The sequence below is a fragment of the Segatella copri genome (assembly GCF_009494835.1).
Classification (GTDB): domain Bacteria; phylum Bacteroidota; class Bacteroidia; order Bacteroidales; family Bacteroidaceae; genus Prevotella; species Prevotella copri_F.
The window spans coordinates 57,672-115,342 of sequence record NZ_VZBE01000071.1; the positions used below are offsets into that span (position 1 = coordinate 57,672).

Sequence of the window (57,671 nt, forward strand, 5' to 3'; positions counted from 1 at the left end):
CTGAAGCTGCTTGGCATCTTCCTGAAGAGAGCAAGAGAGATTTTGGCTTTCACCCAAGTTCAGACTGACATTGTTGAAAACCTTGTCCTTATATCCGATATAAGAGATACTTACCTTGTAAGGACCACCTGGACGCATACCCTGAATAGTATAGCGACCATCTACATTTGTTACAGCACGATACACAGTACCAGATGGCTGGTGTGTAGCAGTAACAGTAGCCCCAATAACGGTTTCGCCATTGGAAGAAATCTTACCACTAATGCCTGAAGTGGTAATCTGAGCCATTGCCGAAGTCACCATGAAGGCGAGCAAAGCCAGAAGTAGTTGCAATCTTTTCTGCATGTTGTTTTGATTCTTTTGTGAATAAATAAAGAGAGAACCGCGCATCTCGTACCGTGTGCATTCACTCTTATAAACAAATATGTTGCAAATATAAACATTTTTTTTGAGACAACAAGCAAAAAACAGAGAAAAATGATAGAACACACCAAAAAATATGCAAATAAACGAAAAAAAAATGCACTTCCCTCGAAAAAGAGAAGTGCATCGCGATAGAATTATTCTAATGGGAACTCTTCCCATGTATCAAACTTATTTCAACAAATCTTTGACCTCTGACAAATTACCATCATTGGCAGCTGGTTTGATTGAAAGGAGATAATTAAGCAAAGGATAAACATCTACGTTTTTAAAGACTTTATCCTTAACATATCCTTTTTTAAAATCAGGGCCAGCTGCACGGAATAGGACATGCATATCGCTATAAGTTGGATCAAAGCCATGATTTCCGGCTAAGACCTCATTCTTATCACTGGGTACCCAACCTATGTCTGTAGTAACAACAATGTCGGCAATGTTCTCATTTGTACCATAATTTAAATAGGCAGGCATTTCTGATTTACGCCATGCTCTAATATGAGGTACCTTAGAAAGAGCTTTCAGTATTTTATTTTCACATCCCTTATTGGTATATATCATCGTAGGGAATCCCATTGCTATGTTTTTGTACCATGACTTATCCAAATAATGGGTCAGATTAATGATACGTTCATTCGAGTTACGGTCCATACCATGGTCTGCTGTCACAATCAGGTTCACATTTTTACCATCGGGCATATTCTGGATATCTTTCCATAACTGTCCGAGAAGGCAATCTAAGGTCTCTACTTGCATACGGGTTTGCCTACTCTCAGGACCATAAGTATGACCTGAATGGTCAGGCTCATCAAAATAAGCCATGATAAGCTGTGGGCGTTTATCTTCCGGCATTTTGAGCATCCGCTCTATTTCTGCTATTCGCTCAACATAAGTCAGCAACGGTTTCTGCTCATAATTATAATAGATATCAGGATAAGTGCCCTGTATGGCAACATCTGAGCCAGGCCAATAAACCACGCCTACCCGCTTTCCCTGTCGTTTGGCGGTAATCCAAACAGGTTCACCTCCCCAGAAGCGGGGATCCATTTTTGTTGTTTTATCACCTAAACTAAACACCAGTCCACTCTTTTTATCAAGAAATTTATTGGCTATAATTCCATGATGATCAGGAACCAAGCCCGTTGCCAGAGTATAATGGTTAGGGAACGTAACAGATGGAAACGAAGGCTGCATAATAGCTTTTACTCCATCTTGTGCCAAATTGTCAAGAAAAGGCGTATCATACATCTCGGGATAATCCCAACGGCATCCGTCTAAGGAAATTATCACGGTTCGATGTTCCTGTGCCAGACTTACAGAAAAGGGAGCCAGGAAAGAAATCAATAATAATAATATTTTTTTCATTATGATCTATTTTATTTGAAACCAAAGAGGGGATGTACTGCCAAACAGAAGAACATCCCCCAAATATAACTGTACTTATGGACTAATACTTAGAATGTATACTTCAAACCAAGCTGACCGCGCCAGCGGCTATAATAGTCGTCATAAGAACGCATTTCGTAATTACCTGGGTGCAGGAACTGGAACTGTCCGTTACCACTGTAAGTAACAGGAGAATAGTATTTAGCTGCACCTGTTGATGTATAGCGACCCCACTTCTTATTGAACATGTTACCCACATTCAATACATCAAATGACAATTCTACAGAATGAACCTGAGCACCAACCTTGAACTTATAGGTCTGAGCAAGATGGAAGTCGAAGTGACTCTCGAATGGCAAGTTATCAGCATAACGCTTGAAGTATTCACCACGATGCTTGCTCATATAGCCATCATTGGCAATCCACTCTCTGAAGTTTTCCTTCTGCTCTTCAGCAGTATAGTTCTTGTTAGCCTTAAACTGCATCTTATCAATCTGCTCATCTGTTGGGATAAACATCAAATCGTTACCATTAGAACCATCCTGGTTCAAATCACCATAATAGTACAAACTATAAGGTGAACCAGAAGTACCTGTATAGATAAGACCTACTGTAGTATTCCAGTGCTCGGCGTAATCCTTATGATAGAAGGCAGAAGCCTTGATCTGGTGAGGCACATTGAATGCAGTGAAACCGAGCTCAGGTGAGTTAGGATTCTGATATGTATAATTGTAGTTATAGTTTGACTGAGCTACTGAAGATGTACCGCAGTTAACAGACTTTGAGCGTGAATAAGTGTAAGATGCTGCCAGATCCAAACCAAAGTCAAAGCGCTTAACAGCAGACAAAGACAGATTGTAACTGTATCCCTTGCTGGTGTTATCCAACATATATACATTGGCAAACTTCTTCAAGTTAGCATCTTCTGTGCTGGTAACCTTTTGGAACAATGGACGATTGTCAAAAGCCAAAGACTTATAAGTCTCGCCCAATGTCTTACCAGCCTCAGTACGGGTCAAATCCTTATAATAGATATCATTCAGATTCTTTGAGAGAACACCCTCCAAAGTAAAGTCAATACCTGCTAATGTAAAATCAAGAGCAAGGTCAAGACGCAAGTTCTGAGTAAACTTGAAGTCCTTAGCAAATACATTTACTGTCTGGTTACCTGATGCAGCCAGCTTAGCAGTATTCTCACTCTGCTTGTAAGGATCAACAATAAGACTTACATCATTGAGTTTGCCAGTTCCCTTCTTATTCTCTGTCAGACCAGTAGAACCATAAACATTATATACAGAAGTCTGGATACCAGTATTTGTAAAGTTGTTGCTCAACCATACGAATGGGATACGACCGGTAAAAATACCAGCACCACCACGGAGAATCATATTATGCTCCTTCTCGATATTCCAACGGAAACCTACACGTGGAGACCACATCGGAGTGCTGCTCAACTTATGGTTTGTAACAACATTCCATCCCTGCTTGGCAGCAGAAGCATTAAACTCAGCATTCTCAGTAGGAGTATCAAAGAACAATGGGATATCCATACGCAAGCCATAAGTCAACTCAAAATTAGGAGTAACATTAAACTTATCCTGTGCATAGAAACCAATCTGACCAGCAGCAAACTCTGGAGCCCAGCGAGGATCACCGGTTACTGCTACATTGGCAGAACCGAAACGATACTGGTTCAATGTGTTGTAATATGTAATTTCACCTGTTTTTGAATTAACAGACTGAGCAACTGTCTGTCCATTAGCAAACATTTTGAAATCATCAAAATTGTTGAAATAGTAAGTACCATAATTATCCTGGATAAAGAGGTTCTTAAACTTGTAGTACTCTCCATGAGTACCGAAAGTCAGAGTATGATTGTTCACATACCAGTTCAGATTATCTGTAAAGGTGATGATGTCCTGATTCAGAGAATTTGCTGTAGAAGAACGCTCTGTACCGAGACAGAGAGTACCACCACCCACATTCTTAATCTGAATCATTGGTGCAATACCCTTTGGATCACGATGATCTCTTACAGATACATAAGAAGCCTGGAACTGATTATTTATCTTGTCGCTGAAAGAGCTGTTCAATTCTGCAGTAAAAGTATTAGTCTTTGAGATGAAATCAAACTGATAATCAGAAGCATTCAGATAACTGGCAGAACTATTGCTGTTCAACTGCTTAGCATTAACCATGCGCCAGCCAAAAGTAGCCTTATGCTTGTCGTTGATATTCCAGTCGAGCTTTACACCAGCCTTGTCACTCTTAGTATAATTCTTAGGATTATTATATGAAGCATTGTAACCCTTTTCCTTCAGGATAGAAAGCACTTCATCTGCAATATTAAAGCCTTCTGTTCCTAACTTTGAAGCCTCAGAACCATAACCATAGTTATTTGGATATTCCTTGTTTGATTTCTCGTAGTTTGCAAAGAAGAACAACTTGTTCTTGATGATAGGACCACCAAGAGTTACACCATAACGATAGTCTGTTTCATCATCATATTTCTGGCTATCCTTACCATTCATCAAAGTATACTTAGAACCTATCAGGTCTTTGTTCAACCAGTTGCCATAAACAGATCCATGGAAGGTATTGGTACCCGACTTAGTGATGGCATTGATGGCACCACCAGTAAAACCAGACTGACGGACATCAAAAGGAGCCACGCTCACCTGTACCTGATCAATAGTCTCTGTAGAAATAGGCTGAGTACCAGCCTGACCACCATTCTGACCATTAGAAGTGAGACCGAAAACATCGTTGTTTACGGCACCATCAACCTGGAAGCTGTTATAACGGTTATTAACACCAGCAAAAGACATTGCTCCAGACTGAGAGACACTTACCATAGGATTCATGCGGGTGATATCACCAATGCTATGACTGATAGAAGGCATATTGGCTATATCCTTGGCACTATAGCTGGCAGCAGCACCAGTCTTGCTGGCATCCAAGCCTAACTTACCCTTAACAACCACTTCACCTAAAGCATGTGCATCCTCTTCCAACTGAGTTGAAAGGTCTGACATTTCACCAAGTTTGAGTGTTACATTCTTGATTTCCTTGGTTTTGTAACCAATGTAGGAAATCTCTACCGTGTAAGGACCACCAGCGCGCATACCCTGAATAGTAAAGCGGCCTACGCTGTTAGTCACAGAACGATAAACAGCACCTGTTGGCACATGGGTCACTGTAACAGTTGCACCTATTACATCTTCACCATTAGCTTTAATCAAACCTTTGACGCCAGATGTAGTAATCTGCGCAATGGCTGTGGAAACCATAAAGGACAACAAAGCCACAAATAAAAAAAATCTTTTCTGCATACCTTAAAATAAATAATTAAATAATACGGGATATAATCCCCTCTTATATTGTTATCGTTTGCAAAATTAATAAAAAAATCTCTTTTAATTGTTACAAAAGCATGAAAAATAGTATTTTATAATATAAAAAAATCTGCGTTAAGCAAATAACGCAGATTTCCTTTAATTTGTTATTTATAACAGGGGTTTACTTATAGTTTTTTCCGGGGTTGGCTCCCCTACTCCTTTCTCTGCCAGATGCTCATCACCTTGCGACGGATGGCTACGATGTTCAGGATAGAAACTATCAGGAACAGGAACAGACCTAGAGCAATAGCTGGAAGCATGGTGCCCTCGTCGATATCAGGGAAGAGGGTTTCGATGAAGCCCATGTAGTAATCGCGGAGGAAGAAGAGGATGATCCACGCGATGATAAGTACCACGATGTTCAGCGCAATGGTGAGCACCTGATATGGTTTTGCTACATTGTTCGGACTGTAGCCTATCAGAAGAAGATTCTCTAACTTAGAAGAATTCTTCTGAACCAACAGATAGATGCTGAGCATCAGAATGTAGAAGCTCAAAACGGAGATAACCAAACCGATAATCATCACCATCGATACCATCATGCGGAGGAAATAGGTAGTTTTCTCAGCATCCAGCTTGTCTGTCTCTACCTCATAACCATTATCATCCAGGTATTTAGTGATGTTCTCGTCTCCCGGGTTTCCTACCTCTACGATGAGGCGGTTAGGATCGCTCTTCTGGTTTGGAGCAAATTCCTGATTGCTCCAGTCCATGAATGCCTGTGGAACAAGGATGGTGTTGAGTCGCGAAGAGAAACCGATAACCTTTCCCTTGAACTGCTCTTTCTTGCCACCAGCCTGAATCTGGATATTGAAATCGATCATGCCCATCAGTCCATCGCTGATTTTAGGGAGCGAATGACTCTGGGCGAAACCGAAGTTATACATATTAATATAGGTACGCGGGAGGATGATTGGCACCTCTTGAGTTCCCGGCGTATATTTCCAGTCCTTGAGCGGCACATCAACAAAACCGTCAGGCACACTCTCGAAGAAGAGTTCGCTATTCAGAACGTTCACGCCGTTTACACCCATCTGGGCATCTACCTTATATTCAGTAGAGGTGAATTTTCCTATCTTCTTTACAAACTTCTGGTCGCCGATTTCATCGATTTCAGAACCCGAGAAGGTATTGGAACGGCCGCTGATGGTATTTCCCATACCTATCTTCTTGCTCATGATGAGGTAGTCGGCTTTCATGAAACTGTCTTGCTGAGTGAAGACAGGCAGCACGTCTTTATAAAACTGAAAGCCGAAAAGAACGATGAGCATACCGAAGAGATTGGCGAAGGCAAAGCCCGCAAACTGAGGTATGCTGATATGCTGACGCAATAATTTCCAAACCAAATTCATAATCTAAATATATGTTCATAGTTTAAGTCCATGTGTTTACCTATACTGGTTACGATAACGCCAGCCCCCTGCTCCTTCGCTTCGGTCATCATGATATCTGCCATGATGCGCGAATTGTTGTCGTCGAGGTGACTGATAGGCTCATCAGCCAGAATGAAGTCGAAAGGCTGACAGAGCGCACGCATCATTGCCACACGCTGCTGCTGCCCGAACGACATTCTGCCGATTTTGGCATCTACCTTATCAGCAATACCGAGCATATCAAACCATTTAAGAATCTGCTCACGCGTCTTGAATCCGGTTATTTTGTTCTTGATTTCTACATTCTCCAGGGCAGTAAGCTCAGGGAAGAGACGGAGTTCCTGAAAGAGATGGCTGATATGACGCTTGCGCATCTCTACCCAGTCTTTCACCTTGTAGTTGGCGGTAACATCATTGTCGAACATCACGCTTCCGCTGTAGTCGTGACGATAGCCGAGCACATAGCTGCAGAAAGTACTCTTTCCGCTGCCACTCTCTGCCTCGATAAGATAAAGATGACCTTTCTCGAAGGTAACATCCTGCTTCCATATCTCCGAATCCAGGTCATTGCGCTGGGCGAAGACCTGTGGGAGAACGGAATGAAGCTGAATCTTTTCCACTTTTTTTATGTTTAATGTTTAATCTTTTACCTTTAAAATTAGGACTTGGGGGGGGACTAGCGATAGAATCGCTAGGAACGGGGGCGCAGAGAGGAGGGGTAAGATTCTTTTTACCCTTTTACCCTTTTACCTTTTTACCTTTAAAGTATAGACCACCGAAGTAAGATTTCCGAAGACTGGGGTGAGCAGACCGGTTACGGTAGAGATGGCATCATCCTTGCCCGTGCCGTCACTATCAGAACTCTTGGCGAGATTGATGACCATTGCCAGTTTCTGACCGACGATGAGTTTCTGAATCTTTGCATCTATCGGATGATTACTTGGTTTCACGGCATATTGCGCCATCAGCTGGTCGCTTCCGCTAAAGAACTGCTTGTCATCCGTCACACCGAAATAGAACGAGGTCTTGCCATCGGTATAGAAGTAAGCATTCTTTCCCCAATTGGCTATCTTCGCACCAGCCGGACATGAAGTTTTCCAATAATCAACATCGCCCAACCACTTGGCATGCGACAGTTTAGCAGCCATCGTCATCTGCATATTGTTATCTGTAAGCGAAGGCATCACGATAGCCATATCCCCATCCACACTACGGATGATATTATCCATGTCGATGGCCTGGTTGATACCCATCAGGAGGGTCTGAAGGCTGCGGTTGCTCTGCATCATCGGCAGGAACTGCTCGCCCTTTACGTTCATGAAGATACCCGCCAGGGCATCAGCAGGCATCGACTTAACGTAGCTGCCTTTAATCGGACGATAGGTTTGAGCCGCCTTCTTCAGGGCCTCATCTATTTCTTTATTAAAGGAGAAGGTTTCTCCCTTCACCTGCAGGATACCGTTTTTCACGTCCATCTCAGCAGCAATCACTACCTGCGAAGGGTCGGTATCTTTAGGAGTACCAAGGGTAAATGGAGCTACGAACTTCTCCGGAAACGCCTGAGCCTGAGCCACCATAGCCATAGGCGAAGTGATGGTTTCCAGACGTTCAAACATAGGCGATGCGGTAATACCTTCGTCCTCATCAGCCTTCAGATATTTCACCATCTGCTGCTGGAGCTGGGCCTGCGCATCGGCTACAACCGGTCCCATAACGAGGAGTGCCTGATCAGAAAAGCCGACCAGCCACGAATTTTTCAATACAGAGAAATGAAAGCCTTTGCGCTCCTTCACCTCTGTAGCGATATGCTGTTTGGCAAGCGAAGCAAGCCAGTCTTCCACATCGCCCTCATCGCTCACCTTGGCACAAAGTCCGAGGTTACCATCAGCACTCTCAAAGAGAAAAATCTTCTCTGAGATGTCGATGCCACACTTCGATGCATCCTCAACGTGCAACAGAGACTTGAGCATTCCCGCCTTGTCTTCATCGCTTTTGCCGGATGCCATCTGCTGCATGTCAACAGAGATGAGCGCAGTACTTTTCTTTGGAATGGCATTGAGATAGTCAGTGCCCGAGCATGAGCTCAGCAATCCCAATACGACAGCCAAGCACATGAACATCAAACTCTTATACAATCTTTTCATCACACTAGTAATATTATAAAGCTCTTGCCAAATGGCACATGTTGACAGCCACCAATCCTGCTGTTTCCGTACGGAGGCGACTGGTGCCAAGCGAAACACTCTCATATCCGTTTTCCAGGGCCAGTCTCACCTCATCGATAGAGAAATCGCCCTCAGGTCCTACCAGCACGGTGATGTCATCGGCACCCTCCTGGGCTGCTCTGGCAGAATCATCAGCTGGGCATGACTTGGAAATCTCGGTAAAAAAGTCTTTCTTTTCTATCTCCTCATAACAATGGCAGATAAACTTTCTGCCATTGCGGGGAGCCGTAATAAAATCTTTAAAGTTCTGCAGTTCGTTGACCACAGGTTTCCAAGCCTTGTGGCTCTGCTTGACGGCAGAAACCACAATCTTGTCTATGCGGTCTATGCGGATGACCTTGCGTTCAGAGAACTTGCAGTTGAGGAAAGAGATTTCATCGAAGCCGATTTCCGTAGCCTTCTCTGCCATCCATTCAATGCGGTCCATCATCTTTGTCGGGGCGATGGCCAGGTGAATGTGTCCGCGCCAGGCAGGCTGCTGCGGCATAACCTCCTTCACCTCATAGATGCACCGTTTGTTGGTAGCCAGCGAAACTTCTGCACGGTAGAACACCCCCTTGCCATCCATCAGGAACAATTCGTCCCCCGCCTGGATACGCAAAACCCTGAGTGCATGAGTAGCCTCTTCCTGAGGCAGTTCTGTCTGTGTAGCCGCATCTGGCACATAGAAAAATCTAACTTCTTTCATTTCCTCTTATTGTTACTTTTTCTTCTTAATTTTCTGTTATTCCGTAAGAATATTCTTTAATTATTCACTTTTTTGCCTTTGCGGCGCTCTATCTCATCGCGAATGGCTGAGGCAGTTTCGTAATCTTCTTCATTAATGGCACAATCCAATGCTTTTTCGAGCATCTGGTCTGGCAAAGCCGAAATAGGTACCGCACAAGAAGCCGAACTCATATCATTTTTATTAAAAGGAGTAGAAATTTCCTTTATAACCAGCTCTGTTGTATACATTTCTATATCCGCAGCCACAGACAGCAACACAGCCTGGTCAGTCTTGATGCTCATACGTTCATTTGTGATTTTATTCACAAGAGTAGCAAATACTCCCCTCTCTGGCGTAGCATCGAATTCGAGATAGAAATCGTCTACATTGAGCCTGTCAAATAGTGTCCAAAGTACAGAGACCACATCATTTTCAAAATCAGAAGTTTTCGAATTACATGCCTTCAGCTGCTCTGCTACATATTCATTAGTCATAATAGACAAAGCTCTTTTTTCGGATTCGTCTACCAAACTAATAATACATGTCCCGGAAGCTTCCGGAATGCCAAAGCAGGCAGCGAGTTTAAGTTTGTACAACATCATTATGTACCCTTTCTTTATTTAAATTTATTTATATTCTTACGTAACATTCTGTTTTTACTCTCGCGTTGAGTATGACCTTTTTCTTCCTTATTTCTGTTCTTTCTTCGGACGGAAAAGGACAGCAAAGGCTACAGCTACCACGAGCGCATAACCGGCAAAGATGAACCAGCAGGTTTTCCAGTCACCCATCAGGTAGCCATCATCTGTCCAGTGGCAGTAATGGTTGATGACCATACCTGCGAGAATGGTTCCGATAGATGCTCCCAGACCGTTGGTCATCAGCATGAACAGACCCTGAGCCGATGCTCTTACCTTCACATCACATTTCTGGTCTACAAACAGACCGCCCGACACATTGAAGAAGTCGAAGGCTACACCGTAAACGATGCATGAGAGGATGAAGAAGGTAACACCTGGGAATGCAGGATTGCCCAATCCGAAGAAACCGAATCGCAAAACCCATGCCATCATGGCGATGAGCATCACAACCTTGATGCCATAACGCTTCAGGAAGAACGGAATGAGAAGGATGCAGAGCGCCTCTGCCACCTGAGAGATGGATACCAGGAGCGTAGCATTGTTAGCAGCAAAAGTATCGAGCATCGCAGGATCGCCCTTGAAACTGGTAATGAACGGAGTGGCATAGCCATTGGTTACCTGCAGACTCATACCGAGCATGCAAGAGAAGATGAAGAACATCGCCATCTCACGGCTCTTGAAGAGTTTGAAGGCATCGAACCCCCATGTCTCTACCCAGCTCTTTGTCTCTTTCTTCACGATAGGACAGGCTGGCAATGAGAAGCAATAGAGGAAGAGAAGAATGCTGAGCACACCCGATACCAGGAACTGATAATGGGTATACTGGAACTTATGGGCGTTCTCGCTCAACAGGAACGAGAATGAACCGTTGTCCCAGGTAGCACAGTTCACGATCCACATCGTGAGGATGAAGCCCACGGTTCCGAACACACGGATTGGCGGAAAAGCCTTCACGGTGTCGAGCCCGTTGCTCTTCAATATACTGAATGCCGAAGTATTTGACAATGCCAATGTAGGCATATAGAAAGCCACGCTGAAGGTGTAAACGGCAATAAACATTGCCTCATTAGGAGTATGACTAGCCTGACCCATACCGAACAGACCTATCATGGCTGCTCCTGCCAAAAGGTGACAATAGCCCAAAAGACGTTGCGGCTGGATATACTTATCTGCCACAATACCCATCAATGTAGGCATAAAAATAGATACGATTCCCTGTATGGTATAGAACCAGGAAATCTCGGCACCCATCCCAGCCTTGCCGAGATAGTTGCCCATAGACGTAAGATAAGCTCCCCAAACTGCAAACTCCAGGAAGTTCATCACTGCTAGGCGTACTTTCAGATTCATAGTTTAATGTCTTTTTATTATAAAATATTAGCTGCAAAGATACAACTTTTCGGGTAAAAAGCACACGATTTTGAAGATTATCCGCATGAAAGCTAGCATATTTAACAAATTATGTGTATTTTTGTAGCCGATTTCAACAGATATAAGAGAAAAATAATATAGAAACAACAGATATGTTAGTAAAATTTTTCCTCACGTGCAATAAAATCGGGGCTTTCACGCTAGGTGGAGGCTACGCCATGATACCGATCATGGAACAGGAATTTGTAGACAAGAACAAGTGGATGAACAAACAGGAGTTCATGGATATCATGGTAGTGGCTCAGACCACTCCGGGCATCTTCGCCATCGACATGGCGAGTCATATCGGCTATAAGCTGAAGGGAGTCTGGGGAGGCATTGTGGGTGCCATTGGCATAGCCCTACCTTCTATCATCGCCATTCTCATCATCGCCATGTTCTTCCAGCATTTCAAGGACAATTATTGGGTGGGTAAGTTCTTCATGGGTGTGCGCCCTGCCGTGGTAGCGCTCATTGCTGCACCTTGCTTCAAGATGGCAAAGACGGCAAACATCAACCGCTACAACATCTGGATTCCCGTTGTCTGCTGTCTGCTGATTGCAGCTTTCGGTATCTCCCCTATCTACATCATCATCGCAGCCGGTGTGCTGGGATGGCTCTATGGAAAGGTAAAAAAAGTAAAAAGGTAAAAAAATATAGAGATTATGCTATTTCTAAAGTTATTTCTGATATTTACCAAGATTGGAACATTTAATTTTGGTGGCGGATATGCGATGCTTTCGCTCATCCATAACGAGACGGTAGTGAAGAACCATTGGCTTACCAATGCTGAGTTTACGGATATTGTAGCTATCAGCCAGTCTACACCGGGACCTATCGGCATCAACTGTGCCACCTACGTAGGTTATACCGCCTGCCTTCACGACGGCTATCCTACCTGGGCAGCCTGCCTGGGTTCGGTATTGGCTTCGCTCTCCATCATGTGGCTGCCTTTCATCATCATGATTCTCATCAGCCGCTATCTGATTACGCACAAGGATTCTAAAATCGTAAAGGATATCTTTGCGGGGCTCCGCCCTGCCATCATCGGACTGATAGCTGCTGCCGCCGTTCTCCTGATGAATAAAGAGAACTTCGGATCACCAACTGACAATCCGTTTGTCTTCGGAGCAAGCATCGTGCTGTTTCTGGCTGCTTTCTACTTCACAAAATTCAGAAAGACCAACCCTATCCTGCTGCTTTTCATCTGCGGTATCATCGGAATGGTTATCTTCTAAACATCGCCCTGCGGTCTGAACCAACGGCCTCCAGCCGATGGGAAAGACAAGGGGCTGATGGCTTCAGATAGGGACAAAAAAAAAAATTGATTGTCTCACGACAACCAATCTTTTATTAACCTTAATAATCTAATACCATGAAAAACACGATGCAAAGGTACAAATAATCTTGTAACCTGCAATAGTTTATACCTAAAAACTTTAAGAATTTAACTCTCCTTAAAAGTTTTACCATTCCAATTAAATTTTCTTTGCACTTTAATTGCATTTATAGCCTTCTTATCGTCAGCAGACACGAAAGGTAAAGCCAAGCGCACTACGAGGCTGTTTTCATGTTGCAGGAGCAGAGCACTCACGATTTTGAGTTCAATTTTCCCCTTGAGTTCCTCAAACTTAGCCTCGCTCATCGTATCGGGTTTGGCAACAAGTCCGGAAGCCAGTTGCTGCAAAGATTTCCCATCGAAAATCCTGCTGGCATCCTGCTCTTGCCAATCCTGATTAAAGAGATAGAATTCGCTCTCCTTCTCTACTCCGGCAAAGGTTTTCACCACGCAAAGCAGCGAATCACCGTTAGCCGATGGCAGTTTCTTCATCTGCAAAGTTGCGCTCTTACTCGTTCTCAACTGAGCGAAATCAGCAGTCAGCGTATCCATCACACTCGTTTCGCCTAACAGATTCTTCACTTCCGCCTTCACTCCCATCTCCTGCAGCTCAGCAAATTCCAGCCGCAGGTTGTGGTTGAGATAAGGCACAACAGAATCGGGCATCGAAACCAGCAAGTCCTTCATCGACTTGGCTTCCATGTCCATACTTGCCATCATCAGGCAAGCACATAATATATATTTTATCTTCTTCATCACTACAATTCCTTAGACCACTTCTTTCCCCAAGGAGTAAAGAGCCAAATCAAAAATGCCGTAGCCGGAACTAAGCATATTGCAAAAGTTAAAGCCAATGTATTCATTTTTGAAGCTTATATTTTTTTAGAGATTCTCTAAGAATTTCTTACCCCATTTTGTATGAAGCCAAAGCGCCATAGCCCCAGCAACGACTGTAATCGTCGCATAAATCATAATTAATCCTTCCATAACACTTATTTTTTTAATATTCTAAAACCAACATATGCCAAAATAGCTGTGGAAGCTAGTCCAAAAGAAAGCAATCCCCAAACCATCGCATCGTCATATTTTTCTTTCATAACCATAGACAAGATACATCCTGCAACATTGGTTGTGAAATTAGCCTTAGCTAAATCATAAAAGAACTTACCAAGATTCTCTCGGCTCGTTTTTTCCTTTTCTCTATCTTCTCTTGCAGTCATATTTCTCTATTTTCCGACAAAATTACGGAAAATAAATGTAACTTGCAAATGATTTGCTCATTTTCTTTCGAAATTTAACCTAAAAAAGACGAAAAAAGAGGAAAGCGCTTCATTACGAAACACTTTCCTCTAATTATCTAATCATTAATCGTACAATCTTCTTTCAGAAGAGATTTACTCCTCTACAGCAGCCTGCGCCGCCGCAAGTCTGGCGATTGGCACGCGGAATGGAGAGCATGAAGCATAGTTCATGCCAACCTTAGCACAGAACTTAACAGATGATGGCTCACCACCATGCTCACCGCAGATACCTGTGCGGAGGTTAGGACGGGTAGCACGACCATTCTCTACTGCCATCTTGATGAGCTGACCAACACCCTCCTGGTCGAGAACCTGGAATGGGTCAACCTTCAGAATCTTCTTCTCCATGTAGGCAGGGAGGAAGGAAGCGATGTCATCACGAGAATAACCGAAGGTCATCTGTGTCAAGTCGTTAGTACCGAATGAGAAGTACTGAGCCTCCTCTGCAATCTGACCTGCTGTAAGGGCAGCACGAGGAATCTCAATCATAGTACCAATCTCGAACTCTACCTCTACACCGTACTCGATGAATACTTCCTTAGAAGTAGCGAGGATGATAGCCTTCTGCTGCTTGAGCTCCTGAACGGTACCGATGAGAGGAACCATGATTTCTGGGCATGGGTTGTAACCTTCCTTCTTCAACTCGCAGGCTGCACCGAGGATGGCGCGAGTCTGCATAGCTGTAATCTCAGGGAATGTAATACCGAGACGGCAACCGCGATGACCGAGCATAGGGTTGTTCTCTGCCAGAGAGTTTACACGCTTCTTGATTTCCTCTACGCTTACGCCCATTTCCTTAGCCATGGTCTGCTGACCAGCCAAATCGTGAGGTACGAACTCGTGGAGAGGTGGGTCGAGCAAGCGGATGTTCACGTGGCAGCCATCCATTGCCTTGAGGATTCCATAGAAGTCAGCCTTCTGGTATGGGAGGAGCTTGGCAAGTGCCTTCTCGCGACCCTCAACAGAGTCTGCCAGAATCATCTCACGCATAGCTACAATCTTCTGATCATCGAAGAACACGTGCTCAGTACGTGTCAGACCGATACCCTTGGCACCGAATGCACGGGCTACCTCAGCATCGTGTGGAGTATCCGCATTGGTACGGATTTCCATCTTTGTATATTTGTCGCAGAGGTCCATCAGCTCCTTGAAGTCGCCTGAAAGCTCTGCAGCCTTTGTCTCAATCTGTCCTGCGTAAACCTGTCCTGTAGTACCGTTCAGAGAAATGTAATCACCCTCCTTGTAAACTACGCCATCAATCTCAACAGTCTTAGTCTTGTAGTCAACGTTGATAGAGCCGGCGCCTGATACACAGCACTTACCCATACCACGGGCTACAACGGCAGCGTGAGAAGTCATACCACCACGAGCGGTAAGGATACCCTCGGCAGCTGACATACCAGCGAGGTCTTCTGGAGATGTTTCGATACGAACCATGATGACCTTCTTGCCGTCCTCATGCCACTCCTGAGCATCGTCAGCGTGGAATACAATCTGACCGCAGGCAGCACCTGGAGATGCAGGGAGACCCTGTGTGATGACCTTAGCCTTAGAGAGAGCCAGCTTATCGAATACTGGATGCAAAAGTTCATCGAGCTTCTGAGGCTCACAGCGCAGGATAGCAGTCTTCTCGTCGATCATACCTTCATGAAGGAGATCCATGGCAATCTTCACCATAGCTGTACCTGTACGCTTACCATTACGAGTCTGGAGGAACCAGAGTTTGCCTTCCTGTACGGTGAACTCCATATCCTGCATATCGTGATAGTGGTGCTCCAGCTTATCCTGCAGCGCGTCGAGTTCCTTATAGAGTTCAGGCATAGCCTCTTCCATAGAAGGATACTTGGCAGCACGCTCCTCTTCAGAGATACCTGCACGCTCAGCCCAGCGCTGAGAACCAATCTTTGTAATCTGCTGTGGAGTACGGATACCGGCTACCACGTCCTCACCCTGTGCATTGATAAGATACTCACCATTGAAGAGATTCTCACCATTACCAGCGTCACGTGAGAAGCAAACACCTGTAGCAGATGTATCGCCCATGTTACCGAATACCATCGCCATGACAGATACGGCAGTACCCCATTCATCAGGAATACCTTCCATCTTGCGGTAGAGGATAGCACGCTCGTTCATCCAAGAACGGAACACAGCGCAGATAGCGCCCCAGAGCTGATCGATTGGGTTGGTAGGGAAATCCTGACCGGTCTGCTCCTTGATAGCAGCCTTGAAGAGTTCAACGAGCTTCTTGAGCGACTCTACAGAGAGATCCTTGTCAAGTGTAACGCCCTGCTCTTCCTTCACCTTTTCGATGATAGCCTCAAATGGGTCGATATCTTCCTTGTTTACAGGCTTCAGTCCCATAACGACGTCACCGTACATCTGTACGAAACGGCGATATGAATCGTATACGAAATGAGGGTTACCGGTCTTCTTGACCAATCCCTCAGCTACTTCGTCATTCAAACCGAGGTTGAGGATGGTATCCATCATACCAGGCATAGATGCGCGTGCACCCGAACGTACTGATACGAGGAGTGGATTCTCTACAGAACCGAACTTGCTGTTCATCAATGCCTCAGTATGAGCCACAGCAGCCATTACTTCGTCCTGAAGAAGTTCTTTGATTTTTTCCTCACCCACTTCATAATATTCATTACAAGTGTCTGTTGTAATGGTGAAACCTGGAGGAACAGGTACACCAATCAGGTTCATTTCGGCAAGGTTTGCGCCTTTACCACCAAGTACTTCTCGCATTTGGGCATTGCCTTCTGCTTTTCCGTTTCCGAATGTATAAACTCTTTTTTCGTTCATAATTGTTATAGGTATATATTTTATTTCGTTTTACGTTGCTAATTATTATTTGTAATGCAAAGATACGATTTTTATTTGATACTACCAAACTTTTATACGCTTTTTTGCTATCCCGAGATTACATTTTATACTGTTGACGCACACACGGGCAGAAAATTAACAATCCCGTATACGATAGAAAGATATTTGACGAATCTGAAAGTGCGTCTCTCGGGATTGCAGCCTGCATTTTCGGTGTTTTTTACCCCCTCCAGATGCATCTGAAACTGCGTCACGACGTAGCGATGGCTACGTCCCGACGCAGTGCCAGACACGTCGCGACGTAGCAACGGCTGCGTCGGGACGTAATTTAAAGGTAAAAGGGCGTTTAAAGGTAAAAAAGTAAAAAGATTATCAGGCGATAACAAAAGTAACAAAAGTAACAGGTGACCTCTGATGTAAAAATGTGAATGTGAATGTGAATTTGAAATGTAAATGAAGAAAAAAGAATGTATGTAATGATATAATATCATTTAATTCTAATATAATAAGGTACGCGCGTACGGACAATTTAAATATATACTATCAAAAATCATCAATAAACAGCCTTGACAAAAGGATACACATGACAGTCCGTTTTCTTCACTTACATTTCAAATTCACATTCACATTCACATTTCATCCCTTTACAACCACAGAACATTACCTGTTACTTTTGTTATCGCCCCACATTTTTTTACTTTTTTACCTTTTTACTTTTTTACCTTTAATCGCCTTTTTACTTTTTTACCTTTAAAAGCCTTTTTACCTTTACTCGCAAATAATTTGGGACAACTCTTGCATTTCTCATAAAATTGCAGTATCTTTGCACCCATAAAAAAATACAAAACATTATTATGGCAAGAAAACGTAAACCATTACCTCTGTTAGAGAACATCACCATCGAGGCAGTAGCAGCCGAGGGTAAGTGCATCACACGCGTAGATGAACAGGTCATCTTCGTACCATTCTGTGTGCCAGGAGATGTTGTCGACTTGCAGGTAGTAAAGAAGAAACATAAGTACTGCGAAGCCAAGGTGGTTCGCTTCATCAAGAAGAGCGAGGTGCGACAGGAGCCTATGTGCGAGCACTTCGGCATCTGCGGCGGATGCAAATGGCAGAACCTGCCTTACGAGGAGCAGATCAAGGCAAAGCAGAAACAGGTGGAAGACCAGCTCACCCGCATCGGAAAGATAGAACTCCCTGAGTTCCGCCCTATCATGGGTAGCGTGAAGACTCAGGAGTACCGCAACAAGATAGAGTTCGGATGCAGCAACAAGCGATGGTTCACCGCCGAGGAACTGGCTCAGCTCCCTCAGAAAGAGGATGATACCGTAACATCACTCAAGGAGCGCCACGCTCAGAACGCCATCGGTTTCCATATCACCGGAGCCTTCGACAAGATTTATCCTATCAAGAAGTGCTGGCTGATGGATGACCTCTGCAACGAAATCCGCAACTTCGTATTCGAATATGCTGATTCTCACGACTATACCTTCTACGACCTGCGTGAGCAGCACGGTTTGCTCCGCAACATGATGATCCGTAATTCGAACACCGGAGAGTGGATGCTCGTCTTCCAGTTCCACTACGATGAGGAGGGCGATGAGCAGAGAGCATTGGAGCTGATGCAGCAGGTGGCTGACAAGTTTCCTCAGATCACATCGCTCATGTATGTAGACAACCAGAAGGGAAACGATACCATCAACGACCTGGAACTCAGCCTCTTCAAGGGCAACGACCATATCTACGAACTGATGGAAGACCTGAAGTTCAAGGTGGGTCCGAAGAGTTTCTACCAGACCAATACCGAGCAGGCTTACCACCTCTACTGCGTGGCCCGCGAGTTTGCCAACCTTACCGGAGATGAGCTGGTTTACGACCTCTATACCGGAACCGGAACCATCGCCAACTTCGTGGCTCACAAGGCAAAGAAGGTAATCGGTATCGAGTACGTGCCAGAGGCCATAGAGGATGCCAAGGTGAACTCTCAGGTGAACAACATCGAGAACACCCTCTTCTATGCAGGCGACATGAAGGATATCCTGACCAACGATTTCATCGCACAGCACGGTCGACCAGACGTCATCATCACCGACCCACCACGTGCCGGAATGCACCCAGACGTAATAAACGTCATTCTGAATGCAGCGCCAAAGCGCATCGTATACGTAAGCTGCAACCCGGCAACCCAGGCTCGCGACCTGCAGCTGATGGATGCGGAGTATAAGGTAGCTGCCGTACAGCCGGTGGATATGTTCCCTCATACCCCTCACGTAGAGAACGTGGTATTGCTCGAAAAGAGATAAACCTAGAAATCAAAATAGAAACAAGATGAAGAAAACCATCATCATGGCGCTCATGGCTGTAGCTTCGGTCTCAGCCAGCGCCCAGCAGAAGCAGACCATCGAAATACCATCATGGTTGAGCAACGTGAAATTGTCGGGGTATGGAATGACCCAGTATCAGTACAACGGACAGAAAGATGCTGAATCCAACTCATTCAACATCCGTATGGCGCGTATCTCTCTCGAAGGTCGCATAGCAGGCGACTTCTACTGGAAAACTCAGATTCAGTTCAACGGCAACACCTCTACCCTCGGTTCCAGTCCGAGAATGGTGGATCTGTTTGCAGAATGGCAGAAATATGAATACTTCAAGGTGAAGATCGGTCAGTTCAAGAACCCGTTCACCTTTGAGAATCCGATGCACCCTATCGACCAGGGCTTCATGGGATATTCACAGAACGTGAGCAAGCTGGCTGGTTTCAGCGACCGTGCCGGAGAACATGCATCCAACGGCCGAGACATCGGTCTTCAGTTCCAGGGCGATTTCCTCAAGAATGCCAACGGCAGAAACCTGCTGCACTATCAGATTGGTGTATTCAACGGACAGGGAACCAACACCAAGGACGTTGACCAGCAGAAGAATGTGATTGGTGGTGTATGGGTAATGCCTGTAAGCGGCATGCGCATCGGTGCCTTCGGATGGACCGGTTCTTATGCAAGAAAGGGAACCTGGACCGACGAGCATGATGCCTCCTATACTGCCGACATTCAGGAACGCTCTGGCGTTCGCAAGCTCAGCCAAAACCGCTATGCCTTCTCATTCGAATACAAGCAGGATGGCTGGACCGTACGTTCTGAGTACATCCACTCTACCGGCAAGGCTTTTGCCAAGAGCATCACCAACTTCAACGATGCCAACGCCAAGGACTGCAATCTGAATGCAAACATCGGCGATAAGGCTCAGGGTGTATACGGATTGGTTATCGCCCCATTGGCTCAGCTGCCAAAGAACAGCCGTATCGACGTAAAGGCGCGTTACGACATGTATCAGCCTAACGGCAAGAGCAACATGCAGAGGACCCAGTATGAGGCAGGTTTGAACTTCCACATCGGCAAGCGAATCTCTATCCTTACCGAGTATGCGCTCATCAACGACAAGACACTCGCGAAGCATAATTACTCCATGGCAGATGCCGAGGTTTGCTTCCGATTCTAACAGATACAACAAAGGCTCGCTCCTGCTACAGGAACGAGCCTTTATTGTGTTTACTGTCAACTACTTATCTTAGAACGAATAAGAGAAACCTACTGACATGAATTCCTTAAACTGCCAATAGCTATCATCATCCTTGCGCTTCACACCATCGTCGAAACGCGGATAGAGGAAGATGTTGGTAGAAATATAGCGGTTAAACTGGAAGGTAATGGTGTTTTCCCACTCTATTTCAGCACGCTTGTAAGTGGTGTATCCCCAGAGACGGGTCTTCCACTTGATATTATCCGCTATCTGCCAAGACAGGTCGAAGGTACACTCAGAACCGTAATCGGTCATGCCGTGCTTCCCCTCATCCAGTCCGTACCGCGTAGCCAGCGATGCTCTGCCCACATACTTCCAGTTGAAAGCCAGAGGAGCCAGATGAGCACTACCCTTCAGGCGATGATGGAACCAGTCTACATTATAATCCATACCGACAGAGAGGTTCAGATTGAATGGCGAGAAGAAATCGGAATAAACCGTCTTGTCATTACTCTTGTAACCATGCGTAAACTGAGTCTGGCCAATCAGCTGGATGGTATAATACCACTTCCTGGAAGCCTGCAGACCGAGCTTTCCGGTGTATCGGATCATATCGTCGCTCGTTTTCAGCGTATGAACCGTATCACCCTTCGAAGTCTGATAACCCAGACGCATCTCCACCTTATTATCCCACTTTATCTTCTGCTTGTTATTGTAATTGGCAAACATCGTCACTCTTCCGAGCACCGAATAATTGCTCTCACCACCCTTATACCAGTTGTCAGAAACATAGTTTTGCAGGAACTGCAGATAATAATCGCCACCTATGGTCCAGAAGTTAGGACGGGTGATGACGATGTCCATCGGAGCCGCATCCACCTCAATCGCCTTCGGAGCCACCTGCTCTACGATATTCGGATGATTCTTCTTCGGTTTGCTCTGCGCAGCCAGCGGTGCTCCCACCTCCTTGAGATGAGACTCAGTATTGCGCACCAGGTCGGGACGCTTGAGATATACCTCCATCAGCGTCTGGTCGAGCATCGTTGCGAGCGAATCCTTCACCCCATCCTGAGGCTTGAGTCGCAACATGCGTGCTGCCGGCCCATGATAGAAGGTGAGCGGCGTAAAGAGCTGGGCATATCTGCTATCCCCGGAATCCATCTTCATGGAATCGATGCGCTGACGGCACATCAAGAGCGAGTCAGCATAGATTTCAGCCAACCTGTTCTTCGATGCCTCTCCGGGCGCCACCTTCTTCAATTTGCGCTGGGCAGAAACAGGCGTCAGAGCCGAAAGGAACGCAAGAACGAGTAATCCAAATTTTATTTTCATACCTTAATTTTATAAATTTGGGCACAAAGGTAATAAATAATTCATAAATCTATGCCCTTTATTAGAAATATTTTTGCTCATTTCACAAAAATGTCGTAACTTTGCACCCAAATAATTCTAATTTAAATTATAAATATCGTGGCTGAAACAAAGTACATCTTCGTAACTGGTGGTGTGGTTTCTTCTTTGGGTAAAGGAATCATATCTTCATCCATCGGTAAACTTCTTCAAGCAAGAGGTTACAACATTACTATCCAAAAGTTTGACCCATACATCAACATCGACCCGGGTACGCTGAACCCGTATGAGCATGGTGAGTGCTACGTAACGGTAGATGGTATGGAGACCGACCTCGACCTCGGACACTACGAGCGATTCACCGGCATTCAAACTACAAAAGCGAATTCTCTCACCACTGGTCGTATCTACAAGGCAGTCATCGACAAGGAGCGTCGTGGCGATTATCTCGGCAAAACCATCCAGGTGGTGCCTCACATTACCGACGAGATCAAGCGCAACGTGAAGCTGCTCGGCAAGAAGTATCACTATGACTTCGTGATTACCGAGATTGGCGGAACCATCGGCGACATAGAGAGCGCCCCTTACATGGAGGCTATCCGACAGCTGAAATGGGAGCTGGGCAAGAACGCCATCAACGTTCACCTTACCTATGTGCCTTATCTGAAGGCAGCAGGCGAGTTGAAGACAAAGCCTACCCAGCACTCCGTGAAGGAACTGCAGAGCGTAGGTATTCAGCCAGATATCCTGATTCTCCGCACCGAGAAGCATCTCGAAGAGGGAATCATGAAGAAGGTAGCCAGCTTCTGTAACGTAGACCTGGACTGCGTGATTCAGAGCGAAGACCTTCCTAGCATCTACGAGGTGCCTGTAAACATGCAGAACCAGGGCCTCGACACCGCCATCCTCCGCAAGATGGGCGAGCCTATCGGCGAAACACCTGCGCTGGGTCCTTGGAAGACATTCCTCGACCGCAGAAACAAGGCTACAGAGGTGGTAAACATCGGTCTCGTAGGCAAGTATGACCTGCAGGATGCATACAAGAGTATCCGCGAGAGTCTCTCGCATGCCGGCACCTACAACGACCACAAGGTGAAGATTACCTTCATCAACTCAGAATATCTCACAGAAGAGAACGTGGCAGAACAGCTGAAGGGACAGGACGGTATCGTCATCTGCCCAGGCTTCGGCCAGCGAGGCATCGAGGGCAAGATTATCGCCGCCCACTATACCCGCACCCACGACATCCCTACCTTCGGCATCTGCCTGGGTATGCAGATGATGGTCATCGAGTTTGCCCGCAACGTATTGGGCTACAAGGATGCCAACTCACGCGAGATGGACGAGAAGACTCCACACAATGTCATCGACATCATGGAGGAGCAGAAGAACATATCAAACATGGGTGGAACCATGCGTCTCGGCGCTTACGAGTGTGTGCTGAAACAGGGTTCACGCGTGTTCAATATCTATAAGAAGGAGCATATTCAGGAACGCCACCGTCACCGCTATGAGTTCAACAACGAGTTCCAGCATGAATTCGAGAAGAACGGCATGATGTGCGTAGGCAGAAACCCTGAGAGCGACCTGGTAGAAATCGTAGAAATCCCAGGCTTGAAGTGGTACGTAGGTACACAGTATCATCCGGAATACCAGAGTACGGTGCTGAAACCACATCCACTTTTCATGGATTTCGTAAAGACAGCAATAGAAAACAAAAAGTAAATATTAGGAGTTAAAGGAGTAATCCCCTTTACTCCTTTAATTTCAAATTCTAAAAATGAACAAGAACAACATTATCGGTTTCCTCCTGATTGCCGTAGTGCTGATTGGCTTTAGCTGGTATAACCAGCCATCTGCCGAAGAACAGAGAACGGCATTCGTTCAGGACTCCATCGCCAAGGCTAAACATGCCGAGATGGAAAAGGCCAGCAAGGCTGCCGCTGCTAAGCGCCAGACTAATGCCAAAGCAAAGGTTGAGGCAGACTCAACCGCCCTCTTCTATTCGGCACTCAAAGGCCAGGCTAAGAAGATTGTATTGAAAAACGAGAAGGTAGAATTAACACTCAACACCAAGGGTGCTACTGTAGAGAAGGCTGTCATCAAGGGCTATGTGGGACACAACCTGCAGGTGAAAGACGGTTCGGCTGATGCCAAGGACGTAACCCTCTTCGACGGTAACGACCAGAGCCTCAAGTTCATGCTCGAGGCTAAGGAGGCTAACATCATCACCAGCGATCTCTACTTCACTCCATCCAACGTGACCGACAAGTCTGTCACCCTGACCGCTGTGGCTGGTGAAGGCAAGACGCTCACCATGACTTATACATTGGGCAATGACTACATGCTGCACATGAGCCTGCAGGCAAATGGCATGGCGGGTCTGTTCTCACCTAATTATAATAAGATGGATGTTGACTGGAGCGACAAGGCACGCCAGCAGGAACGTGGTTTCATGTTCGAAAACCGTTACACTACCCTCACCTACCATAATGCAGAAGGCGGTACCGACCACCTCAACGAAGGTAGCGAGAAGATTGACGAGAAGATAGAAGAAACCATCGACTGGGTATCTTTCAAGAACCAGTTCTTCTCTGCCATCATCGTAGCAAAGGATAACTTCGAGAAGGATGCTTTCATGACCTCTATCCCTCAGGAGAAGGGTTCGGGCTATCTGAAGCAGTTCCAGGCTAAGATGAAGACAGCTTTCGACCCAACCGGTAAGAAGGCATCTGAGTTTGAGTTCTACTTCGGTCCTAACGACTTCCAGATTCTGAAGAATACCGAGAAGGAAAGTACCTTCGGCAAGGACTTGGAATTCCAGAAGCTCGTATACCTGGGATGGCCTATCATCCGCTGGATCAACCGTTTCTTCACACTCTACGTATTCGACTGGTTGAGCAACGTGTTCCCAATGGGTATCGTATTGATTCTCATCACCTTGCTCCTCAAGCTCATCACCTACCCTATGGTGAAGAAGAGCTACATGAGTTCAGCCAAGATGCGCGTGCTGAAACCAAAACTCGAAGCTGCTACAGCTCAGTATAACAAGCCTGAGGACCAGATGCAGAAGCAGCAAGCGATGATGGCGGAATATGCCAAGTATGGTGTAAGCCCATTATCAGGTTGCTTGCCTATGCTGATTCAGATGCCGGTTTGGGTTGCGATGTTCAACTTCGTGCCTAATGCCATCCAGCTTCGTGGTGAGAAGTTCTTGTGGATGAACGACTTGAGTACCTTCGATCCAATCATAGAATGGAACACCAACATCTGGCTGATTGGCGACCACTTGAGTTTGACCTGTATCCTGTTCTGTGTAGCCAACCTGTTGTACTCTTGGATGACCATGCGTCAGCAGCGCGACCAGATGGTAGGTCAGCAGGCAGAGCAGATGAAGATGATGCAGTGGATGATGTATCTCATGCCATTGATGTTCTTCTTCATGTTCAATGACTACTCAGCCGGTCTGAACTTCTACTACTTCATCTCATTGTTCTTCAGTGCCGCTATCATGTGGACCCTGCGCAAGACAACCGACGACGAGAAACTCCTCGCCATCCTTGAGAAGCGCTATCAGGAGAACAAGAACAACCCTAAGAAGGCAAGCGGCCTGATGGCAAGAATGCAGGCTCTCCAGGAGATGCAGCGCAAGCAGCAGGAAGAGATGATGCGCAAGCAGGCAGAACTGAACGAGAAAAAGAACAATCTCGGAAAATAAAGATTACCAGATAAAAATGAAAGCGTAATGGATTACCCGGAAAAGGTGTTCATTACGCTTTTTTTGTCCCCGAAAAGGTATAATTTGTTAAATGATATTATAAATTATACCTTTTCGGGGGTATTTTCATTTTTTATTCGTATATTTGCCCCCGAAAGGGTATAATATAATATTATCCCATATATAATATTACCCGATAGGGTATAAAACAACAAGAATATGAGCAATACATTATCATCATACGTCAAGGAAATGCGCAAGCAATTCGGATTGACCCAAGTAGATTTGGCAGCGAAATCGGGCGTAGGTCTCAGATTCGTAAGAGAACTTGAACAGGGAAAGGAAACATTGCGACTCGATAAAGTAAATCAGGTCCTCCTCCTGTTCGGTCAGGAAACAGGCCCCGTTCCTATCAAAAATAAAAATAAAATATCATGAAACAAGGAAAAATATATCTCTACGACCAATACGTAGGTCTGCTGACGGAAGACGAGACAGGCTTTACCTTCGCCTATGATTCAGATTATCTGGCATCGGATGGTGCGGAAGCCGTAAGTCTGACGCTTCCCTTATCCGATGAGCCCTACCACGATACCGTACTGTTCCCATTCTTCGATGGACTAATCCCCGAAGGATGGCTGCTGAACATCGCAGAAAGCTGTTGGAAAATCAACCAGCGCGACAGAATGTCGCTCCTCCTTGCCTGCTGCAAGGATTGCATCGGAGCAGTAAGCGTGATTCCTACAAACGAATCTCAGCAGAAGAAATGAATGGTTCACCCCATAAACAGAAAGGAGAATAAGATATGGAGAAATGTCTATATTGTTATAAACCGCTCAAGCCTGGTCAGGTAGATTACCATCCCGCCTGCGCACGCAAGCTCTTCGGCACCAAGGAAGCCCCTGTCCTACCCTACGTTAGAAAGGAAATTGGCGACCTGGCAAAACAGGTAGTGCGTGCCCAGACCACCCTCACCGGTGTGCAGGCGAAGCTCTCGCTCGACGTAAATCCGGGCGGAAAGAACGAACCATCCCGCTTCACCATCGTAGGTCTTTGGGGAAAATATATCCTCAAGCCACAAACCGACCACTACCGCTGTCTACCGGAAATAGAAGACCTCACGATGCATCTCGCCGAAGCCGCCAAGATAGCTGTAGTTCCCCACGGACTGATTCGCTTTGCCGATGGCGAACTCTGTTATATCACCCGGAGAATAGACCGACTGGATGATGGACAAAAGGTGCCGATGGAAGATATGTGCCAGCTGTCAGAGCGCCTTACCGAATATAAATATAAAGGTTCCTACGAGCAGGTAGCCAGACTCATAAAGAAGTATTCATCGTTCTCGCAGCTCGACCTCGTGAACTATTGGGAAGTGGTCATCTTCTCATGGATTACGGGCAACGCTGACATGCACCTCAAGAACTTCTCGCTCTACAACAACCGCAAGTTGGGTTATGGCTTAACTCCAGCCTACGACCTCCTCTGCACGAAGATTGTGATGCCAGAAGATACCGAGGAGCTCGCCCTGACACTCAACGGAAGAAAGAGAAAGATTCTGAAATCTGATTTCGTCAAGGTAATGACCGCCTCGGGCCTCAGCGAGAAGGTAATCAATAACATCGCCAAAAAGTTCCGCCGATCTATCGTGAAATGGCTCGACCTGATAGAAGCCTCCTTCCTACCAGACAGCATGAAGAAGGAATACAAGAAACTGATTCTCAGCAGAGTTATGGCATTAAGATAGTAAACGATTGTTAAAACGCCCCAAATACTTGGTAGTGTTACTATTTTTAGTTACATTTGCTGTCGGATATATAAACAAATAGGAGGAACATAATATGGGATTATTAAAATATAAAGGTTATACGGGTAGCGTAGATTATAGTGAGGAGGACAATTGCCTATATGGTAAAGTTCTTGGAATGAGCAAGAATATGATTACCTACGAAGGCCAAGACGTTAATGAATTACGTAAGGATTTCGAAGGCGCAATAGATGACTATTTGATTGTACGCAAAGCCAAAGATAAAAATAGCTAATAGTTTTGGTTATTTCAGAATAATTCCGTATTTTTGCCCCAACTAAAGATACAAGTTATGGTTAGATTACAAGAATGTTTAGAAAAATTGGCCAACTTCAAACAACAGTTTGGAGATAGTTTTGGTATCACTAAACTCGGTATTTTCGGCTCGGTTGCACGAGGCGAAAATACAGAAGATAGTGATATAGATATTGTTGTGGAAGTAGAAAAGCCAACTCTCTTGCTCATGCACAACTTACATGAGGCTTTAAGCAAATTATTCAATACCAAAGTTGATTTAGTTCGCTTCCGCAAATCGCTCCGCCCTTTATTGCAGTCAAACATCAATCAGGAGGCCGTTTATGTATAATCGCAGTACCATCCATGACAAGCTCGAAGAAATCAAAGAATCCATCGAGTTAATACAAGAATGGAGCAAGGATGTGGAATCAGCTGATGATTTCATGCTTTCTCCAACTAAGTATATGGCCTTCAATGCTTGTGTTATGAGACTACAAGTCATTGGTGAACACGTGGGTAAACTTTTAAAAGTAGAAGAAAAGCCTTTAGAAGCTTATCCCAACATTCCATGGCAAGCAATATATGGTATGAGAAATATGATTTCTCACGAATATGCCAATGTCGATGAAACAGTCGTATATGATACTATCAAAAACGGATTGCCAGAATTGAAAATAATCATCGAAGATTTACTTCATCAGTATTAATTGGCACTCAAGAATTACCCCCGAAAAGGTATAATTAATCAAGCAGCATTATTAATTATACCTTTTCGGGGGTATTTTATTTGAAACGAATTTACTTCTTCAATACCGGCTCGCAGGTGATATCCACACCGAGCTTCTTGAAGATCTTCTGGTCTACATCACTCAGCATCACGGTGCAATGAGCCTGACAGCCGCGAAGCTTAGGCAACTGCTCCAATGCTTTCCTGCAGTTCTCATCATTCTCTGAAAGAACAGAAAGAGCTACCAAAACCTCATCGGTATGAAGACGAGGATTGTGACCACCCAGATAATTCACCTTGGTATGCTGGATAGGCTCAATCATCGACTGAGGAATCAGTTTCAATTCATGGTCGATACCCGCCAAGTGCTTGGTAACATTCAGGAGCAAGGCTGCACTACAACCCAACAACTCGCTGCTATGACCGCAGATGATGGTACCATCCTCCAACTCAATGGCCGAAGAAGTATGTCCGGTCTCCTTCTTATGATTCTTGGCAGCTACCGTCACCTTGCGATAATCAGTAGTAATCTTAGCCTGATTGAAGAGCATCTGAATCTTGTTGATCTCATCATCATTGCAAGCGCCAGCCGCCATCTTGTTGGTAGCCGCATAGTAACGGCGGACAATCTCGTTCTTGGATGCCTCGCAGCAAGCCTCATCATCAGAGATGCAGAAGCCTACCATATTCACACCCATATCCGTAGGCGACTTGTATGGATTGCTACCATAGATACCCTCGAACAGCGCATTGAGCACAGGATAAATCTCTACATCACGGTTATAGTTGATGGCAATCTTGTTGTATGCCTCCAGATGGAACGGGTCAATCATGTTCACATCGTTCAGATCGGCAGTAGCAGCCTCGTATGCAATGTTCACCGGATGCTTCAATGGAAGATTCCACACTGGGAATGTCTCAAACTTAGCATAACCGGCACGCACGCCACGCTTGTTCTCATTATAAAGCTGACTCAGGCAAACCGCCATCTTACCGCTACCAGGACCTGGCGCAGTAACAATAACCAAAGGACGCTCAGTCTCAACATAATCGTTCTGACCGAATCCCTCGTCTGAGGCAATCAGACTCACGTTATGAGGATAGCCCTCGATGAGATAATGGCAGTAAGTCTTGATGCCCTCGCGCTCCAGACGCTGTTTGAAGGCGATGGCTGCAGGCTGGCCGTTATAATGGGTGATGACAACAGAACCCACCATGAAGCCACGGTTCTGGAACTCACCACGTAGGCGCAACACGTCCTCGTCGTAAGTAATGCCCAAGTCGGCACGCTTCTTGTTTTTCTCAATATCGGCTGCACTAATCACGATAACAATCTCGATGCTATCGCTGATTTTCTGGAACATGCGCAGTTTGCTGTCAGGCTGGAAACCCGGCAAAACTCTGCTGGCATGATGATCGTCAAAAAGTTTACCGCCCAATTCGAGGTAAAGCTTTCCGTCAAACTGTGAGATTCTCTCCTTAATGTGTTCTGACTGAATCTTCAGATACTTCTCGTTATCGAAACCTATCTTCATACTACTTTAAATAAAACTATATCGCTATTATTTTGCAAATTTGACTGCAAAAGTACAAAAAAAACTGGCTATAGAACAATGTTTTACGCAAATTATTCTTAATTCTCAAGGATTTGCCGTATCTTTGCATCTTGCAATGGGCAGCATAACATGTCATATCGCAAAAACATGAAGTTTAAAAGAAAACATAACCGACAAATGAAAAAGAATTTACGTACCGCCTCTATCTGCGTGCAGGGAGGCTATGAGCCAAAGAACGGCGAACCGATTGAAGTGCCAATTTATCAAAGCACTACTTTCAAGTATGACAACTCTGAGGAGATGGCTATGCTCTTCGACCTGAAGAAGGAAGGCTATTTCTATACCCGTCTCCAGAACCCTACCAACGATGTTGTGGCTAAGAAGATTGCCGAACTCGAAGGTGGCGTGGGAGCCGTTTTAACCAGCAGCGGTCAGGCTGCCAACTTCTATGCTGTATTCAACATCTGCGAAGCGGGCGACCATATCGTTACCTCTAATGAGATTTATGGTGGTACCTTCAATCTCTTCGGTGTAACCCTGAAGAAGCTGGGCATTGAGTGTACTTTCGTGAATCCGAACGATAGCGAAGAAGAAATCCAGAAGGCTTTCCGCCCTAACACCAAGGTTGTTTTCGGCGAAACCATCAGCAACCCAGGCTGCGCTGTACTCGACATCGAGAAGTTTGCACGCATCGCTCACAAGAATGGAGTGCCTCTCATCGTAGACAACACCTTCGCTACACCAATCAACTGCCGCCCATTCGAATGGGGTGCCGACATCGTTACCCACAGTACTACCAAATATATGGATGGTACCGCTTCACAGGTAGGTGGCGTGGTAGTAGACAGCGGCAACTTCGACTGGATGGCTCATGCTGATAAGTTCCCAGGTCTCTGCACACCGGATGACAGCTACCATGGTCTGACCTATGTGAAGGCTTTCGGCAAGATGGGCTACACCACCAAACTCGTGGCTCAGCTGATGCGCGATCTCGGCAGCATCCCTGCCCCAATGAATTCGTTCATCCTCAACCTCGGTCTTCAGAGTCTCCACCTCCGTATGCGCCAGCATTGTGCCAATGCACAGAAGGTGGCAGAGTTCCTGCAGAACGATGAGCGTGTGGCTTGGGTTCATTATAGCGGTCTGGAGGGCGATGAGTATCATGCGCTTGCCCAGAAGTATATGCCAAACGGCACCTGCGGTGTTATTGCCTTCGGATTGAAAGGAGATCGCGAGACAGCCATCAAGTTTATGGATTCTCTCGACATGATCAACATCGTAACCCATGTAGCCGATGCCCGCACCTGTGTGCTCCATCCAGCCAGTCACACCCATCGCCAGCTCAGCGAAGAGCAGCTGAAGGAAGCAGGTGTTGCGCCAGATCTGATTCGCCTCTCCATAGGTATCGAAGATGTAGAAGACATCCTCGATGATATCAAGCAGGCTTTGGATCAGATTTAAGACAATAGGATACATAACAACAAAGCAACATTATAACAGTAAAATTAGAAACATGATTAAAGCTATGATTTTAGCTGCTGCGGCTCTCACGATGGGCACAGCTGCTGATGCACAGACTATGATTCAGAAAAATGACATCAAGGTAGAAAACCACCTGATGACTCCTGAGGCTCTCTGGGCAATGGGACGTATCGGTGGCGCCGAAGCTTCGCCTAACGGCAAGCAGGTTGTGTACCAGGTGGGTTACTACAGTGTAAAGGAGAACAAGGGTCATCAGATGCTCTTCATCATGGATGCCAACGGCAAGAACCAGAAGGCATTGACCACCGATGCAAAGAGCGAAACAGATGCTGCCTGGATTCAGGGCGGACAGAAGATTGCCTTCATCCGCGACGGACAGCTCTGGAGCATGAACCCTGACGGTACAGGCAGAAAGCAGCTCACCAACGACAAGTTGGGCATCCAGGGTTTCCGCTTCTCTCCTGACGGCAAGAAGGTAATCCTCATCAAGGAACTCCCTTACCACGGAACCATCAAGGAGAATCCTTCTGATCTTCCATTGGCTACCGGCCGTCTCGTAACTGATATGAACTATCGCCACTGGGACCACTACGTAGAGAGCCTTCTCCATCCTTTCGTGGCTGATGTGGCTGAAGACGGCACCATCAACGCCGGCGAAGACATCCTGAAGGATGAACCATTCGAGTGCCCTATGGCTCCATTCGGTGGCATCGAGCAGCTGGCATGGAGTCCGGATTCCAAGACCATCGCCTATACCTGCCGCAAGAAGGAGGGCGTTCAGTATGCCATCTCTACCGATTCTGATATCTATCTATATAATATAGGTACGCGCGAGACTAAGAACCTCTGCAAGGAGGCTGGCTATGTAGAGCCTAAGATTGATGCAACCAAGAGCATGAAGAACCAGGCAGTCAACGCTCCTGAGAATCTGAAGAACAATCCGGGTTACGACGTGAACCCTCAGTTCTCTGCTGACGGCAAGTACATCGCTTGGCAGAGCATGGCTCGCGATGGCTACGAGAGCGACCGCAACCGCCTCTGTGTTTACGAACTCGCTACCGGCAAGAAGAACTATGTATCAGAGAAGTTCGACTCTAACGTAGAGGGCTTCGTATGGAACAAGGACAACAAGAGCCTCAGCTTCATCGGCGTATGGCACGGAACCCTGAACCTCTATCAGGCTAACTTCAAGGGCGAAGTAAAGCAGATTACCAACGAGTGGGCTGACTACGGAAGCATCTCGCTTGCCAACAACGGCAACAAGCTTCTCGCTACCAAGGCTAGCATGAGTCATCCTACTGATATCTACATCGTAACTCCAGGCAAGGATGCCAAGAGTACCAAGGTAGAGCAGATTACCCGCGAGAACGACCATATTCTGAACCAGTTGAATATGGGTAAGTGTGAGCAGCGTTGGGTAAAGACTACCGACGGCAAGCAGATGCTGGTATGGATCATGTTGCCATCTAATTTCGATGCCAACAAGAAGTATCCTACCCTTCTCTTCTGCGAGGGTGGTCCTCAGAGTCCGGTAAGCCAGTTCTGGAGCTACCGCTGGAACATCCAGATCATGGCTGCCAACGGTTATGTCATCGTATTGCCAAACCGTCGCGGTCTTCCTGGTTTCGGAAGCGCATGGAACGAAGAGATTTCTGGCGACTGGACAGGCCAGTGCATGAACGATTATCTTTCAGCTATTGATGATGCTGCCAACAATCTTCCTTACGTAGACAAGGATCGTTTGGGTTGTGTAGGTGCCAGCTTCGGTGGTTTCTCAGTATACTATCTCGCCGGTCATCACAACAAGCGTTTCAAGGCATTCCTCGCTCACGATGGTGCTTTCAACCTGGAGAGCATGTATACCGATACCGAGGAGGCTTGGTTCTCTAACTGGGAATATGAGGATGCTTACTGGAACAAGGACCAGAGTGCCAACGCCAAGAAGACTTACGAGAACAGTCCTCATAAGTTTGTAGACAAGTGGGATACTCCAATCCTCTGCATCCACGGCGAAAAGGATTACCGTATCAATGCCAACCAGGGCATGGGCGCCTTCAATGCAGCCCGCATGCGTGGCATCCCAGCCGAGCTCCTCATCTATCCTGATGAGAACCACTGGGTATTGAAGCCACAGAACGGCGTGCTCTGGCAGCGCACCTTCTTCGGCTGGTTAGACAAGTGGTTGAAGAAATAACAAATAAAAAAGGCTTGCTCCGTAATGAAGCAAGCCTTTTTTATATATTATAATTCAAAGATTTAGCTTACGCGATTCAACTTCTTGATGATAGAGAAGATGAAGAGAGCTGAAACCAGGCAAATACCTGCGAGAACACCCCAGATGGCAATGAGGTTGAAGTTCTGACCCCACATGATGCCAGGAATCATAACCAACTGGTTACCGATGGCTGTTGCACCGAACCAGAGACCCATCATCAAACCAGCATACTTTGGAGGAGCTACCTTCGATACAAATGAAATACCGATTGGAGAAAGCAGAAGCTCTGCGAATGTAAGGATGAGGTATGTAGAGATGAGGAGGTTAGCACTTACACGTGTACCCTCTGTAGCAGGATTGCCCTGTGTCAAAGGAAGCTCCAAGCCCATAGAACCTACAGCCATCCATACAAAACCGAGAGCTGCAACGAGCATACCCAAACCAATCTTCTCTGGCGATGTAGGCTCCTTGCCAATCTTGTGAAGCCATGAGAACAAAGCAACGCTCACTGGTGTCAATGCCACTACATAGCATGGGTTGAACTGCTGGAAGATAGGAGCCTCAACATCTACGGCACCTTCAAGGTTGCTGTACTTGTAGAAGAGGAAAGCGATGGCAGCAACAATAACACCAAGAGAGATGCCCTTACCCTTGCCAGTCTTGCTCTGTGCCAGACCGAAACAACCGTAAACCACGAAGATGCAGGCTACGAGGTTGGTAACATCGAACGCCATTGACTGCAGACCCTCTGAAGTCTTCTGTGTATAATCGCGGGCAAAGAGTGTCAATGTATTACCGTTCTGATGGAAAGCCATCCAGAAGAAGATAACCACAGCAAATACGAGACAGAGGCAGATGATGCGCTCCTTGGTCTCAGCCTTAGAAAGTTCGTTTGTCTCCTTAGCAGAAGTCTTATCATCCTTACTCTTGGTCTCAGAAGCAAGAACATGCTTGTATGTAAAGCTGAAGGCATAGTAGATAGCGATACTGAAAATCAGTGAAGCACATGCCACGGCGAATGCGAAGTGGTAGGAATCTTCCACCGACACGCTCAAGCTCTCCTGCGCCCACTTCATAATCTTGATGGCAGCAGTAGGAGCAAACATAGCACCGATGTTGATAGCCATATAGAAGAGTGAGAAACCGGAATCACGTTTGCTGGCATACTGTGGCTCATCATAGAGACGGCCTACCATCACCTGCAGATTACCCTTGAACAGACCGGTTCCCAAAGCGATGAGAATAAGTGAAATACCCATAGCAGCAACGGCAACGGTTTCCTTGCCAAGAGGAAGTGAGAGAACAAGATAGCCGATGAACATGATGAAGATACCTGTGGTAACCATACGTCCAAAGCCAAACTTGTCGGCTGCGATACCACCGATGATAGGAAGGAAATAAACCATCATCAGGAATGTAGAATAAATAGTACTTGCCAATCCGGTTTCAAAACCGAAGTTGGCCTGCAAATAAAGCAAGAACACAGCAAGCATGGTGTAATAGCCGAAACGCTCACCCGTGTTTGCCAAAGCTAAGGCCCACAGACCTTTTGGTTGATTCTCAAACATAATTTTTTGTTTTGTTGTTATTTTATTATTTAGTTATTCTTTTCTCGCAATTTTTGTGCAAAGATACATAAATTATTCCATATTTCAAACTTATTGCACCAAAAAGCGCACTTCACATAGCATTTTTCTACTAGGAACCGGCTAAAATTCTAAAAAACAGACAAATCAGATAAAAAATTTCCGTTTATATTACAACGTAATTGCATTTTTTTTCGTACCTTTGCACCCCGAAACCATGAGGAGGTTTCGGGATACACAAAAATACTTCAAAAAATTCTAAATAGAAAGGTAAAAGGATATTTATGAGACAACTTAAGATTAGTAAGAGTATAACCAACCGTTCCAGTGAAGCACTCGACAAGTACTTGGTGGAGATTGGTAGAGAGCCTATGGTCTCTATCGATGAAGAAATCGAACTTGCCCAGAAGATTCGCAAAGGCGGTCGTGAGGGAGAACGTGCCAAGGAGAAATTGGTAAAAGCAAACCTTCGTTTCGTTGTATCTGTTGCTAAGCAATATCAGCACCAAGGTCTTTCTCTTACCGACCTCATCGACGAGGGTAACATCGGTTTGGTAAAGGCTGCTGAAAAGTTTGACGAGACCCGCGGCTTTAAGTTTATCTCATACGCCGTATGGTGGATTCGTCAGAGCATCCTGCAGGCTATTGCCGAGCAGAGCCGTATCGTTCGCCTGCCTTTGAACCAGGTAGGTGCATTGAGTAAGATTAGTGCAGAAATCAGTAAGTTTGAGCAGGAGAACCAGCGCAAACCTTCTGTTGCTGAGCTCGCTCAAATCACAAAGATGGAAGAAAGCAAAATCGACCAGACCATCAAGGCAGATAATCACCACATGAGTATCGATGCTCCATTCGGTAGCGATGATGATGACAATGCGATGGTCGACGTGATGGCTTCGGGTGATGACAGCCGTACCGACAAGGGTGTAGACTTCGAGTCTATGGCGAGCGAGCTTGACCGCGTTCTCAACTCTGTATTGAAAGACCGTGAGCGCAAGATTCTGTGCTACTGCTATGGTATCGGTTGCCACGAGAAGGGTTTGGAGGAAATCGGCAGCGAGTTCAACCTTACCCGTGAGCGTGTTCGCCAGATTCGCGAAAAGAGTATCATCAAGCTCCGTGATAGCGGTAAGATCAAAATCTTGATGAAGTACTTGGGATAAGTTAAGTGAAGAGTGAAGAACGAAGAGTGAAGAATTCTTTTGCTTTTCTTCACTAGGGTTTGAAGACGAGAGAAAAATAGATAAAACCAAGTTGCTCATAGCAACGAAAGTAAAAAGGGGCAATCAGTTGGTTCATCCCAATCTGATTGCCCTTTCTCTATTAACTATAAACTGTTAACTATTAACTATTCACAAAGTTACCAGTCTTGTCAAGAAATCCGTTCTCGCCATCTTTTGATGCTTCGAAGTAAGGATATTCATCACGCAAGCAAATTTCGTCGTAAAGGAAATCCGCCACTACCGTATCGTTACCATCCGGCATTACCAGTCCCATCTTGCCATTCTTCTCAGCTATTACCGGCATGATGCTCAAGTCATCATTATAAATGTAGCAGGTGCGCAAGAAATCATAAGTTGGCGAGAGTAAGATGTTGCCTTGATGATCTTTCATACCGAACTTTCCATCCTGCTCAAATACCTCATGATACTGAATGTATTTCGCTTTGATGCGCTGGTAATAAAAAACCATCTTACGCTTATCGTTGACAAAATCCAGCATATACTGGAAGGTGTCACAATAGTTGGCTACCGAACGGACCAGAATCATCTTCAAGTCAAGACCATCCAATGCTTTTCTGTTCAGATCAATATACTTGGCTATCGCCTTCTCCTTCTCTGGTACAGAGAGGCTGGCTAGCCTTTCCTCAAATTTCAACATAGCTTGCTTGGTACCCGACATACCCTTGATATACCGGTGTATCTGTCTGCCCATCTCAGAACATACAAACTTGTCAATCTCCTGCTGCTCTATCGGGTCAGCATAGTCCTTAATCAATGATTCAGGTGTCGCATTCATGGTTATTTCCTTTCTTTTAAAAATTATACTTTCACTCTTCACTTATTTCACATTAGGCTTCTGCAAACCATATCCCTTTCTCTTATCTTCAAACAAGAGGAGGAAAGAGATGATAATAGCAATCACACCGAAGGCTGCAAAGATAGTCATCGTCTGGGTATAGTCGATAACACCATCAGCACCCGTATTAGCCTGGTTCACCTTTCCAATCCATACCGGAATGAGAGCCAGTCCGATGTTTTGGATGTAGAAGATAAGAGCGTATGCAGTTCCTAAGAGTTTCATTGGAATAATCTTTGGCACAGATGGCCACATGGCTGATGGTACCAGTCCAAATGCAATGCCCAGGATGAGCATCAGCACGATGGCAAGCACCCATGAGTTGATTGGCAGGGCAAACATGACGTGCACAAAGGTCAGGAGGCAACTGCCGATAATCATCAGCGTAGCACCCTTGCCATACTTATCGTATATACTACCGAAGAGCGGTGTGAGGAAGATGGTACCGAATGGCAACATCGCAGGAATCAGACCTGCCAAATTAGCATCCACACCATACTTGAAAATCATCAGTTTGGTGGCAAACTTCAGGAATGGGAATACACCGGCATAGAACATCAGGCAAAGGAATGCCACATACCAGAAACCTGTTGTCTTGAACAAACCGCCCAAGTCTGAGAACTTGAAACCTTCTTCCGGTTCTGTAGCTACAGCTGCTGCAGAAGCATCCTCCTTCTTGTCCATCACGCAATAAACCAGATAAACCAGTACACCTGCGCAAAGCAATACGGCACCTAAAGCAACAGAAGCAGAAACACCGCCCATCGCCTTGGCAAAAGGAAGAGAAGCACTCAGAGCTGCAGCAGTTCCCAAACGAGCCGTAGCAACCTGTACACCCATTGCCAGAGCCAACTCATGGCCCGTAAACCACTTCACGATAACCTTGCTCACTGTGATACCGCATATCTCGCATCCTACACCATAGATGGCAAAGCCAAGAGCAGCTATCACTACCTGTGTACTATAAGTACCGAAGAATGGTACAGCAACCATTCCGTCAAACTCATGACCTAAAGCATACCACTTCAACAAGGCTCCACCAAACATCAAGACGGTAGAGAGGATACCAGTGAAACGGATGCCAAACTTATCGAGGATAAGACCACCGAAGAAGAGAAGCAGGAGGAACACATTGAAGTATCCGTAAGCTCCAGAGAAGAAGCCGTACTCATCCGAATTCCATCCGAGTCCGAGACCATTCTCTGCTCCCTTGGCTGCTGTCAAAAGAGGCTCCAGTGGAGACATCACATCTGTAAAAAAGTAACCGAACATCATCGTGATACTCACGATGAGGAGGGCGGTCCAGCGAGCTGACTTAGAGTCGCTCAATTTCATCTGCATTTTTTCTGTTGTACTCATTTTCTTTAAAACATAAATGATAAACCCGTTATCATTATTTATTATCAATTATTAATTATCATCTATTTCCGTTTCACGTTCTTCGTTCTGGTGATATCAAAGAGATAAGAGAGTTTCAGAACAATCTGTCCGTAGTTACTCTTTCCGAAATAATCACGCTTAGAAGCACCGTAGATATTTCCCAGACCATAGTAGTATCGGGCTTCGGCAAGGAAATGCCCCACCTTCGGAATACTGTATTCAGCACCCAGACCCAGGGCGATACCATAATCGAGCTTGTTCTTGACTGCCATCGTATCCTGAGCCACTACCGGACTTACACGGTTATTGTCGGTTGCCGGCATGTGCTCTACCGAGAAGTTGGTCTTCTGCGAATCACTCAGATAGAGACCAAACTGCGGACCGGCATTCACGAAGATATTCAGTCCTCTTATCTCCCTGCCCCATGCCAGATGCGCAAAGATTGGCACCTGAATATAGTTGATGGTACGCTTGTAAGCCATCGCCTCTTTGGTTTCGGTGATAATCACCGGATTATTCTCCATATCCAGGATATCCTCTTCCCATCCTGCCTGCGCATAGTTTACCTCGGCATAGATAGAGCAGATGGTCTTGAAATATTTCTCACAGGTATATCTCATCGAGAAACCGCCCGTCAGTCCGCCGTGCTGCTTCTGCTGTACCTCGGGTATGAATCCTACGCTACTCATCATATAGCCCCCATTAAAACCGATGGCGAAATCATTACGATGCTCTCCTATCTGTGCCGAAACTGGAATTCCGAAGATGAGCATCAGAATCAGCAGCCCAATATTTCTATTCATTATCAACTATAAATTGTAAACTATAAATTGTAAACTATAAACTAGTACTTCACCGCCTCTATCTGATGATTAAAGGTATAGTGAATCAACTGGAAACTCTTGTTCTTGTATCCTCCTCTACTGGTCTTCTCGAAACGGAGTGGAGTCTGCACGGGCTGGTAAGTCATCTGCTGGCGCTCACCTGTAAAGTTCTTGCCATATCTCTTGACGCCCTGAATCAGATACATTCCGTGATCGAAACCGGTGATGGCGAATCTTGGCTGTGCCACCATCATAGGCTGATGGAACCATCGCTCATAACGGCTCTCAAGCGCCTTGGTCTGTGCTGAGTTCGGGTTATAATAGAAGGTGGAAGGGATATAAGTATCATACTTATAGAATCTTTCCAGATTATACTTGGCATACATCAGCCATTCGGTATAGCCGAAGAGAGAGATGGCTGCACCCGGATACTTCGCATCAAATTCGTCGAGTTTGTTCAATACCTGAGTCAACTGTGGTGAACGTCCCGTATTCAGGATAATCACATTCTGCTTGGAAGGCATGAAAGCCTTGGCAAACTGATCGATGCTTGAATTCATATTGGTGATGCTATAATTGATTTTCCTACGTTCCAGTTCCTTGCGCAGACCGAACGTAAAGTTGCCCTTTCTCGAAGTAGAATCATTGCAGTCTACAAAGATAGGATGCACATTGGTAAATCGGCTCAGGAATGCCTTGATGGTCGCATCATTCAGCGCATCATCGCTCTGATAAACCTGGAAAATCTCTTTGTTTCTTTCTACATCATCTCCGCTGATAGAGAACGGAATCACCATTTTGATGCCGTAGTTCTTGCAGAAGTTGGTCAGCGGAGCCACCTGCTTGGTATAAAGTGGACCAAAGATGATATCACATTGGTTAGCGCCCTCCTGCAAGAGTGTATTCCGGATATCAGCATCAATAGGAACGTTCCAGGCATGCACATCTATATCGGCGCCCTGCTGCTTCAGGGTTTCGCAAGCCAGCAGCAAACCGCGGTAATACTCCACCATTCGCTTGCCGTCGCCATCAACATTATGCAAAGGTAACATCACGCCTACCTTTACCGCATTTCTGGCAACTGCAGCCTTTGAGGTTGCCGGAGCTGTAGCAGTTTTCTGAACCGTCGCCCCATTCCCCGACTTCTGACCGTTCACCTGATTAGGATTCTTCTGGTCTTTGGTGTATGGAATAAAGAGCGTAGCTCCCTTCTGCAGCATGTATCCCTCACGCTTCATCTCCGGATTGGCATCCATCAGTTCAGGAAGGCTCAATCCGTATTTATTGGCGATACCAAAGATGGTATCTTTCTTCTTAACCGTGTAAATGTCGCGCCATTTTATAGTCTGCGCGCCAATGCTGACACTGAGCAGAAGCCCAACGAGCAGCAGGAAATATCTCATTTTTTGTCTCATATCACAAGATTTTTTTAACGATATCTTCAAATATTTCATGTTTTCATCTGCAAAAATACAAAAAATCTTGCATCTGACGCAATATCTCTCATCTTTTTATTATCTTTGCACAAATTATTTTAGAAATGAGACGAAAAATAGCATTACTTTGCATCATGTTGCCACTTTTGACGTGTCAATTACACGCTCAGGAAGTCAACGACGACGAGGAGGACAACACAGAAGAGACGACCAAGGTCAGTTCTCTTCTCATGCCGAATGCCTTCTCTCCAAATGGCGATGGCATCAACGACATCTACAAGCCCAAGGATGGTTACCGGAACATTGAGGAGTTCCACGCCTATATATATAATAGGTGGGGACAGAAACTCTATGAATGGACCGACCCTGCCACGGGATGGGATGGCACCTACCGTGGAAAACCGGTCAAGGAGGGTGTCTACTTCTGTCTCGTCAAGGCGAAGGGAGCAGATGGCGTGGTGTATAACATCAAACGTGATGTCAACCTGCTCAGAGGTTATACCGAAGAGCAGAACAGTAACTATTAGGCAAACAGCAATTAGCAGAATTGGAATATGAATTCAGAAGAAAAGATAAATGTATGGGGCGCACGGGTCCACAACCTCAAGAACATAGATGTGGAGATTCCGCGTGATTCCCTCACCGTGATTACCGGACTCTCGGGTTCGGGCAAGAGTTCACTGGCTTTCGACACCATCTTTGCCGAAGGTCAGCGCAGATATATCGAAACATTCTCTGCCTATGCCCGCAACTTCCTGGGTAATATGGAACGCCCGGATGTTGACAAGATTACGGGATTGAGTCCGGTCATCAGCATCGAACAGAAAACCACCAACAAGAATCCTCGCTCTACCGTGGGCACTACCACCGAGATTTACGACTATCTCCGTCTGCTCTATGCTCGCGCCGGTACTGCCTACAGCTATCAGAGTGGCGAGGAGATGATGAAATATACCGAGGAACAGGTCATCGACATGATTCTCAGCGATTATAAGGGCAAGGCTATCTTCCTGCTCGCTCCCCTCGTACGCCAACGCAAAGGTCATTACCGCGAACTCTTCGAAAGCATGCGCAGAAAGGGGTATCTCTACGTGCGACTCGACGGCAACATCCTCGAAATCGTTCCCAATATGAAAACCGACCGCTATAAGAACCACAATATAGAAGCTGTGGTAGATAAACTGGTGGTGAAGGAAGAAGATGAGGAACGCATCCGCAAGAGTGTGGCAACGGCTATGAAACAGGGCGACGGCATGGTAATGGTTCTTGAGAAAGGTGCCAAGGAGGCCAAGACATACTCCAAGCGTCTCATGGACCCTGTAACGGGTATCGCCTACCAGGATCCAGCTCCTAACATGTTCTCCTTCAACTCTCCCGAAGGTGCCTGTCCGCATTGCAAGGGTCTGGGAAAGGTGAACCAGATTGATATCAAGAAGGTAATTCCCGATGATAAACTCAGCATCCATGAAGGCGGCATCGCTCCGCTCGGCAAATACAAGAACCAGATGATTTTCTGGCAGATAGAATCATTGCTCAGCAAGTATGACCTCAACTTGAAGACGCCTATCTGCGAGATTCCGGGCGATGCCATGCAGGAAATTCTCTATGGCTCGCTCGAAAACGTGAAGATAGAAAAGGAAAAGGTGCATACCTCTACCGACTACTTCTGCGCCTACGATGGCATCATCGACTACCTGCAGAAGGTGATGGAGGATGACGAGAGTGCGGCGGGCAAGAAATGGGCCGACCAGTTTATCTCTACCATCGAATGTCCTGAATGTCATGGTTTGCGACTCAAAAAAGAATCGCTCTCTTTCAAAATCTGGGATAAGAATATATCCGAAGTAGCCAGTCTCGACATCGATGAACTGCGCGATTGGCTCGAAGAAGTGGAACAGCATCTGCCTTCGATGAAAGCGAAGGTGGCCCACGAAATCATCAAGGAGTTGCGCTCACGCGTTACCTTCCTCCTCGATGTGGGACTCAATTATCTCTCGCTCAACCGCCAGTCAGCTTCTCTATCGGGTGGCGAGAGCCAGCGCATCCGTCTGGCTACTCAGATTGGTAGCCAGCTGGTCAACGTGCTCTATATCCTCGATGAGCCGAGCATCGGTCTGCACCAGCGCGACAACGAACGTCTGCTCAACAGTCTGAAGGAACTTCGCGACCTGGGCAATACCGTTATTGTGGTGGAGCATGATGAAGATATGATGCGGGCTGCCGACTGGATTGTAGATATCGGTCCGAAGGCGGGACGCAAGGGAGGTGAAGTTGTCTTCCAGGGCACTCCCCAGGAGATGCTCAAGACCGATACCATCACCGCCCAGTATCTCAACGGAAAGATGGCTATTGAGGTGCCTGCCCTCCGCAGAGAAGGCAACGGCAAGCATATTACCATTCACGGAACAACGGGCAACAACCTCAAGGGGGTAGATGTTGATTTCCCACTTGGCAAACTCATTGTCGTAACGGGTGTCAGCGGCTCAGGCAAATCCACTCTCATCAACGAGACCCTCCAGCCTATCCTCTCGCAGCATTTCTACCGTTCGCTCAAGAAACCGATGCCATACGAGAGCATCGAGGGTATCGAGAATATCGACAAGGTGGTGAATGTAGACCAGAGCCCTATTGGCAGAACGCCTCGCAGCAATCCAGCAACCTACACAGGCGTGTTCAGCGATATCCGCTCGCTCTTCGTAGGACTTCCCGAGGCAAAGATCCGCGGTTACAAGCCGGGCAGATTCTCCTTCAATGTGAAAGGTGGAAGATGCGAGGAATGTAAGGGTAACGGATATAAGACCATCGAGATGAACTTCCTGCCAGATGTCTACGTACCTTGTGAGGTATGCCACGGCAAACGCTACAACCGCGAGACGCTGGAGGTAAGATACAAGGGAAAGAGCATCGCCGATGTTCTCGACATGACCATCAACCAGGCGGTAGATTTCTTCGAGAATGTTCCTCAGATACTGCAGAAGATCAAGGCATTACAGAATGTAGGTCTCGGATACATCAGGTTAGGACAGAGTTCCACTACCCTCTCTGGCGGTGAAAGTCAGCGCGTAAAACTGGCTACCGAACTCTCGAAGCGTGATACGGGCAAGACGCTCTATATTCTCGATGAACCGACAACCGGTCTGCATTTCGAAGACATCCGCATCCTGATGGATGTACTCCAGAAACTGGTAGACCGTGGCAATACGGTCATTATCATCGAGCACAATCTCGATGTCATCAAACTCGCCGACTGGCTCATCGACATGGGTCCGGAAGGTGGACGAGGCGGCGGTCAGCTCCTCTTTGCCGGTACACCAGAAGAAATGGTAAAGCAGCAAAAAGGATATACCTATAAGTTCCTCGCCCCTTTACTGAAGAAATCAGGGAAACCTGAATAAATCAGGATAGGAACGAAGGCTGTGGCAGAAGAAAATTTTTAAAAAACGCTCTAAAAGTTTGGATGTTACAAATATTAAGTTTATCTTTGCATAAGATATAAAACAAACAGCGTATGAAACAGGTAGAAGAACGATACATCAGCTTGCTGACCGATTTCGGCTTCAAGCGCATTTTTGGAACAGCAATGAACAAGGATTTGCTCATTTGCTTCCTCAACAGCTTGTTCAATGGCAGACAGGTTGTTAAGGACGTTTCGTATCTGAACCCGGAGCACGTCGGTGATGTTTATACCGACCGCAAGGCTATCTTCGACGTGTATTGCGAAGGAGAAAACGGCGAGAAGTTCATCGTAGAAATGCAGAATGCCTATCAGACTTATTTCAAAGATCGTGCTCTGTTCTATTCTACCTTCCCTATCCGTGAGCAGGCACCCAAAGGTAATGAATGGGATTTCAAGCTCAACCATATCTATACCGTAGCCCTGCTCAATTTCAACATGAACGAGGATGCCTTCGACAAGGAGGAAATCCGTCACCATGTACAGTTGTGCGATACCGCTACCCACAAGATTTTCTATGATAAGCTGGAGTTTATCTATGTAGAGATTGCCAAGTTCAATAAGACCTTGGAAGAATTGGAAACACTCTACGAGAAGTGGCTTTATGCACTAAAGAACCTCTATAAACTTACTCAGCGCCCGAAAGAACTGTGCGATAAGGTTTTCGACCGACTTTTCGAGGAAGCAGAGATTGCCAAGTTTACACCTCAGGAGATTCGGGAATATGAAGCTAGTAAAATGGCATATCGGGATATCAAGAACTCTATTGATACGGCGAAAAAAGAAGGTAGAATAGAAGGTAGAACTGAAGCCAACATTGAAACGGCTAAACGTTTGTTGGCTATGGGACTTCCAACAGAACAGGTAGCCAAAGCGACCCAGCTACCTTTGGATATGGTTCAAAATCTGAGCAAATAATAAAAGTGAAAACTAACGTTTTTCTTTTATGCTGGATACCATAACAAATAACCCCAACCTACTTTTTTAAGCGGGTTGGGGCAATTTGTTTCTGTTTAAAATGTAACGATAGCATGGTACCGATTACATCGCTACGCTTGGTAACGATACAGCGCTATCGATGACTGCTATCCATTTATCTTCACAAACATCAAAGGTCCAATCCTTGTAAAGGAGGAAGACATGGATACTTATATCAGAAACCACGAAAATGACTTCATCGGTCAAGCCGAGGAATCCTTGCCAATCAAATCTTACAGAAGATTGTTTGAATTATTCGACATAGATACCGACTGGCTTGAATTATAACATACCGCCAAAGTACATGATATATGAATGTACTTTGGCGGTACGCTATTTAAAGAATTTATTTACTATCAGAGTTATTCTTCCTCTTCAGAATCACAGCCACTATCGGCGAAGCCATCATCGAAACCGATATCATATTCTTCTTTATACCCAAGCTCATACTCCCTCCTTTTCTTCCCCTTATACCGACATGCATCATCGTAAGAATCGCCTCGTATATTTTCGATACCATCATTATACCTATCCTCCTGCCCCTGATCAAGAGCAGCCTCAATGATTAATATTTAATTAATGATAAAGAAATAAAAAAGAATATTGATATGATATACAATATAACGTATTTTCAGAAACTTTTCTAGTTTTTTTTGTTATTTCTCAAAATAATATTGTACCTTTGCTCTCAAAATAAATATAATTATGAATATAGCATATAACATTAAGATTATGTGGGATTGCTTGATACCTCAAGTTAGAGACTTCAAAAAACAAATCCCTCACTTATGAAAATAAAGAAAAGCTTAAGATTCGTATTTACTTTTTATAAAGAAAGAAAGTGTTTGATGCACTTAATTACAAATCTTAAATAAGCATTTTTCTGACATAACAAATCAATCTAAACTTTTGTTGTTCAGAAACTAACATGTTGAATAAGTAAGCTTATAGAATTAAGAAACATAAAATGAATATATTCTCATTCTTCTCTGGAGCCGGCTTCCTTGATTTAGGCTTTGAAACTCAGGGACATTTTAATGTGGTATTCGTCAATGAATTCCACAAAGCCTTTAATGATGTATATAAGTATGCACGCAAAAACATGAATTTGCCAATGCCTATTTACGGACATCATGTAGAAGATATTACTTTATATCTCGACGCAGAGCATCAGGAACGACTTGCGGCACTGAAAGCAATGGTTGAAGAATCAAAAGCTCATCAATTAACAGGGTTCATAGGAGGACCTCCATGTCCAGATTTCTCTGTTGCCGGTAAAAATCGAGGTAGAAATGGTGATAATGGTCGTCTTTCCGGTACGTATGCTAGTTTGATATGTGAAGCTATGCCTGATTTCTTCTTGTTCGAGAATGTGAAAGGGCTTTATCGCACAGCAAGACACCGTGAATTTTTTGAAGAACTCAAACATCAGTTTAGAGATCACGGATATTATTTGACAGAAAGACTGATTAATTCTTTGGAATATGGAGCTCCGCAAGATAGAGACCGAATTATCTTGATAGGTTTTCATCAGAGTGCAGTTAATAGGCTGCACTTGCCGGTTCAAGACAACATGCTTATGGATTTTCCTTGGGATAATCATAAGTTGTACAATCTGGAGGATATTAAAAAACTTCCATGGCCAGGCGTTGAACCATATCATGAAGGTATAATGACAAATATGCCTGAAGGAATTATAGAGCAGCTGACTGTGCAGTATTGGTGGAACCGGAACGATGTTATGCACCACCCTAATGCTGATATGTATTTCCAGCCGAGAGCAGGTATATATCGTTTCCAGACCAAAGATGAGGGGGATGTTGCTCGTAAATGTTATAAAAGGCTTCATAGATGGAGATATTCACCAACAGCAGCTTATGGCAATAATGAGGTTCATGTGCATCCTTATCTTCCAAGAAGAATATCTGCTGCAGAGGCTTTGGCTATTCAGTCACTCCCACCGGAGTTTGTCTTGCCGCCAACTATTTCGCTGACAGATGCCTTCAAGACAATAGGCAATGGTGTTCCCTATGTTGCAGCATATGGTATAGCAAATACAATTTATGATTACATTCATCAACATAATCCAGAATTATGAAACTGACAATAGAACATGTTATAGATTTAGTTGACCAGCTACCAAAAAATAATCTATATGATTATGTTAGTGGTGGTAAAAACAAGGCCAAACTTATAGGAGTAAACAGAGATGATCAAAAATTAGAAATAGTTAGAGTCAACTCTGATAATTCAGAAACGGGTGCCAATATGTCAAAAGATGTCTTGGAGAAACTGTGCTCCAAGGTTAATTCTAACCAACCTTTCAAATTTGATAGTGTTCTTGACGGAAGTGGCAATACACGTTCTACATTTGAGGCTATATTTGCACATACAACAGAGTTCTATGCATGTAAAGTTGGTAATGTCAAGCACTTGGTTTGGGTTCCACAGATAAAGCATAAAATAGGTGAAATCTGTTATTATGATACGATTAAGGATGAAATTCAAGAATTGGGATTAGATTTCTCAACAAATATAAATATGGCTTATCGAAATTATATAACAGCTATCAAGAGTAAACCATTCCTGCTTCTTGCCGGTATCTCAGGTACTGGCAAGAGTCGCATTGTGCGTGAATTAGCACGTGCTTGCTGGGATGTTGATTCCAATGAGTATGAGGCGCAAAAGCCAAGAAACTTTGAAATGATTCAGGTAAAACCAAATTGGCATGATTCAAGTGAATTGATAGGCTATGTTAGTCGTATTGGCGCAGATCAGGATGGTAATGGTATTTCATTTGTTGTTGGTGATTTTTTAAAGTTTATAGCGAAAGCTTGGGGAGAACCTGACGTTCCTTATTTCCTATGCTTGGACGAAATGAATCTTGCCCCAGTAGAGCAGTATTTTGCAGAATATCTGAGTGTAATAGAGTCAAGAAAAGTTGATATGGAAGGGAACGTTGTAACTGATCCTATATTAAAGCAGAATGCTCAATCTTGGTATTGGAACCTTTGCACAGAACTTACTGATGATGAAAAATTGAGAGCACAATTCCGCGACAAGGGTATATCTATTCCTCAGAACTTGATTGTAGTAGGAACAGTGAATATGGATGAAACGACCTTCTCTTTCAGCCGTAAGGTACTTGACCGTGCAATGACAATAGAAATGAATGATGTCAATCTTTATGGTGGCTTAACTCATCGTTACGAACAAATCGGTAAACTCTCTTCAGAACATCTTGTTGGAAATGCTGTAGAAGGAGTTGATGTTTACGAATCGAATAAAGATGTTTGTGATGTGGTAATCAACTATTTGCAAGATATTAATAAGAAACTCGAAGGAACACCTTTCAAGGTTGCCTATCGTACAAGAAATGAATTCTTACTCTATATTGTTAATAATCTCCCATACAATAAGGATGATTCTGGAGAAGAGTTATCTTTAGATTTTGTTATAGCTCGTGCATTGGATGAAATCACTAATATGAAGATTCTTTCCCGAATAGAAGGCGATGAAACAAAGGTTAGTGCTGAATTCCTTACAGAGCTAGAAAATACAATAAAAAGGAGTTTAGAGGCTATAAGTCATGAAAGTTTCGCTAAAGAGCAGACGGAAAATACGCACAAGTCTATTTCGTTGGCAAAATTGAGTGAAATGAAGAAACGTCTTTCATCGGGTTATACAAGTTTTTGGAGCTAATATATGGAACTTCTGACGATTAAACATCAAGATTTCACAATGAGCATCGAATGTAGTAAGTTCGATGCCATTTGGCAGAAGGCTGCGAGTAATGTAGGTGTTGAGAATCTTACATCTTCTTACTCGTGGTCTGAAGGTGTGTTGTCTGTAGTCAGAATGGATGAAGAAGGCCATAAAAACGCCCTTTCTCTTGGGGATGATGCGCCTGCAGTATTCTTTGATAATGCAGAATACCCAATATGGGTTGAGTTCGAAGATTATGTAACAGGCGCAGATTTTGGCAGCACTCTTCAGAGCGACAATGAGAATTTTAGCTTCAGAAGAGGGATACTTGCAGGTTTCCTAAATTATAAAAACGATATTGGCAAAAGTGAAATTCTTATCAACTATACTGTTGGAAAAGAGATTCGCCATTTCTCTTTTGGCTTTGAAGTGTTGAGTTCAAAACTGAACTATCATGAGCACTGGAAACAGATAGTAGAAGATATAGAAAAAGAATACCGCATGTTGTCTCTTGATTATCTGAGACGAACTTTTCATGGTTTCACTCCAGATGAAGAAGGGGAAACGCCAGAACTTATATGGTGGAATATATTTGCAGGTGAACAGAAAAAGTTTATCAATGCAGTCAAGAGTATTATTGAGCGCCCTCGTCATAGGCTGCATAGTATTGAAACCTATGTCAGGGCAGATAAGCTAATTCACATACCAACTTCTATTGAAAATGAATTGGCAGAACACCGCAAAGAACAAGCTCACCTTTATCGTGTAGAACGACAAATACAGAGTAATGATACGCAAGAAAACCGTTTTTTGAAGTATGCTCTTCAGCAGATAACTGCAAGATATGAGTCATTAAAAAAACGGATTGAAGCTACTAAGGGGGTATCAGATGCTTTTAAAAGCGAAATGGATTCTGTTCTAGCTACGTTGAAATATCTTGGTAGAAATCCTTTTTTTCGAACCATAGGGCGATATAAGGGTTTGAATCAGGAAAGTATGGTGCTGCAGAAAGCAACCGGTTATAGTCAGGTATATCGAACCTGGAACCTTCTTCGTCGTGCATATTCTTTGTACGACGGCATCTATCGTCTTCAAACCAAAGATATAGCAACACTTTATGAAATTTGGTGTTTTATAGAGGTTAGCCATATTGTAAAGGAACTTCTTGGTGACGATGTGGATATGGATCACCACAACCGAGGTGAAATGAACGGTTTATTCACCTGGAATCTTAAAAAGGGAGAACATTCGTGCATCTTGTTTAAGAAAGACGGGGTGGAGCTTGCAGAACTTGTCTATAATCCCAAGCATACTGATCAAGAAAATGACTCTATCAGCATGGAAAATCTTGTTGTTCCAACTGTTGCTCAAAAGCCGGATATTGTCTTGCAGCTTACAAAGAATGACCTTCAGAAAAATATGAAGATGACTTATCTCTTTGATGCAAAGTATCGTATTGACGGCAAAGTGAATGGTGTTGATACACCACCAGAGGATGCTATTAATCAGATGCACCGCTATAGGGACGCCATTTATTATAAGGACCATTCATCTGCAGAACTTAAAAAAGAAGTCATAGGTGGTTATATTTTGTTTCCTGGTGGTGGAGAAAAGGTCGATGTTGAAGTCTCAAAATTTTACAAGACAATAGACGAGGTTAACATAGGTGCTTTCCCACTTCGTCCAAAGGATGTAGAGAATAGGGATTTGTTGGTTAAATTCATTGAATCTTTGATAGGAAGAGCTTCTATAGAGATACTTGATGAGAGTATTCCTCAAAAGGGCTTGTACTATACCTCAGATGAGCCAAAGAATGCAGAATACATGATTTTGACCATTGATAAAGAAGTTAATGATGATTTGGATGCTGTTCTTAATGGTTATGCCAACACAATAGTTATGGGCAAGAAGGGTATAGAAGAAACGAAGGATATTCAAACAATCCGATACATTGCTCCTATCACTTTTGGCAGTCATATTAAGGGCTATTATAGGGTGTCTAAGGCAAATTTGATTCGGGTAGAAGACGTAGAGTATCCTATCCGTATAAAGTTTGATGTTGGCGATTGGGTATCGTTGGAGTATCCTGCTAAATTCGGTATGCCTAAGTGGGCTCTTCGGGGTGTTTGTAAGACCAAGGAAGAATTCTTTAGACATTGCAAAGAACAGGCTATTTATAAAGAGAACGAATAATATAAATATTTTATTGTATGATGAACGATTTTCAAGTAAAAAGTAGTCGATTACATTTTGAAGATTTGGAACCATCTATGTTTGAAAAGATGATTTTAGAAATACTTGACTTTTCAGGTATGTATAAAGATATTCGTCACTATGGCAAAAAAGGCGCTGATCAGGGCGTTGATATTTATTGTAAAGAAAAAGATAGTGGCCTAACATGTTTTGTCCAATGTAAGCGCTATAATAATTTAAAGAAATCACAACTTTGTGCGATTGTTGATAAAATTATTGAAGGGAATAAAAATACTGATGGTCAAAGCTTATTGGTGGTAACATCCTGTGAGGTAAGAAAAGAAGCTTACGAGGATTTTGATACTTACGCTAAAGTTAAAGGTTTCTCAAAGGTAGAAATATGGGGTGAGTCAATTTTGACTTCCAAGTTACACCAAGAAAAGTATAAAACTATAAAGGAGAACTATTTTGGCTCAGATATAGGCAAAGAAGAGCTTGCTCGAAAAAGAATAGAAGCAGCAAAACTTGGTGAACAGTTAGTTAATCAAAGCCTATTGCGTAAATTCGTAAAGCTGACTAATGAGGATAGATATCATTTGTTAGAACATCCTTACGATAAATTTAAAGTCTCCAAGGTGATAATTCGTTCTATATACGATGAAGATTATCCAGATACTGATGATGAGGGAAAACATGATTCCTGGTTTAAATCTTTCCCTTTTAATATATATCATGATGGTATCCAGATGAAAATAGCTCCTTGGATATCTGAAACAATTGTCATCTATCCATGTGGAGAATGGATGCTCAAAAGCGAATTTGATAAATGTAAATATGATGGCGAATATATGGAACTTAATGTTGATATCATAGGTAATATTCCTTACTCGTACATTGCAAATATCAAAGAAGATGGAGGTGAATATTTTGATTGTCCGATTATATTTTGCGCTTTCAATGGGAAGTCGGGACCATTTATCAATATATGGTATGACTTTTATGACAGAGAAATGCATGCGCACATACGTTTTGAAAAGAGTAGAAAACGAGCATTGATTACCGAAAACGACTATTGGCGTTTGAAAAGAAAATATGGTTTAAAGTAGAGAAGATGTTTCTTCTCCTTGTATAAAATAAACAGAGGGAGTATAAGCTAACTTTTATTGTTACACTTTATACTCTCCTCTATATTTCTTTGCCATCTTCGGTTTCTCCGTGGAGACGATTTGAGTTTATGGTATAACGATATAAGGTTCCGTTTGCTTCTTTCCGTCCTGATTGGGAACCAACGTTATAGCAACCATCTGACTTACGACGGTACGTGGGAAAATAACTTGTTCAACTTCATCCGTATGGTCATTTCGAAACTGACACGTGATTTGCCTCATCCTTTCAGTATGAATGGTGTAATTCGGAGAGACGATACTCTCCAGGCTAAGGCTGTACGTGAAACTGTTACAAACATGGTTATCCACTCTGATTTCATGGTAAATGGAGTTCTGAAGGTTGAGAAATTTGACGATAGTTTTGTGCTAACCAATCCAGGACTTTTGAAATTACCAATCGAGCAAATTTATAAAGGTGGAGAGTCTAAAGCACGTAATCAGCGCATACAGAACATGTTCCGCATGATAGGCTTTGGCGAAAACCTGGGTTCCGGCTTTCCTCTCATACTAAGTGCTTGGAATGAAAAGCATTGGCTCAAGCCTGAATTATTGGAACAGCCAGATCTTTTACAAGTTAAATTAACTTTGCATATACAAAATGAGCCTGTAAATGAGCCTGTAAATGAGCCTGTAAATGAGCCTGTAAATGAGCGACAGCAAGCCTTTCTTTCTACAATGAAACAAAATCCATCTATAACAAGAGAGAATTTGGCTAATAAGCTAGACGTTTCTATTGCAACATTAAAAAGAGAGCTTACTTCGTTAAGAAAGAAAGGCTACATTTCACGTAGAGGAAGTGATAAAAATGGGCAATGGATAATACTCAAAAATCAGTAAGATATAATAAATATCCCCCAACCTACTTACTCTAGTGGATTGGGGGATTTTGTTTTTATATAGATATCAGTAACAACCATACTTGATATGGGATGGGCATCCAAAAGGACTGCTACCCTTTCATATAGGGAGAATTGGCATTTATTCTATCTAAACTAATTCTTTCATTACAAGACATTAAATCTCACAGGCTCCTCGCCTGTACGTAATTTGTAGTCTTCATAAAGCATCTTCTGCATCTTGTCAACCATGGCTTTCTTTGTGGCCTTGGCAGATTTCCAACGTCTAAGCGCCTCTTCTCTTGTTAATTTATTCATATCCAATCCTCCATTATTAAATTATGAGCATCCCAAATGTCCGCTCTTTCTAAATTTCATTCTACCAGATTAAGCATTCAAGAACTACTATCGGGAAGAATACGACTGCAAAGATACGGATTATTTTTGAAACTAAAGCATCTTTATCCTAATAAAATGCAGATAAATTTTATTTTAGCAACACGGCTGCAAAGAAACAGTATCTGGTAGAGTATAGTGAGAAAATCGTGAGGGATAACCCCAAATCGTGATGGATAGCGTGAGGGATATTTCCGTTTTTGAAGTATCTATCACGCTATTCAAGTGTCTGTATATTAATATATTAAGATATACAACACATACAAATCGTGATGGATGATAGATGATTACATAAAATTAGTTCATATGAAGGCTGCGCTGGGTTACGGATATGACTGCATCGGGTTACGAATATGACTGCATCGGGTTACGAATATGGCTGCATCGGGTTACAGATATTACTGCGTAAGCTAACGGAGACGTATCTGTAAGCTTATCGAGACGTCTGCATTAGCTAACTGAGACGTCTGAACTCGCTTACTGAAATACTTGAATTGTCTTACTGAACTACTTGAGTTGCTCGACTGAACTACTTGAGTTGCTCGACAGAACTACTTGAGTTGCTCGACAGAACTACTTGAGTTGCTACCCTTCCACTGGACTTACCGAACCCAGACTTGCTCTTTTGGTAAAGTGAGGGTGTGTCATAAGTTTATGATTCACCCTCTTGACTTTTCCTGATGCACAAAAAAGCACGGAATATTAAACTCCGTGCTCATTGAGCACTAAATTTATTCTACATCTCTCAACATACCACTTCCTCCATCCTCACCAACTTACCTGCTACAAACTGCATGATGATTTTATGGAGCGTTGTACCCTGGCGCAGCGCCTCGACCCTTGGAGCTGCGGCATATCGCTTGATTTGTTCCTCAGCCTCTTGCCATTGTGCTTCTGCCTTAGAAAGTTTGCCATCCTCTGGCTTTGACTCGTAATCTTTCTTCGACAACACCTTCAGCTCCAGGATATAACTATGCTTCGTAGCATAATGAGTAAGATTTGGCAAAAGGAAAAAATCACAATAGCCATGGTTCAACTCTAGCTCCGGTGCGGTATAATAGTAATTGTTCAAATTCAGATATGCCATGAAGAAACCTTGAAGATTGCGCTCCGATTCTATGCCGTCACGAACTGACGATACCTTGGAATAGGCATCTGCCATAAACTGTAATCCTTCACGCCACTTACCCTCAAGTGCCATGTAAGTAAACAGAATTTTCATCTGGTTCAAGTCAACAAACTTTTCCTCCTGATATTGCTCCAACAAATAGCCATAGTATTGTTTACGAACATTATTGTTTGGAATACCCAATATCATCATATCACCAAAAGTACCCTTTATGGTAAGCATACCATAATAGAACAACAGACTGGTGAATGTTTGAGGATTAGTCAACCTACTGGCAGGAAATGTCTCTTCCAGGGTTGTCACAATCTGCCCCGTCTCAGCTATCGTGCGGATAACACCTTTGCGATCGCCATCCAACTTATCCAACTGAAGAAGTTTCTTCATCTTGTTGTAGTCAGTCATCGTGTTTGGATCTATCATCTGCTTTGGAGCTTCCCCCCTATCTATATAATTTCGGAGATAATAGATGACCATATCACTATTGAACACCTTACTCTGAGTATGCAGAGCATCCTCAGAAAAACAATAGTTATCATACCAAGGTTTCATCTCGTCTATCATCGCCTCAATATCGCTTGCTGCAGGAATACCTCCCACTTCCTTGTAATAAGCAAACATCTTGCGTACTTCCTCCATAGAGAAGCCCAACATCTGATTGAACTCTGGCTTGGTGGAGATATGCCAGCCAATATTGAACCCACTCGTCACATCGTCCAAGGTAACAGGACTGACACCTGTGATGAAAATACGTTCAAACATACCCTTGAACTTCTTGAAGACATCACGGTAGAAGCCATCGGCATGGGTGATTGCCCAATATACATTCTCACCCTGCTCATTGAGCACGGTATTGGTGAAATTGTCATATTCATCGATGATCAGATAGAGAGGAATGCCCTTGGCTGCAGTCTCATCCTGAAGCAAAGCCAGTTTCTCCGTACCTGAATCCGACTTAAAGAACCTCTCCTTAAAATCTGCCAGATAAAACTCTTGGTAAACTCGCATGAAGCCGTCTAATTTAACACGAAGATACATATTGAAGTTTTCCTCCAACTTTTCGATACCACCACCCACATACGAGAAATCAAGGTGAAGAATCTGATACTTCCCCTGTAAAGGAGTAGGATGCTTACCTACCCATAAATCACCAAAAAGAGTTTGGAATTTCTCTTTTTTGCTACAGTCATAGTAAGCATGGAGCATACTCAGGAATATGCTCTTACCAAACCGGCGTGGACGAATGAAGAAGATGTTACTAGGTTGGTTTTCCAACAAAGGCAAATACATCGTCTTATCCACATAATATTGATTTTGCTCTATAACAGCCTCAAAGTCATTGACGCCGTAAGGCAAACGTTTCATATTCTGATTCATGATTGCTCCTTTTAATATTTTACCTTTGCAAAAATAAGAAATTTATCTGAATATGCCAAAGAATCTGTCTGTCTTTTCTTTGTATTGCTAAAAATTATTGGTATTTTTGCAATATGAACCCTATATAACCTCCTAATAGTTGAATTGATTTGCTGGCTATGGTGATTTTTTCGAGACTCGTTTGTTATAACACAAAAAAGCACGGAATATTAAACTCCGTGCTCTTTTTTGCTTTTATATTTAATCTTGTCAAAACCTTCACCATACACACCGATAACGGCACTCTGACTGACAAAGGCATGGGGATCAATCTCGCTGATAAGACGGAAGATAGCAGGTGCCTGACGCTGCTTGGCTAACACGAAAAGCATCTTCACATCCTGACCGGAATAAAAACCGCTGGCATTCACCACCGTTACTCCCCTATCAGCATCTACATTGATGCGCTTGCCTATCTCCTCATACTTCTGTGAAATGATAAAGAACTGTACGCTTCGTCTTCTGCTGTTTACTACCTGGTCGATGCAGAATGCCTGAACGCAAAGAACTACATAACCATATAACACCTTCTCCCAATCGTGTACCACCAGATAGCTGGAACTGATGATGAAGATGTCGCATATCATAATCACTCTACCTAGAGAAATGTCGCGATACTTGTTGACGATGGCTGCGATGATATCCGTACCACCCGTACTTCCACCAACCGAGAAACCGAGTCCGATTCCGCAGCCACAGAAAACGGCACCCAGGAAAGCAGCCCATAAAGGTTGGTTTTCCAAAAGATGAAAATCACCTAAACGGCTTGAGAAGAAAGAGGTCAGGATGGTTACTACTATAACGGCATAAACAGTCTTGACACAGAACTTTGCTCCCAAAATCTTGAACGCACATATTAATAAGGTGGCGTTGACGATAAAATACGGAATTTGCACAGGGCAACCCGTTGCCCAATAGATAATACTGGAGATACCAGGAAGTCCGCTTGCTGTTACATTGGTTGGCAAGAGGAACACGTTCCATCCAATAGCGTAGGATATCATACCTATCGCAATCAAAACATAGTCTTGTACAGACTTCCACAAGGGTCGAGGAGGAGTCATAATTAATTAATAATTTACAATTTATATTTTTTTAAAAAGCTTTTGCCCTTACAGGGCGTTTTTAAATGCAATTATATTTACCCAGGGTGTTGCCCTGGGCTAGGAGCTTCTGCCCTTATAGGGCGTGCTGACTATACATTTCTGGGCGTGTGGGTTTTACCAGAATTTCTTCTGCTGCTCTGACCACTCAAATCCTTGGGTAGCCATTTGGGCTTCTAATGCCGCACGGTTCACATTGAAGTGATTACAAATCTCATCGAGTGTTTCAAACTCGTGGTCACGAAGCAGGAAGTTGATGGCGCTTACGAGCATCGGAACATCATTCATTGGTAACTTATCCATCCTTTTTATATTGATTAATTAATATTTATTATTGATTACTTG

General features: G+C 44.3%; 45 protein-coding genes and 1 pseudogene (1 of these 46 only partly in view). 23 read left to right on the top strand and 23 right to left on the bottom strand.

Annotated elements, in window-relative coordinates:
• The 9 genes from F7D47_RS10155 to F7D47_RS10195 all read right to left on the bottom strand — a co-directional run.
• Positions 1–345: the 5' end (the start) of a TonB-dependent receptor gene (locus F7D47_RS10155; RefSeq protein WP_153085675.1), read on the bottom strand. 2,862 nt of this gene lie to the left of the window's left edge; only the first 345 of its 3,207 coding nucleotides appear in the window; the start codon lies at positions 343–345; its stop codon lies off the left edge, out of view.
• A gap of 249 nt (positions 346–594) precedes the next feature.
• A complete protein-coding gene (locus tag F7D47_RS10160; RefSeq protein WP_153085677.1) occupies positions 595–1,785 on the bottom strand; it encodes an ectonucleotide pyrophosphatase/phosphodiesterase in 1,191 nt (396 codons plus the stop codon).
• A gap of 89 nt (positions 1,786–1,874) precedes the next feature.
• On the bottom strand, positions 1,875–5,138 hold the full coding sequence (locus tag F7D47_RS10165; RefSeq protein ID WP_153085679.1) for a TonB-dependent receptor: 3,264 nt from the start codon (positions 5,136–5,138) through the stop codon (positions 1,875–1,877).
• A 218-nt stretch (positions 5,139–5,356) separates the two neighbouring features.
• The gene (locus F7D47_RS10170) at positions 5,357–6,556 is read right to left on the bottom strand and encodes an ABC transporter permease (RefSeq protein WP_022121166.1); all 1,200 of its coding nucleotides are present in this window, start codon (positions 6,554–6,556) and stop codon (positions 5,357–5,359) included.
• A complete protein-coding gene (locus F7D47_RS10175) occupies positions 6,553–7,197 on the bottom strand; it encodes an ATP-binding cassette domain-containing protein (protein ID WP_117692599.1) in 645 nt (214 codons plus the stop codon). Before F7D47_RS10175 ends, F7D47_RS10170 begins: the two co-directional genes overlap by 4 nt.
• A gap of 126 nt (positions 7,198–7,323) precedes the next feature.
• The gene (locus F7D47_RS10180; protein WP_153085681.1) at positions 7,324–8,721 is read right to left on the bottom strand and encodes a DUF4836 family protein; all 1,398 of its coding nucleotides are present in this window, start codon (positions 8,719–8,721) and stop codon (positions 7,324–7,326) included.
• 13 nt (positions 8,722–8,734) lie between these two features.
• Positions 8,735–9,490, bottom strand: a complete 756-nt coding sequence (locus tag F7D47_RS10185) for a 16S rRNA (uracil(1498)-N(3))-methyltransferase (RefSeq protein WP_153085683.1) — start codon at positions 9,488–9,490, stop codon at positions 8,735–8,737.
• A gap of 56 nt (positions 9,491–9,546) precedes the next feature.
• Positions 9,547–10,113: a UvrB/UvrC motif-containing protein gene (locus F7D47_RS10190; RefSeq protein ID WP_153085685.1), complete on the bottom strand. Its 567-nt coding sequence runs from the start codon at positions 10,111–10,113 to the stop codon at positions 9,547–9,549.
• A gap of 87 nt (positions 10,114–10,200) precedes the next feature.
• Complete coding sequence (locus F7D47_RS10195; RefSeq protein WP_153085687.1) at positions 10,201–11,502, bottom strand: MFS transporter; 1,302 nt, start codon at positions 11,500–11,502, stop codon at positions 10,201–10,203.
• Positions 11,503–11,675: 173 nt separating this feature from the next.
• On the opposite strand from F7D47_RS10195, the gene F7D47_RS10200 reads away from it, so the two are divergent.
• Both F7D47_RS10200 and F7D47_RS10205 read left to right on the top strand, forming a co-directional pair.
• Complete coding sequence (locus F7D47_RS10200; protein WP_153085689.1) at positions 11,676–12,212, top strand: chromate transporter; 537 nt, start codon at positions 11,676–11,678, stop codon at positions 12,210–12,212.
• Between the two features lie 15 nt (positions 12,213–12,227).
• A complete protein-coding gene (locus F7D47_RS10205) occupies positions 12,228–12,800 on the top strand; it encodes a chromate transporter (protein ID WP_022121159.1) in 573 nt (190 codons plus the stop codon).
• A 209-nt stretch (positions 12,801–13,009) separates the two neighbouring features.
• On the opposite strand, the gene F7D47_RS10210 is transcribed toward F7D47_RS10205, so the two are convergent.
• The 3 genes from F7D47_RS10210 to ppdK all read right to left on the bottom strand — a co-directional run bounded on the left by F7D47_RS10210 (position 13,010) and on the right by ppdK (position 17,016).
• Positions 13,010–13,657 (bottom strand): DUF3256 family protein, encoded by a 648-nt coding sequence (locus F7D47_RS10210; RefSeq protein WP_153085690.1) that lies wholly within the window; start codon positions 13,655–13,657, stop codon positions 13,010–13,012.
• Between the two features lie 236 nt (positions 13,658–13,893).
• Positions 13,894–14,121, bottom strand: coding sequence for a hypothetical protein (locus tag F7D47_RS10215; protein WP_153083888.1), 228 nt, complete (start codon positions 14,119–14,121; stop codon positions 13,894–13,896).
• Positions 14,122–14,295: 174 nt separating this feature from the next.
• A complete protein-coding gene (gene ppdK / locus F7D47_RS10220; protein WP_153108146.1) occupies positions 14,296–17,016 on the bottom strand; it encodes a pyruvate, phosphate dikinase in 2,721 nt (906 codons plus the stop codon).
• Positions 17,017–17,891: 875 nt separating this feature from the next.
• On the opposite strand from ppdK, the gene rlmD reads away from it, so the two are divergent.
• On the top strand, positions 17,892–19,343 hold the full coding sequence (gene rlmD / locus F7D47_RS10225; RefSeq protein WP_118079781.1) for a 23S rRNA (uracil(1939)-C(5))-methyltransferase RlmD: 1,452 nt from the start codon (positions 17,892–17,894) through the stop codon (positions 19,341–19,343).
• Positions 19,344–19,368: 25 nt separating this feature from the next.
• The gene (locus F7D47_RS10230) at positions 19,369–20,538 is read left to right on the top strand and encodes a porin (protein WP_153085764.1); all 1,170 of its coding nucleotides are present in this window, start codon (positions 19,369–19,371) and stop codon (positions 20,536–20,538) included.
• A 69-nt stretch (positions 20,539–20,607) separates the two neighbouring features.
• On the opposite strand, the gene F7D47_RS10235 is transcribed toward F7D47_RS10230, so the two are convergent.
• Complete coding sequence (locus F7D47_RS10235; RefSeq protein ID WP_153085766.1) at positions 20,608–21,891, bottom strand: DUF3078 domain-containing protein; 1,284 nt, start codon at positions 21,889–21,891, stop codon at positions 20,608–20,610.
• A gap of 138 nt (positions 21,892–22,029) precedes the next feature.
• Between F7D47_RS10235 and F7D47_RS10240 the strand changes: the two genes are divergently transcribed.
• The 8 genes from F7D47_RS10240 to F7D47_RS10275 all read left to right on the top strand — a co-directional run bounded on the left by F7D47_RS10240 (position 22,030) and on the right by F7D47_RS10275 (position 28,378).
• Positions 22,030–23,634 (top strand): CTP synthase, encoded by a 1,605-nt coding sequence (locus tag F7D47_RS10240; RefSeq protein ID WP_228113331.1) that lies wholly within the window; start codon positions 22,030–22,032, stop codon positions 23,632–23,634.
• Positions 23,635–23,689: 55 nt separating this feature from the next.
• Positions 23,690–25,627, top strand: coding sequence for a membrane protein insertase YidC (yidC, locus tag F7D47_RS10245; protein ID WP_153085768.1), 1,938 nt, complete (start codon positions 23,690–23,692; stop codon positions 25,625–25,627).
• A 219-nt stretch (positions 25,628–25,846) separates the two neighbouring features.
• On the top strand, positions 25,847–26,065 hold the full coding sequence (locus tag F7D47_RS10250; RefSeq protein WP_153085769.1) for a helix-turn-helix transcriptional regulator: 219 nt from the start codon (positions 25,847–25,849) through the stop codon (positions 26,063–26,065).
• Positions 26,062–26,397 (top strand): HipA N-terminal domain-containing protein, encoded by a 336-nt coding sequence (locus F7D47_RS10255; RefSeq protein ID WP_153085771.1) that lies wholly within the window; start codon positions 26,062–26,064, stop codon positions 26,395–26,397. The genes F7D47_RS10250 and F7D47_RS10255 overlap by 4 nt, the downstream gene beginning before the upstream one ends.
• Before the next feature lie 35 nt (positions 26,398–26,432).
• Positions 26,433–27,374: a HipA domain-containing protein gene (locus F7D47_RS10260; RefSeq protein ID WP_153085773.1), complete on the top strand. Its 942-nt coding sequence runs from the start codon at positions 26,433–26,435 to the stop codon at positions 27,372–27,374.
• 94 nt (positions 27,375–27,468) lie between these two features.
• The gene (locus F7D47_RS10265; RefSeq protein ID WP_228112458.1) at positions 27,469–27,669 is read left to right on the top strand and encodes a hypothetical protein; all 201 of its coding nucleotides are present in this window, start codon (positions 27,469–27,471) and stop codon (positions 27,667–27,669) included.
• 57 nt (positions 27,670–27,726) lie between these two features.
• The gene (locus tag F7D47_RS10270; protein ID WP_006847018.1) at positions 27,727–28,020 is read left to right on the top strand and encodes a nucleotidyltransferase family protein; all 294 of its coding nucleotides are present in this window, start codon (positions 27,727–27,729) and stop codon (positions 28,018–28,020) included.
• Positions 28,013–28,378 (top strand): HepT-like ribonuclease domain-containing protein, encoded by a 366-nt coding sequence (locus tag F7D47_RS10275; RefSeq protein WP_153085775.1) that lies wholly within the window; start codon positions 28,013–28,015, stop codon positions 28,376–28,378. The genes F7D47_RS10270 and F7D47_RS10275 overlap by 8 nt, the downstream gene beginning before the upstream one ends.
• A gap of 91 nt (positions 28,379–28,469) precedes the next feature.
• On the opposite strand, the gene F7D47_RS10280 is transcribed toward F7D47_RS10275, so the two are convergent.
• Positions 28,470–29,933, bottom strand: a complete 1,464-nt coding sequence (locus F7D47_RS10280) for a DUF1846 domain-containing protein (protein ID WP_153085777.1) — start codon at positions 29,931–29,933, stop codon at positions 28,470–28,472.
• 198 nt (positions 29,934–30,131) lie between these two features.
• On the opposite strand from F7D47_RS10280, the gene F7D47_RS10285 reads away from it, so the two are divergent.
• The gene (locus F7D47_RS10285) at positions 30,132–31,415 is read left to right on the top strand and encodes an O-acetylhomoserine aminocarboxypropyltransferase/cysteine synthase family protein (RefSeq protein ID WP_153085779.1); all 1,284 of its coding nucleotides are present in this window, start codon (positions 30,132–30,134) and stop codon (positions 31,413–31,415) included.
• A gap of 52 nt (positions 31,416–31,467) precedes the next feature.
• Entirely contained in the window at positions 31,468–33,630 is a 2,163-nt protein-coding gene (locus tag F7D47_RS10290) for a S9 family peptidase (protein WP_153085781.1), read from the top strand.
• Between the two features lie 62 nt (positions 33,631–33,692).
• On the opposite strand, the gene F7D47_RS10295 is transcribed toward F7D47_RS10290, so the two are convergent.
• Entirely contained in the window at positions 33,693–35,219 is a 1,527-nt protein-coding gene (locus tag F7D47_RS10295) for a peptide MFS transporter (RefSeq protein WP_153083349.1), read from the bottom strand.
• Positions 35,220–35,521: 302 nt separating this feature from the next.
• Here F7D47_RS10295 and F7D47_RS10300 point away from each other — a divergent pair, with 302 nt between their 5' ends.
• A complete protein-coding gene (locus F7D47_RS10300; protein ID WP_006847025.1) occupies positions 35,522–36,397 on the top strand; it encodes a sigma-70 family RNA polymerase sigma factor in 876 nt (291 codons plus the stop codon).
• A 181-nt stretch (positions 36,398–36,578) separates the two neighbouring features.
• On the opposite strand, the gene F7D47_RS10305 is transcribed toward F7D47_RS10300, so the two are convergent.
• The 4 genes from F7D47_RS10305 to F7D47_RS10320 all read right to left on the bottom strand — a co-directional run bounded on the left by F7D47_RS10305 (position 36,579) and on the right by F7D47_RS10320 (position 40,932).
• Positions 36,579–37,253: a hypothetical protein gene (locus F7D47_RS10305; protein WP_022120668.1), complete on the bottom strand. Its 675-nt coding sequence runs from the start codon at positions 37,251–37,253 to the stop codon at positions 36,579–36,581.
• 42 nt (positions 37,254–37,295) lie between these two features.
• Positions 37,296–38,672, bottom strand: a complete 1,377-nt coding sequence (locus F7D47_RS10310) for an MFS transporter (protein ID WP_118190312.1) — start codon at positions 38,670–38,672, stop codon at positions 37,296–37,298.
• Positions 38,673–38,734: 62 nt separating this feature from the next.
• On the bottom strand, positions 38,735–39,496 hold the full coding sequence (locus F7D47_RS10315) for a porin family protein (RefSeq protein ID WP_153085784.1): 762 nt from the start codon (positions 39,494–39,496) through the stop codon (positions 38,735–38,737).
• Positions 39,497–39,537: 41 nt separating this feature from the next.
• A complete protein-coding gene (locus F7D47_RS10320; RefSeq protein ID WP_228112459.1) occupies positions 39,538–40,932 on the bottom strand; it encodes a PBP1 and LysM peptidoglycan-binding domain-containing protein in 1,395 nt (464 codons plus the stop codon).
• 239 nt (positions 40,933–41,171) lie between these two features.
• On the opposite strand from F7D47_RS10320, the pseudogene F7D47_RS10325 reads away from it, so the two are divergent.
• The 8 genes and pseudogenes from F7D47_RS10325 to F7D47_RS10365 form a co-directional block, all read left to right on the top strand.
• Positions 41,172–41,480 (top strand): annotated as a pseudogene (locus tag F7D47_RS10325) (T9SS C-terminal target domain-containing protein); the annotation flags it as partial.
• Between the two features lie 27 nt (positions 41,481–41,507).
• Positions 41,508–44,348: an excinuclease ABC subunit UvrA gene (gene uvrA, locus F7D47_RS10330; RefSeq protein WP_153085788.1), complete on the top strand. Its 2,841-nt coding sequence runs from the start codon at positions 41,508–41,510 to the stop codon at positions 44,346–44,348.
• Positions 44,349–44,461: 113 nt separating this feature from the next.
• Positions 44,462–45,325 (top strand): Rpn family recombination-promoting nuclease/putative transposase, encoded by an 864-nt coding sequence (locus F7D47_RS10335; protein ID WP_153085790.1) that lies wholly within the window; start codon positions 44,462–44,464, stop codon positions 45,323–45,325.
• A gap of 1,027 nt (positions 45,326–46,352) precedes the next feature.
• Entirely contained in the window at positions 46,353–47,483 is a 1,131-nt protein-coding gene (locus F7D47_RS10345; RefSeq protein WP_153085792.1) for a DNA cytosine methyltransferase, read from the top strand.
• Entirely contained in the window at positions 47,480–49,087 is a 1,608-nt protein-coding gene (locus F7D47_RS10350) for an McrB family protein (RefSeq protein ID WP_153085794.1), read from the top strand. Before F7D47_RS10345 ends, F7D47_RS10350 begins: the two co-directional genes overlap by 4 nt.
• A gap of 39 nt (positions 49,088–49,126) precedes the next feature.
• Positions 49,127–51,283 carry a restriction endonuclease-like protein gene (locus tag F7D47_RS10355; protein ID WP_262884366.1) on the top strand — a complete coding sequence of 719 codons (2,157 nt, stop codon included), beginning with the start codon at positions 49,127–49,129 and terminating at the stop codon, positions 51,281–51,283.
• Between the two features lie 17 nt (positions 51,284–51,300).
• Positions 51,301–52,389, top strand: coding sequence for a restriction endonuclease (locus F7D47_RS10360; RefSeq protein ID WP_153085798.1), 1,089 nt, complete (start codon positions 51,301–51,303; stop codon positions 52,387–52,389).
• Between the two features lie 246 nt (positions 52,390–52,635).
• On the top strand, positions 52,636–53,286 hold the full coding sequence (locus F7D47_RS10365; protein ID WP_153085800.1) for an ATP-binding protein: 651 nt from the start codon (positions 52,636–52,638) through the stop codon (positions 53,284–53,286).
• 167 nt (positions 53,287–53,453) lie between these two features.
• Here F7D47_RS10365 and F7D47_RS10370 read toward each other — a convergent pair whose 3' ends face one another.
• The 4 genes from F7D47_RS10370 to F7D47_RS10385 all read right to left on the bottom strand — a co-directional run bounded on the left by F7D47_RS10370 (position 53,454) and on the right by F7D47_RS10385 (position 57,629).
• The gene (locus tag F7D47_RS10370; protein WP_006847038.1) at positions 53,454–53,603 is read right to left on the bottom strand and encodes a hypothetical protein; all 150 of its coding nucleotides are present in this window, start codon (positions 53,601–53,603) and stop codon (positions 53,454–53,456) included.
• Positions 53,604–54,426: 823 nt separating this feature from the next.
• The gene (locus F7D47_RS10375) at positions 54,427–56,184 is read right to left on the bottom strand and encodes an ATP-binding protein (RefSeq protein WP_153085802.1); all 1,758 of its coding nucleotides are present in this window, start codon (positions 56,182–56,184) and stop codon (positions 54,427–54,429) included.
• A gap of 209 nt (positions 56,185–56,393) precedes the next feature.
• Positions 56,394–57,287 carry a YitT family protein gene (locus tag F7D47_RS10380; protein ID WP_006847040.1) on the bottom strand — a complete coding sequence of 298 codons (894 nt, stop codon included), beginning with the start codon at positions 57,285–57,287 and terminating at the stop codon, positions 56,394–56,396.
• A 156-nt stretch (positions 57,288–57,443) separates the two neighbouring features.
• Positions 57,444–57,629 carry a DUF4250 domain-containing protein gene (locus F7D47_RS10385; protein WP_006847041.1) on the bottom strand — a complete coding sequence of 62 codons (186 nt, stop codon included), beginning with the start codon at positions 57,627–57,629 and terminating at the stop codon, positions 57,444–57,446.
• Positions 57,630–57,671: the final 42 nt, after the last annotated feature.

Excerpts from the sequence above, each read along its gene's own strand:
- F7D47_RS10160 (WP_153085677.1), bottom strand. The coding sequence starts at position 1,785 with ATGAAAAAAATATTATTATTATTGATTTCTTTCCTGGCTCCCTTTTCT.
- F7D47_RS10165 (WP_153085679.1), bottom strand. The coding sequence starts at position 5,138 with ATGCAGAAAAGATTTTTTTTATTTGTGGCTTTGTTGTCCTTTATGGTT.
- F7D47_RS10170 (WP_022121166.1), bottom strand. The coding sequence starts at position 6,556 with ATGAATTTGGTTTGGAAATTATTGCGTCAGCATATCAGCATACCTCAG.
- F7D47_RS10180 (WP_153085681.1), bottom strand. The coding sequence starts at position 8,721 with ATGAAAAGATTGTATAAGAGTTTGATGTTCATGTGCTTGGCTGTCGTA.
- F7D47_RS10185 (WP_153085683.1), bottom strand. The coding sequence starts at position 9,490 with ATGAAAGAAGTTAGATTTTTCTATGTGCCAGATGCGGCTACACAGACA.
- F7D47_RS10190 (WP_153085685.1), bottom strand. The coding sequence starts at position 10,113 with ATGATGTTGTACAAACTTAAACTCGCTGCCTGCTTTGGCATTCCGGAA.
- F7D47_RS10195 (WP_153085687.1), bottom strand. The coding sequence starts at position 11,502 with ATGAATCTGAAAGTACGCCTAGCAGTGATGAACTTCCTGGAGTTTGCA.
- F7D47_RS10200 (WP_153085689.1), top strand. The coding sequence starts at position 11,676 with ATGTTAGTAAAATTTTTCCTCACGTGCAATAAAATCGGGGCTTTCACG.
- F7D47_RS10205 (WP_022121159.1), top strand. The coding sequence starts at position 12,228 with ATGCTATTTCTAAAGTTATTTCTGATATTTACCAAGATTGGAACATTT.
- F7D47_RS10210 (WP_153085690.1), bottom strand. The coding sequence starts at position 13,657 with ATGAAGAAGATAAAATATATATTATGTGCTTGCCTGATGATGGCAAGT.
- F7D47_RS10215 (WP_153083888.1), bottom strand. The coding sequence starts at position 14,121 with ATGACTGCAAGAGAAGATAGAGAAAAGGAAAAAACGAGCCGAGAGAAT.
- ppdK (WP_153108146.1), bottom strand. The coding sequence starts at position 17,016 with ATGAACGAAAAAAGAGTTTATACATTCGGAAACGGAAAAGCAGAAGGC.
- rlmD (WP_118079781.1), top strand. The coding sequence starts at position 17,892 with ATGGCAAGAAAACGTAAACCATTACCTCTGTTAGAGAACATCACCATC.
- F7D47_RS10230 (WP_153085764.1), top strand. The coding sequence starts at position 19,369 with ATGAAGAAAACCATCATCATGGCGCTCATGGCTGTAGCTTCGGTCTCA.
- F7D47_RS10235 (WP_153085766.1), bottom strand. The coding sequence starts at position 21,891 with ATGAAAATAAAATTTGGATTACTCGTTCTTGCGTTCCTTTCGGCTCTG.
- yidC (WP_153085768.1), top strand. The coding sequence starts at position 23,690 with ATGAACAAGAACAACATTATCGGTTTCCTCCTGATTGCCGTAGTGCTG.
- F7D47_RS10250 (WP_153085769.1), top strand. The coding sequence starts at position 25,847 with ATGAGCAATACATTATCATCATACGTCAAGGAAATGCGCAAGCAATTC.
- F7D47_RS10255 (WP_153085771.1), top strand. The coding sequence starts at position 26,062 with ATGAAACAAGGAAAAATATATCTCTACGACCAATACGTAGGTCTGCTG.
- F7D47_RS10260 (WP_153085773.1), top strand. The coding sequence starts at position 26,433 with ATGGAGAAATGTCTATATTGTTATAAACCGCTCAAGCCTGGTCAGGTA.
- F7D47_RS10265 (WP_228112458.1), top strand. The coding sequence starts at position 27,469 with ATGGGATTATTAAAATATAAAGGTTATACGGGTAGCGTAGATTATAGT.
- F7D47_RS10270 (WP_006847018.1), top strand. The coding sequence starts at position 27,727 with ATGGTTAGATTACAAGAATGTTTAGAAAAATTGGCCAACTTCAAACAA.
- F7D47_RS10275 (WP_153085775.1), top strand. The coding sequence starts at position 28,013 with ATGTATAATCGCAGTACCATCCATGACAAGCTCGAAGAAATCAAAGAA.
- F7D47_RS10280 (WP_153085777.1), bottom strand. The coding sequence starts at position 29,933 with ATGAAGATAGGTTTCGATAACGAGAAGTATCTGAAGATTCAGTCAGAA.
- F7D47_RS10285 (WP_153085779.1), top strand. The coding sequence starts at position 30,132 with ATGAAAAAGAATTTACGTACCGCCTCTATCTGCGTGCAGGGAGGCTAT.
- F7D47_RS10290 (WP_153085781.1), top strand. The coding sequence starts at position 31,468 with ATGATTAAAGCTATGATTTTAGCTGCTGCGGCTCTCACGATGGGCACA.
- F7D47_RS10295 (WP_153083349.1), bottom strand. The coding sequence starts at position 35,219 with ATGTTTGAGAATCAACCAAAAGGTCTGTGGGCCTTAGCTTTGGCAAAC.
- F7D47_RS10300 (WP_006847025.1), top strand. The coding sequence starts at position 35,522 with ATGAGACAACTTAAGATTAGTAAGAGTATAACCAACCGTTCCAGTGAA.
- F7D47_RS10305 (WP_022120668.1), bottom strand. The coding sequence starts at position 37,253 with ATGAATGCGACACCTGAATCATTGATTAAGGACTATGCTGACCCGATA.
- F7D47_RS10310 (WP_118190312.1), bottom strand. The coding sequence starts at position 38,672 with ATGAGTACAACAGAAAAAATGCAGATGAAATTGAGCGACTCTAAGTCA.
- F7D47_RS10315 (WP_153085784.1), bottom strand. The coding sequence starts at position 39,496 with ATGAATAGAAATATTGGGCTGCTGATTCTGATGCTCATCTTCGGAATT.
- F7D47_RS10320 (WP_228112459.1), bottom strand. The coding sequence starts at position 40,932 with ATGAGACAAAAAATGAGATATTTCCTGCTGCTCGTTGGGCTTCTGCTC.
- uvrA (WP_153085788.1), top strand. The coding sequence starts at position 41,508 with ATGAATTCAGAAGAAAAGATAAATGTATGGGGCGCACGGGTCCACAAC.
- F7D47_RS10335 (WP_153085790.1), top strand. The coding sequence starts at position 44,462 with ATGAAACAGGTAGAAGAACGATACATCAGCTTGCTGACCGATTTCGGC.
- F7D47_RS10345 (WP_153085792.1), top strand. The coding sequence starts at position 46,353 with ATGAATATATTCTCATTCTTCTCTGGAGCCGGCTTCCTTGATTTAGGC.
- F7D47_RS10350 (WP_153085794.1), top strand. The coding sequence starts at position 47,480 with ATGAAACTGACAATAGAACATGTTATAGATTTAGTTGACCAGCTACCA.
- F7D47_RS10355 (WP_262884366.1), top strand. The coding sequence starts at position 49,127 with ATGAGCATCGAATGTAGTAAGTTCGATGCCATTTGGCAGAAGGCTGCG.
- F7D47_RS10360 (WP_153085798.1), top strand. The coding sequence starts at position 51,301 with ATGATGAACGATTTTCAAGTAAAAAGTAGTCGATTACATTTTGAAGAT.
- F7D47_RS10365 (WP_153085800.1), top strand. The coding sequence starts at position 52,636 with ATGGTCATTTCGAAACTGACACGTGATTTGCCTCATCCTTTCAGTATG.
- F7D47_RS10370 (WP_006847038.1), bottom strand. The coding sequence starts at position 53,603 with ATGAATAAATTAACAAGAGAAGAGGCGCTTAGACGTTGGAAATCTGCC.
- F7D47_RS10375 (WP_153085802.1), bottom strand. The coding sequence starts at position 56,184 with ATGAATCAGAATATGAAACGTTTGCCTTACGGCGTCAATGACTTTGAG.
- F7D47_RS10380 (WP_006847040.1), bottom strand. The coding sequence starts at position 57,287 with ATGACTCCTCCTCGACCCTTGTGGAAGTCTGTACAAGACTATGTTTTG.
- F7D47_RS10385 (WP_006847041.1), bottom strand. The coding sequence starts at position 57,629 with ATGGATAAGTTACCAATGAATGATGTTCCGATGCTCGTAAGCGCCATC.